Origin of the sequence: Tellurirhabdus bombi (genome assembly GCF_021484805.1) — a bacterium.
GTDB classification, from domain to species: Bacteria; Bacteroidota; Bacteroidia; order Cytophagales; family Spirosomataceae; genus Tellurirhabdus; species Tellurirhabdus bombi.
In genome coordinates this window covers 3,978,401-4,036,071 of record NZ_CP090557.1, presented here as the reverse complement: position 1 = coordinate 4,036,071, position 57,671 = coordinate 3,978,401, and the positions used below count along the sequence as shown (strand labels likewise).

General features: G+C 48.5%; 44 protein-coding genes and 2 tRNA genes (2 of these 46 running past the window's edge). 27 read left to right on the top strand and 19 right to left on the bottom strand.

Annotation, left to right across the window (positions count from 1 at the left end):
- The 6 genes from pgi to L0Y31_RS17015 all read right to left on the bottom strand — a co-directional run.
- Positions 1-192 carry the 5' portion of a glucose-6-phosphate isomerase gene (pgi, locus tag L0Y31_RS17040; RefSeq protein WP_234734286.1) on the bottom strand. Its footprint begins 1,461 nt before the window's first position, so 192 of the gene's 1,653 nt are visible here — the first part of the coding sequence; the start codon lies at positions 190-192; its stop codon lies off the left edge, out of view.
- A 30-nt stretch (positions 193-222) separates the two neighbouring features.
- Positions 223-999, bottom strand: a complete 777-nt coding sequence (locus L0Y31_RS17035; protein ID WP_234734285.1) for a glycoside hydrolase family 25 protein — start codon at positions 997-999, stop codon at positions 223-225.
- Between the two features lie 60 nt (positions 1,000-1,059).
- Positions 1,060-1,347 carry a hypothetical protein gene (locus L0Y31_RS17030; protein WP_234734283.1) on the bottom strand — a complete coding sequence of 96 codons (288 nt, stop codon included), beginning with the start codon at positions 1,345-1,347 and terminating at the stop codon, positions 1,060-1,062.
- A gap of 139 nt (positions 1,348-1,486) precedes the next feature.
- Positions 1,487-2,122, bottom strand: coding sequence for a peroxiredoxin (locus L0Y31_RS17025; RefSeq protein WP_234734282.1), 636 nt, complete (start codon positions 2,120-2,122; stop codon positions 1,487-1,489).
- A 171-nt stretch (positions 2,123-2,293) separates the two neighbouring features.
- Positions 2,294-2,929, bottom strand: a complete 636-nt coding sequence (locus L0Y31_RS17020) for a response regulator transcription factor (protein ID WP_234737193.1) — start codon at positions 2,927-2,929, stop codon at positions 2,294-2,296.
- Positions 2,916-4,460, bottom strand: a complete 1,545-nt coding sequence (locus tag L0Y31_RS17015) for an ATP-binding protein (RefSeq protein ID WP_234734281.1) — start codon at positions 4,458-4,460, stop codon at positions 2,916-2,918. The genes L0Y31_RS17020 and L0Y31_RS17015 overlap by 14 nt, the downstream gene beginning before the upstream one ends.
- A 152-nt stretch (positions 4,461-4,612) precedes the next feature.
- Here L0Y31_RS17015 and L0Y31_RS17010 point away from each other — a divergent pair, with 152 nt between their 5' ends.
- The 3 genes from L0Y31_RS17010 to L0Y31_RS17000 all read left to right on the top strand — a co-directional run bounded on the left by L0Y31_RS17010 (position 4,613) and on the right by L0Y31_RS17000 (position 5,912).
- Positions 4,613-5,101 carry a DUF3299 domain-containing protein gene (locus L0Y31_RS17010; protein WP_234734280.1) on the top strand — a complete coding sequence of 163 codons (489 nt, stop codon included), beginning with the start codon at positions 4,613-4,615 and terminating at the stop codon, positions 5,099-5,101.
- A 111-nt stretch (positions 5,102-5,212) separates the two neighbouring features.
- Positions 5,213-5,286: transfer RNA gene (locus L0Y31_RS17005), tRNA-Ala, on the top strand.
- A 128-nt stretch (positions 5,287-5,414) separates the two neighbouring features.
- The gene (locus tag L0Y31_RS17000; protein WP_234734279.1) at positions 5,415-5,912 is read left to right on the top strand and encodes a hypothetical protein; all 498 of its coding nucleotides are present in this window, start codon (positions 5,415-5,417) and stop codon (positions 5,910-5,912) included.
- Positions 5,913-5,953: 41 nt separating this feature from the next.
- Here L0Y31_RS17000 and L0Y31_RS16995 read toward each other — a convergent pair whose 3' ends face one another.
- Entirely contained in the window at positions 5,954-7,951 is a 1,998-nt protein-coding gene (locus L0Y31_RS16995; RefSeq protein WP_234734278.1) for a right-handed parallel beta-helix repeat-containing protein, read from the bottom strand.
- 117 nt (positions 7,952-8,068) lie between these two features.
- Here L0Y31_RS16995 and L0Y31_RS16990 point away from each other — a divergent pair, with 117 nt between their 5' ends.
- Both L0Y31_RS16990 and L0Y31_RS16985 read left to right on the top strand, forming a co-directional pair.
- Positions 8,069-8,320 carry a GIY-YIG nuclease family protein gene (locus L0Y31_RS16990; protein ID WP_234734277.1) on the top strand — a complete coding sequence of 84 codons (252 nt, stop codon included), beginning with the start codon at positions 8,069-8,071 and terminating at the stop codon, positions 8,318-8,320.
- A gap of 44 nt (positions 8,321-8,364) precedes the next feature.
- A complete protein-coding gene (locus tag L0Y31_RS16985; RefSeq protein WP_234734276.1) occupies positions 8,365-8,964 on the top strand; it encodes an NUDIX hydrolase in 600 nt (199 codons plus the stop codon).
- A 13-nt stretch (positions 8,965-8,977) separates the two neighbouring features.
- Here L0Y31_RS16985 and L0Y31_RS16980 read toward each other — a convergent pair whose 3' ends face one another.
- Entirely contained in the window at positions 8,978-9,565 is a 588-nt protein-coding gene (locus tag L0Y31_RS16980) for a C40 family peptidase (RefSeq protein WP_234734275.1), read from the bottom strand.
- A 60-nt stretch (positions 9,566-9,625) separates the two neighbouring features.
- Entirely contained in the window at positions 9,626-11,758 is a 2,133-nt protein-coding gene (locus tag L0Y31_RS16975) for a Tex family protein (RefSeq protein ID WP_234734274.1), read from the bottom strand.
- A gap of 225 nt (positions 11,759-11,983) precedes the next feature.
- On the opposite strand from L0Y31_RS16975, the gene L0Y31_RS16970 reads away from it, so the two are divergent.
- The 3 genes from L0Y31_RS16970 to L0Y31_RS16960 are packed head-to-tail and all read left to right on the top strand — an operon-like array spanning position 11,984 to position 16,222.
- Positions 11,984-13,552, top strand: coding sequence for a serine hydrolase domain-containing protein (locus L0Y31_RS16970; RefSeq protein ID WP_234734273.1), 1,569 nt, complete (start codon positions 11,984-11,986; stop codon positions 13,550-13,552).
- 16 nt (positions 13,553-13,568) lie between these two features.
- Complete coding sequence (locus tag L0Y31_RS16965; protein WP_234734272.1) at positions 13,569-15,878, top strand: M28 family peptidase; 2,310 nt, start codon at positions 13,569-13,571, stop codon at positions 15,876-15,878.
- 23 nt (positions 15,879-15,901) lie between these two features.
- Complete coding sequence (locus L0Y31_RS16960) at positions 15,902-16,222, top strand: cupin domain-containing protein (RefSeq protein ID WP_234734271.1); 321 nt, start codon at positions 15,902-15,904, stop codon at positions 16,220-16,222.
- 67 nt (positions 16,223-16,289) lie between these two features.
- Here L0Y31_RS16960 and L0Y31_RS16955 read toward each other — a convergent pair whose 3' ends face one another.
- A complete protein-coding gene (locus L0Y31_RS16955) occupies positions 16,290-17,909 on the bottom strand; it encodes a S8 family peptidase (protein WP_234734270.1) in 1,620 nt (539 codons plus the stop codon).
- A gap of 385 nt (positions 17,910-18,294) precedes the next feature.
- Between L0Y31_RS16955 and L0Y31_RS16950 the strand changes: the two genes are divergently transcribed.
- The 4 genes from L0Y31_RS16950 (at position 18,295) to L0Y31_RS16935 (ending at position 23,355) form a co-directional block, all read left to right on the top strand.
- A complete protein-coding gene (locus tag L0Y31_RS16950; RefSeq protein WP_234734269.1) occupies positions 18,295-18,777 on the top strand; it encodes a DUF1905 domain-containing protein in 483 nt (160 codons plus the stop codon).
- A 69-nt stretch (positions 18,778-18,846) separates the two neighbouring features.
- Entirely contained in the window at positions 18,847-21,015 is a 2,169-nt protein-coding gene (locus L0Y31_RS16945) for an FUSC family protein (protein WP_234734267.1), read from the top strand.
- A 96-nt stretch (positions 21,016-21,111) separates the two neighbouring features.
- Positions 21,112-22,827 carry a M14 family metallopeptidase gene (locus tag L0Y31_RS16940; protein WP_234734265.1) on the top strand — a complete coding sequence of 572 codons (1,716 nt, stop codon included), beginning with the start codon at positions 21,112-21,114 and terminating at the stop codon, positions 22,825-22,827.
- Between the two features lie 21 nt (positions 22,828-22,848).
- Entirely contained in the window at positions 22,849-23,355 is a 507-nt protein-coding gene (locus L0Y31_RS16935) for a thioredoxin family protein (protein WP_234734264.1), read from the top strand.
- Between the two features lie 7 nt (positions 23,356-23,362).
- Here L0Y31_RS16935 and L0Y31_RS16930 read toward each other — a convergent pair whose 3' ends face one another.
- Positions 23,363-24,655 carry a S41 family peptidase gene (locus tag L0Y31_RS16930; RefSeq protein ID WP_234734263.1) on the bottom strand — a complete coding sequence of 431 codons (1,293 nt, stop codon included), beginning with the start codon at positions 24,653-24,655 and terminating at the stop codon, positions 23,363-23,365.
- A gap of 113 nt (positions 24,656-24,768) precedes the next feature.
- Here L0Y31_RS16930 and L0Y31_RS16925 point away from each other — a divergent pair, with 113 nt between their 5' ends.
- Complete coding sequence (locus L0Y31_RS16925; RefSeq protein WP_234734261.1) at positions 24,769-25,638, top strand: endonuclease/exonuclease/phosphatase family protein; 870 nt, start codon at positions 24,769-24,771, stop codon at positions 25,636-25,638.
- Here L0Y31_RS16925 and corA read toward each other — a convergent pair.
- The 3 genes from corA to L0Y31_RS16910 all read right to left on the bottom strand — a co-directional run bounded on the left by corA (position 25,633) and on the right by L0Y31_RS16910 (position 31,077).
- Complete coding sequence (corA, locus tag L0Y31_RS16920) at positions 25,633-26,583, bottom strand: magnesium/cobalt transporter CorA (protein WP_234734260.1); 951 nt, start codon at positions 26,581-26,583, stop codon at positions 25,633-25,635. The two genes, L0Y31_RS16925 and corA, sit on opposite strands and share 6 nt — an antisense overlap.
- Before the next feature lie 108 nt (positions 26,584-26,691).
- Positions 26,692-28,011, bottom strand: coding sequence for an amidohydrolase family protein (locus L0Y31_RS16915; protein WP_234734259.1), 1,320 nt, complete (start codon positions 28,009-28,011; stop codon positions 26,692-26,694).
- 3 nt (positions 28,012-28,014) lie between these two features.
- Entirely contained in the window at positions 28,015-31,077 is a 3,063-nt protein-coding gene (locus tag L0Y31_RS16910; RefSeq protein WP_234734258.1) for an amidohydrolase family protein, read from the bottom strand.
- 337 nt (positions 31,078-31,414) lie between these two features.
- Between L0Y31_RS16910 and hisG the strand changes: the two genes are divergently transcribed.
- Positions 31,415-32,275 (top strand): ATP phosphoribosyltransferase, encoded by an 861-nt coding sequence (gene hisG, locus L0Y31_RS16905; RefSeq protein WP_234734257.1) that lies wholly within the window; start codon positions 31,415-31,417, stop codon positions 32,273-32,275.
- A 65-nt stretch (positions 32,276-32,340) separates the two neighbouring features.
- A complete protein-coding gene (hisD, locus tag L0Y31_RS16900; RefSeq protein ID WP_234734256.1) occupies positions 32,341-33,615 on the top strand; it encodes a histidinol dehydrogenase in 1,275 nt (424 codons plus the stop codon).
- 3 nt (positions 33,616-33,618) lie between these two features.
- Here the strand turns inward: hisD and L0Y31_RS16895 are convergent, their stop codons facing one another.
- The gene (locus tag L0Y31_RS16895) at positions 33,619-34,071 is read right to left on the bottom strand and encodes a hypothetical protein (RefSeq protein ID WP_234734255.1); all 453 of its coding nucleotides are present in this window, start codon (positions 34,069-34,071) and stop codon (positions 33,619-33,621) included.
- Positions 34,072-34,218: 147 nt separating this feature from the next.
- On the opposite strand from L0Y31_RS16895, the gene hisC reads away from it, so the two are divergent.
- From hisC to L0Y31_RS16865, 6 genes are all read left to right on the top strand, one after another.
- Positions 34,219-35,301 carry a histidinol-phosphate transaminase gene (gene hisC, locus L0Y31_RS16890; RefSeq protein ID WP_234734254.1) on the top strand — a complete coding sequence of 361 codons (1,083 nt, stop codon included), beginning with the start codon at positions 34,219-34,221 and terminating at the stop codon, positions 35,299-35,301.
- 95 nt (positions 35,302-35,396) lie between these two features.
- On the top strand, positions 35,397-35,936 hold the full coding sequence (locus tag L0Y31_RS16885; protein ID WP_234734253.1) for a hypothetical protein: 540 nt from the start codon (positions 35,397-35,399) through the stop codon (positions 35,934-35,936).
- A gap of 100 nt (positions 35,937-36,036) precedes the next feature.
- Positions 36,037-39,360, top strand: a complete 3,324-nt coding sequence (locus L0Y31_RS16880) for a UvrD-helicase domain-containing protein (protein WP_234734252.1) — start codon at positions 36,037-36,039, stop codon at positions 39,358-39,360.
- Between the two features lie 55 nt (positions 39,361-39,415).
- Positions 39,416-41,614 (top strand): B12-binding domain-containing radical SAM protein, encoded by a 2,199-nt coding sequence (locus tag L0Y31_RS16875; RefSeq protein ID WP_234737192.1) that lies wholly within the window; start codon positions 39,416-39,418, stop codon positions 41,612-41,614.
- A 50-nt stretch (positions 41,615-41,664) separates the two neighbouring features.
- Positions 41,665-41,886: a VF530 family protein gene (locus L0Y31_RS16870; RefSeq protein ID WP_234734251.1), complete on the top strand. Its 222-nt coding sequence runs from the start codon at positions 41,665-41,667 to the stop codon at positions 41,884-41,886.
- A gap of 20 nt (positions 41,887-41,906) precedes the next feature.
- On the top strand, positions 41,907-43,142 hold the full coding sequence (locus tag L0Y31_RS16865) for a DEAD/DEAH box helicase (RefSeq protein ID WP_234734250.1): 1,236 nt from the start codon (positions 41,907-41,909) through the stop codon (positions 43,140-43,142).
- Between the two features lie 181 nt (positions 43,143-43,323).
- Here L0Y31_RS16865 and L0Y31_RS16860 read toward each other — a convergent pair whose 3' ends face one another.
- On the bottom strand, positions 43,324-44,301 hold the full coding sequence (locus L0Y31_RS16860; RefSeq protein WP_234734249.1) for an NAD(P)H-quinone oxidoreductase: 978 nt from the start codon (positions 44,299-44,301) through the stop codon (positions 43,324-43,326).
- A gap of 466 nt (positions 44,302-44,767) precedes the next feature.
- Here L0Y31_RS16860 and L0Y31_RS16855 point away from each other — a divergent pair.
- A tRNA-Leu gene (locus L0Y31_RS16855) sits at positions 44,768-44,851 on the top strand.
- Positions 44,852-44,993: 142 nt separating this feature from the next.
- Here the strand turns inward: L0Y31_RS16855 and L0Y31_RS16850 are convergent.
- From L0Y31_RS16850 to L0Y31_RS16840, 3 genes are read right to left on the bottom strand one after another with little or no spacing between them, the layout of a single operon-like run.
- Positions 44,994-45,953, bottom strand: a complete 960-nt coding sequence (locus L0Y31_RS16850; RefSeq protein WP_234734248.1) for a DUF1735 domain-containing protein — start codon at positions 45,951-45,953, stop codon at positions 44,994-44,996.
- Between the two features lie 8 nt (positions 45,954-45,961).
- Positions 45,962-47,566 (bottom strand): SusD/RagB family nutrient-binding outer membrane lipoprotein, encoded by a 1,605-nt coding sequence (locus tag L0Y31_RS16845; RefSeq protein WP_234734247.1) that lies wholly within the window; start codon positions 47,564-47,566, stop codon positions 45,962-45,964.
- Between the two features lie 7 nt (positions 47,567-47,573).
- Positions 47,574-50,714, bottom strand: coding sequence for a SusC/RagA family TonB-linked outer membrane protein (locus L0Y31_RS16840; protein WP_234734246.1), 3,141 nt, complete (start codon positions 50,712-50,714; stop codon positions 47,574-47,576).
- 1,142 nt (positions 50,715-51,856) lie between these two features.
- Between L0Y31_RS16840 and L0Y31_RS16835 the strand changes: the two genes are divergently transcribed.
- From L0Y31_RS16835 to L0Y31_RS16815, 5 genes are all read left to right on the top strand, one after another.
- Positions 51,857-52,978, top strand: coding sequence for a glycerate kinase (locus L0Y31_RS16835; protein WP_234734245.1), 1,122 nt, complete (start codon positions 51,857-51,859; stop codon positions 52,976-52,978).
- Between the two features lie 151 nt (positions 52,979-53,129).
- On the top strand, positions 53,130-54,755 hold the full coding sequence (locus L0Y31_RS16830) for an NADP-dependent glyceraldehyde-3-phosphate dehydrogenase (RefSeq protein WP_234734244.1): 1,626 nt from the start codon (positions 53,130-53,132) through the stop codon (positions 54,753-54,755).
- 240 nt (positions 54,756-54,995) lie between these two features.
- On the top strand, positions 54,996-55,985 hold the full coding sequence (locus tag L0Y31_RS16825; protein WP_234734243.1) for a c-type cytochrome: 990 nt from the start codon (positions 54,996-54,998) through the stop codon (positions 55,983-55,985).
- 82 nt (positions 55,986-56,067) lie between these two features.
- Positions 56,068-57,192: a glycoside hydrolase family 130 protein gene (locus L0Y31_RS16820; RefSeq protein WP_234734242.1), complete on the top strand. Its 1,125-nt coding sequence runs from the start codon at positions 56,068-56,070 to the stop codon at positions 57,190-57,192.
- 148 nt (positions 57,193-57,340) lie between these two features.
- Positions 57,341-57,671 carry the start of an SPFH domain-containing protein gene (locus tag L0Y31_RS16815; RefSeq protein WP_234734241.1) on the top strand. The gene runs 656 nt beyond the window's last position, so only the first 331 of its 987 coding nucleotides appear in the window; its start codon is at positions 57,341-57,343; its stop codon lies off the right edge, out of view.

The window sequence follows — 57,671 nt, the reverse complement described above, 5'->3', positions numbered from 1 at the left end:
CTCCAGTGTTTCGGCAGTGATGCGGTTCTTGGAGAAATCGACCAGCATGTCTTCAAAACGAAGCGAAAATTGGCTAAACCGATCTGGATTGTCCGAAAACAGATCTTTGATATGGCGATCTTTCAGGTGTTGGAAGTGCTCCTGAAGTTGCAGGTAAGCCGGAAGCTGAGCAAACGAGTAGTTGGTTAACATAGTTGCGATCTACGATTTTTAAGAATAAAGTCAAAGGCATACTTCCTGTACCCGGGTCGAGTCAAATAGAAAAACGTTAAAATCTACCTGACCGCGGATACCGCTCACTGAGCCGCCTTTATTGTGTTGCCAGAAATAAAGTCGTTCAGTTTGGTAATCGTCCAGATGTTCTTTCGTATAATCAGCCAGCCAGAGTGGATAGTCATCGAAATTTCCGGCAATATAACGCCGGTAGAAGTGCCGATTGGTATAAATAATGGGTTTAACGCCATAATGGTTTTCAACCAGGTTAAGCCAAAGCTGTAAGTCAGCAATAAGCTTCTCCGAATTAACATTCCAATCAATCTCAAAATCCAGAACGGGCGCAAAGTCACCCGCGTCGAGATCAACGGTTTTAATAAAGTTTTTGGCTTGCTTTTCGGCATCCCGTCGAGGATGGTAAAAATGGTAGGCACCCCGTTTCAACCCGGCTTTTCCTGCCTCGCGCCAGTTGGTTTTGAACTGCCGATCCACCAGCGTGACGCCTTCAGTGGCTTTAACAAACACAAACTGAAGCCCGATGCCGTTGGCTTGGATACGCCGTACTTTTTGCCAATTGATTTTTTTGTTGTGGTGCGAAACGTCAATGCCGTGGATGGGATAGGCAGTCGGCACCCGAATGCCAAAGTCGGGGATATAATGCCACTCTCTTTTTTGTACTTCGCCCTCCCGAAATAGCCACCAGAGCCCAAATAGCACAGCGATTGCGAGCAACGGCAAAACCAGCGTTTTGCGTGTTCGGTACAAAAAAAGAATAATTCGCTCCATGATGGGGCAAAAATAAAAAACCCGGCGTTAACCGGGTTAAAAATTGCGCACTATTACGGTTTACTCTTTGTCCGACTTGTCGGAGCCTTCGAGTTTTACCAATTTGTTGTAAATACCCAGTAGGAGGAAAGGTGCCGCCCATTGGCCAACAAAAAGTGCTTTATCATTTTCTTCCTGGAACTTATAAAATAGCGAAGCGCCCATCGAAGCAAGCGAAGCCCATAGGAATATATCAGAAGGTAATTTCGCCGTTTGTTCCTCAATGGTTCTGGCAACAATACCTTCATCGTGCGAGTCATTAAATTCTTTGCCGAAGGTGTCCTTGACCTTGTCTTTCAAAGCTGTCATAACGATTAGTGTTTGTTTTAAATACAACATCGTTAACCGCAGGTCAAAGGCAAATGTTTTGTAACAATCATTTAATCTATAAATAGAAAAGGGAACGGAGACTAATCTGCCGTTCCCTTTTTATGACCCTTACCGCCGATTATTTATTCGGTTGCGGCGTGGTGCGCAGGTAAGGCTTGATTACGTTTACGCCTTTCGGGAATTTCTGAATGGCATCTTCCGTACTAACAGCCGGAACAACAATACAGTCATCTCCTTCCTGCCAATCAGCAGGGGTAGCAACCTGGTAATTAGCCGTTAGCTGCAAGGAATCAATGACGCGCAGAATTTCAAAGAAGTTACGACCTGTTGATGCAGGGTAAGTCAGCGTAAGCTTAATTTTCTTATCCGGTCCGATAATGAACACCGAACGAACCGTTGCTTTTTCGCTGGCATTGGGGTGAATCATATCGTACAACTCCGCCACTTTCCGGTTCTCATCGGCAATGAGGGGGAAATTAACGGTTGTTTTCTGGGTTTCATTAATATCGCCAATCCACTTGTTATGCGAATCCAGTGGATCAACACTCACGGCAATAACTTTTACGCCGCGTTTATCAAACTCATCTTTTAGTTGAGCCGTACGGCCTAACTCTGTGGTACAAACCGGGGTGAAGTCAGCAGGGTGGGAAAAAATCATTCCCCAGGAGTTGCCCAGCCATTCGTGAAAATTGATGGTTCCCTCGGTTGTTTCAGCAGTAAAGTCCGGGGCAACATCGCCTAATCGCAGTGCCATAATTTGGATAGGTTTTGTGTTTGCTATTTATTCGATCAATTAACTAGAATTATCCTTAGTGGAAAAGATATTCCGCCATCGGATGTTCTACTTTATACTGAGTAAAATAACCATCAAACGAGGAATATCATTCCGTGATGCGGCTTAAAATTAGAGATACCGCCAATAATGTCAAATTAATTTCTCTTCCACCGCCATTTTGACTAACTCAGCGGCATTCTTTACCTGCAATCGACGCATCATGTTGGCGCGGTGGTTGTCTACAGTCCGAACGGAAAGTTGCAGTTTTTCGGCAATTTCCCGACTGCTCATACCATCTACCAGAAATTGAAGAATTTCTTTTTCCTTTTTAGAAAGCTTCGAGCGGCGCAGGCGGCTGTTTTTGTCCGTCTTCTTCAACTGCGACATATAGCCATTTAAAATGATGTTGGCTACGGGTGAACTAAAGTATTTTTCCCCACTTTGGATGGTTTGCAGCGCCTTGATCATTTCATCACTGGAAGAATCTTTTAGGATATATCCATAAGCGCCCGCTTCTACCGAGCGCATGATGTAATCTTCATTGTTGTGCATGGACAGCATGAGTGTCCGTACATTTTTGTATAACCGGCTGATAACCTGCGTTGTCTGAATTCCTGACATACCCGGTAAGGATATATCCATCATAATGATATCAGGCTGGTGCGTTTTTAATTTTTCAAGAGCTTCTTCTCCGTCGGTTGCTTCGTCAATGATTTCAAAATCATCAACCTGTTCAAGAAGAGAGCGAATACCGTTGCGAACGATGGAATGGTCATCGACCAGCATCAGTTTGATTGTATTCATGTTCAAGATAAGCGAGTTTAAAAGGGATACTAACTTGCACTCTGGTTCCTTTGTCGGGAGCCGATGTCAATTTAAATTTTGCATTAATCAGGGTGGCCCGCTCCTGCATGTTATGAATGCCCTGGGATTGGCGACCACTCTGGGGTTTCGATGAACGTTGAACGCGGAAACCGATTCCGTCATCGCAGACAATTAAATGCAGATAATTATCTTTTTCAAATAATTCTATCGTAATCTGATGCGGTTTTGCGTGCCGAATTGCATTGCTGACCGCTTCCTGACTAATTCGATAAAGGACAATTTCAAGATTTTTCTCAAACCGAATATCATTCAAGGTGGTATGAAAAATAACTTCAATTGGACTGTCCTGCGCGTTGGTATCAGCTAGCATTTCCAGCGCTGGTATCAGTCCGAAATCGCTCAAAACCGTGGGCATGAGGTTGTTCGACACGTTCCGCGCTTCCTGGATAGTCTGCGTCACCAGTGCCTTGAGTGTGCCTATGTTCTGAGCCTTCTTGTTTGGGCCGTTCAGACTGGTTTCCAGGCTTTCAATCTGTAATTTGATGGCGGTTAGCATTTGGCCAATGCCATCGTGTAAATCACGGGAAAGTCGTTTGCGTTCTTCTTCCTGTCCCGCCAACAAATACGATGTACGCAGCTTTTGTTCATCCATTTGTTGTTGATACTGCTGCCGGGTTGCGTCAAACAGTTGTTGCCGCGTTTCTTTCAGGGTACGGTTCAACGAAAGCAGTTTCCGGTTTGCCATAGCCGTAGTTGTCTCAGCTTCAATCAATTGCCGAATAGCTTGCTGCAACCGCAAAATAGCCGGTCGAATAATAAACCAGCCGACTAACGCCAACACCAGTAATGTAAATACGTACAGATATAAATTTAATTGCTTAAGCGTTGCCATGCGGCGCGCATTTTCGCGATTACTTTGCTGGATTACCTCATCCACTTTCTGCAAGAAAGGGCCATCGTACTGGGTAAGTGCAGATAGTTCGGGCTCAGGGTTGAGGCTTTTGGGTTCGGGGGCCTGTTCCGCTTTATGAATCAAACTCAGCGCATTTTTCTGAAGCGCCGAGAAGTAAGGAACAAGGCTGCGATAACGCATATTAACACTGTCGCTATACTCAACCGAAATGTCGCTATGCGGTAATGTTCCCTGCCGGGCGTTGAGGTGAGTTTCAAGAAATTGATTGTAGATTTTCCGAAACTCAATCAGGTTGGAATCATAATCCGCCTTGGTCGACGATTGGGTCAATTGCAGGGCCTGTCGGGTAAGCTGCTGGCTTTGGTGGCGCTGCCAGGCCGAACTGCGGATAATTTCAATCATGTTGACCAAATCGCGCAAGACAACCTGTGTAACTATCTGACCGACAGTTAGTAAGATGGCTACAATGGCAATGGTAGCTGCAAAGAGCCGTATGAACCGACGGGTAGAGGGAGGAGCCTCCACTTTTAAGACATCCGTAGGCTCAGACAGAGGTTTATCGTTGTCTGCATTGATCACAAAGTAAAGGTAGCGGAAAAACCACAATATAACTGGAAAAATGCCATTTGGTGCAAAAAAACGGGCACTAGAACCAAACCAAACCGTTGGTTGTTTTGCTTTTGAAAAGACCGTAGATTTGTGAGTATACGGAACCTGAAGATAAGCCAGCTATGAAAAAACTTGTTTGCCTTGCTACTTTGTTTGCCTTGGTAACGACTATGGCCTTTCGCCCGGCTATTGGGCCTGAAATACCTGTCACGAAAAGCAATGTTGCCGCAGAACCGGTAAAGTTGTCGTGGGAAATGTTGCGGGATGTTACCTTTAAGAAGAAATGGTATCCCGAAGAGTCCGTTTACATGCTTTATCCAACTTTTGGACCGGGAGTTCAGAAATTGAATGGCAAACCGGTTGAGTTAACTGGCTACGTATTGCCGGTTGACCTGGAGTCAAACATGTATGTATTGTCGGCTTTTCCGTTTAGTGCGTGTTTCTTTTGCGGTGGTGCAGGTCCGGAATCAGTTGTTTCGTTGAAATTTAAAAAAGGCGGACGCAAATTTAAGACCGATGAGCGCCGGACGTTTCACGGAACGCTGAAATTAAATGCCGATAATATTTACGAACTGAATTATATTCTGACTGATGCTGAAATAGTTGAGTAATTTATGGAAAATGAAAACGGAAAAGTTTTCGACTTTGGTTGACATGCATTCCTATTTTACGCATCTTTGCACCCACATAAAATTAATGAATAAAGCCTTATTCATTAAAAAGGGGGTATAGCTCAGTTGGCTAGAGCGCTACAATGGCATTGTAGAGGCCGTCGGTTCGAATCCGACTATCTCCACGTAAAGAATAAACTGGGCTGTTTTCGCAAGAAGACAGCCTTTTGTTATGTTATACGCATAGATGGATTTGACAAGATAGTCATCTAGCAATACGAACTAAAATTCTGGTTGATAGCGTCAGCGCAATATGAGAGCGTTATTCCTGGTAATATGGGTATTCATTCTTGGGTGTTCCAGTAACAAAAAAGACGATCTGGAACAGCGCCTGGCTAAACTCGAACAAGAGAATAAGGCGTTAAAAGCCTCAGAAAAAGGCGGAAAAGCAGAACAGAAACCTGCGGTCAGTGTGCGCCCTGACCCAAGAACTACAGCCAAGAGAGAGGCCATTAGCCGTTCCGATCTCAAAAAAGTAACGGTAGACGTAGCGGCCCGCATTCTCCCATTTGGCGGAGTTAAACGAGCAAAAGTAACGCTACGCAATCCAACGGCCATTCGATTTGATCAGGTGAAAATTTCCGTGCGGTATTACAAAGCAAATGGTGAACTTTACAAAGAGGAGTTTGTCTATCTGGATCAGGTAAAACCTTTCGGATCTGAGTCCATCAGCGCGCCCACCAGTGATCGAGGCACGAAAGTAAGAGCGCGCATTGCCGATTTTACCTCACCGGATATTTCCAAAGAGTAGCTTACGTAATGACAGGCTTCAGCTTGGGTCAAAAATCAAAGCTAGTAAGCAAAGACCCAGCCTGATGATTTGTAAACCCACACGCCTTCTTTTTGGTCGGTTTGATAAACGTGGTGACCCGGTTTTGGTTTGGGAAGGGCTAGTCGTTGGGCCTGTGTTACTTCCGGGTAAGAGCTGGAAGTATTACCCGACGTCCGGGCGATTTCGACCCATTTCTCATGATCACGCTTCAACGTCAAGGTGTTGCCTACCTGAGCCGCAAAGTTCTGATTTCCGTTGAGCAACAGCCGATTGCTATGTTTTACCACGCGGTTTGCTCCAAAAGTTATGTTTATAGTTTGGCCAATGTAAGCCTGACTAATATCGGCCAGGGCGGTAGAGGCATTGGACGCGTTGAGGAGGTAAAATTCCGCATCGTCCTGTGTAACATCTAGAATACCCGCATTAGTGATGCTAACCGTTTTTTCGGCATCCCGGCCTTCCGCCGAACTTCCAGCTACCAGAAAAGGCCGCTCAAAGCCAATAAATGAGTTGTTTTTGTACGAAAAACGGCGATTACGCTTGTCGTTCGCGTGAAGTCCTACTATCGCGGTCTTGCCGGTATTTTTGAAAATATTTCCGTCGAACCGGCTGTTTGTGATAGCGGCGGGGCACCAGATTGGAGCGTTGGGAATGGTTGTGTTTGGAATCTGGCCGCTATAGTTTCCCTCGAAGCGGTTGCCCGAAATAAGAATACCGTCGTATGTCGCATTGTTGCCCAGAACGATGCTAGGGCCTTTAAACTCGTCGCCAAAATTGTTCGTTAGACTATAATTTCCCCCCGAAGAAGCATCCAGAACAAGGTTCACAAAAGACAGGTAATTGTTGTGAATGCCAATGCTAGTCGCCTTAACCGCACCCTGGTCTTTGACAAAATAAGGCATTCGCCGGTTTTCTAAACCAATAACGCGATTATCGGCAATCTGAATGCCTTTGGCATGGACCAAATCAATGGCTCCCGCCTGCACATCAAAGAAAATATTGTTGGTAATGGCCACGGTTTCAACCGGGGTATTTGCCGCTCCGATTCGCAGGGAATGAAAGGCCGCAACGTCAAATGTGCAGCGATTAATGACAACATCGCCACCGCGTTGCAGGTGAATTCCATAATCTTCTGGCGTCTGAAACCAGACATTTTCGATGTACAGCGAGTTGTGATTGCCGTCGCCTTGAGCGGTGCTGTTCCCGCCAAAAATCAGGGCTGTGCCGGGTGTAAGGGTGGCCGATCTCGCCCGTAGAATACCACCGCGAATGGAAATCGCATTGGAACTGGCTCCGTCGGGATCGCCGCCAAGCCGAAACAAATGCTTGCCAGGACTAAGCTGAATAAGCCGACTCCCTCCGTAAGAACCAACGGGTTCCATCTCAATGCACACGGCCCCGCGAATCCAGACCGCATCACGCAAGGCATAATTTCCATTGGGAATGCGAACAACAGCGAAGCGGCGTTTATAAGGCGTTTGCATAACGTATTTAACCGGATCAGTGGCTTTCTGGGCGGCATCCAGCGCCCGCTGAAAGGGGATGGTGTTGTTCGTGCAGGTTTGGTCATTTTGTCCATTGAAATCGCCTTTAGCACCAAAATCCAGTACATTGATTTCTGTACGGTTGGCCAGAAACCAGCGACCCGCCTTACTGGAGCCATTGTTTTTTCCGGGAGCAGGAAGGACAAAAAAACCGTCGGGCGCGTCAGTAGCCGACGGATCATAAACAAAATAAGTATCGGTGCCTTTCAGTTGAATGTAATTATCCCCTCCTGAAAAGCTCTGAATCAGAGGCTTGCTATCAAGCGTGAGCAGCGAAGGGCGACCAACGGGAACCGAAGCACCGGTTCGGCCCTTGGCGTTCATCTCCAGCCAGGAGCCTTTATCTTCCAGAAACGGGCGGTATCGATCATCGCCAGACGAGGACGTTGTTTTGTCTTTGGTACTGATTTCAACGGATTGAGCAATTGTCTGATAACCAATAAGAAGAAAGGAATAAAAAAGAAAACGAATCATAAAATGAAGGTGTGGTTGCTAATCAAAGTTACAAATATTTGCCGCCTAAGCATAGAACTCACCGGAGGGCATTGTACATTTGTGACTCTTGAGGCGAGCAGGAGCAAGTGGCTTTTTATGGTTTACGTATACGTTATTTTCAGCGAGACAGCCAACCAGTATTTTATCGGTTTGGCAAAAGATGTGCAGATTGCACTTTGGCAGCATAATGCGAAAGCAAATCCAACCACGGCTGAGGGGAAACCCTGGGTGGTGAAGTTTAAACAGGGCTTTCCGAAACGAACCGAAGCCCAAAGTCTCGAAATGAAGTTGAAAAACAAAAAGCGAGAAGGGCTGGAAGAGTTTTTAAGTGAACAAGCCGCGCATTAAGCTACTCGAATGGGTAGCTTTTCTTTTGGTATAATCGCAAAAAAATGGAATGGCTGGACGTAGTTGATGAGCAGGACCGCCCGCTCGGCTTTACCAAACCCAAAAAACACATTCATCGGGATGGCGACTGGCATCGGACAACCCACATTTATGTTCTGAATCCGGCGGGGGAGGTGTTGTGTAATTTACGCCATCCAGATAAAGATATGTTTGCGGCCTTGTGGGACATCAGTTTCGGGGGGCACGTTTCGGCGGGTGAAGACTATCGGCAGGGAGCCTGGCGGGAACTGGAAGAAGAATTAGGTATTTCGGTGGCCAAGGAAGAACTTCAATACCTCTTTTCCATGTCGGTGGATGGGTATGACGTGAGCAATAACCTGACGGATCGCGAGCATACGGCGGTGTTCATCTGGCAAACGGATAAAAGCCTCCGCGATTTTCATTTTCAGGAAGAAGAGATCACTGCTATTCAGTTCGTATCGGTGCGTCAACTGCAAACCTGGCTGCGAGAGCCCAATGACGACTTTCCGCTGGTACCCCTTCCAAATATGTACGGCTACGCTCTGGAACAGCTGGAGCGGTATCAGGCAGGTCAGAAAACAGACGCCGATGCCCGGCCTTATTTTAGCTGGAAAGACTTATAATTTAAGCCGGTTTCTAATAGGGACGAATCGCTTTCACAAATCGGCCTTTGAAATAGTTGGAGTACAGGTTGTCTTCCCGCACCCCCCGCGACGAAGAAGCGTGAATAAAAACAATATCTCCTTTTCCGCGTACTTCGGTGATGATACCCGCGTGCGAAACGTACCCTTCTTTGCCGTGATCGGGCACAAAGAATACTAAATCACCCGCTTCAATTTCTGGTATATCTACTTCATAACCCACTTCGGACTGCTGCCAGGAAACGCGCGGAATTTGTAGACCAACCGTATTGAAAACCGCGAAAATCAGTCCGGAACAGTCCATGCCCGACGAATTTGAGCCGCCAATGCGGTAAGGAACTCCGGTGTAGGTTCGGGCAATCTTTACCACATCGCGTACGTAACTCTTGTGGTACGTATGCGTATCGACTTTTTTAACGGGCCTGGCGTTGGAAGCCGGTTTACGCGCCGCCACCGTTTTTCGCTGCGCAGGCGGGGTGTAAGGCGTCGAGCGAAAAAAAGAGCACGAAGAAAGACTTAGCGTAACAAGTAACGTGAAGACAGAGGGCCGCCAGATCGCCCGAAAGTGTAAATTCGCAAACATAGCAATGGGTGGGATAGTAATCGTGACCGACCGAAGCCGGCCACCTACTGTACGAACCTATTAAATTTTCATGGTTAAAGCAATTCTCTTGCGCTGTAAATCGACCTCAACCACCTTAACTTTTACTTTCTGGAAAACTTTTACCACTTGACGCGGATCGGAAACGAACTGGTGGGATAATTGCGAAATATGCACCAATCCATCCTGTTTCACCCCAATGTCAACGAAGGCACCGAAAGCAGTTACATTGGTGACCACGCCTGGTAAAATCATGCCTTCGTGCAGATCTTCCACTTTTTTAACGCGCTCGTCGTATTCAAATACTGAAAGCTGCTCACGCGGATCGCGACCGGGCTTTTCGAGTTCGGCCAGAATATCCCGCAGCGTTGGCAGCCCCACTGTATCAGTAACGTAGCGTTCGGGTTTTATTTGCTTCCGAAGCTCCGTATTTTTTACCAAATCCTGAACCGTACTATTCAGATCCCGTGCCATTTTCTCCACAACGGCGTAGCTTTCCGGGTGCACGGCGCTGTTATCAAGCGGGTTAGGAGCGTTGTCGATGCGAAGGAAGCCGGCGCATTGTTCAAAGGCTTTGTTCCCCAGCCGAGGTACTTTTTTCAGCTGATCGCGGGATTTGAAAGCCCCATTCTGCGTGCGGTACTCAACAATATTCTGGGCCAGTGTCGGACCTAAACCCGATACATAACGCAGCAAGTGGGCGCTGGCCGTGTTGAGCGACACCCCAACCTGGTTCACGCAGCTTTCAACCACCGAATCCAGACTGGCCTTCAGAGACGACGGGTCTACATCGTGCTGGTATTGACCAACGCCGATGGATTTAGGGTCGATTTTAACCATTTCAGCCAGGGGGTCCATTAGTCGGCGACCGATGGAAACGGCCCCGCGCACAGTAACATCCTGATCGGGGAACTCCTGACGAGCCACATCGGAGGCTGAATAGACAGACGCGCCTTGTTCGCTAACCATAAACACCGGAATGGTTATGCCGAAATTCAAGCCACGAACAAATGTCTCCGTTTCCCGGCCAGCGGTTCCGTTACCAATCGCGATGGCTTCGATCTGGTATTGCTGAACGAGTTTTAACACGGTCTGCGCCGCCTGTTGCCCGCCGTTACGATCCGGGTAAATAACGTCATTGGTAAGCAATGTTCCCTGCGCATCCAGACAAACGGTCTTACAGCCCGTGCGGTAACCGGGGTCGATGGCCAGCACGCGCTTTTGCCCCAGTGGTGAAGACAAGAGTAACTGCCGGAGGTTATCAGCAAAAATACGAATGGCTTCCGCATCGGCTTTTTCTTTGGACAGATTATCAAATTCCGTTTCAATGGAGGGTTTGACCAGCCGTTTGTAACTGTCTTTGATGGCCAGAATCATCTGGTCGCCCGTGCTGGCCGATCCGCGCAGAAACTGCCGCTCCAGGCGTTCGAGGGCCGCTTCTTCGTCTGGCGCAATGCCTACCGACAAAATACCTTCGGCTTCACCCCGGCGCAACGCCAACAGGCGGTGGGAAGGCACCCGACGCAGGGGCTCCGCAAAATCGTAGTAATCCTTGTATTTGATGCCTTCCGTTTCCTTGCCTTTCTTGACTACCGAACGAATAATCGCTTCCCGTTCAAACAAGACCCGGATGCGTTGCCGGGCGTCGGCATTTTCGTTGATCCATTCAGCAATAATATCCCGTGCGCCCTGCAAAGCGTCGTCTACCGACTCAACTTTGTCGTTCAAAAAGGTCAGAGCTTTGCGGGACAGATCGCGTTCCTGCTGGAGGTAAATGAGCTTGGCCAGCGGTTCCAGCCCTTTCTCAATGGCGATGCTGGCGCGGGTTTTTCGTTTCTGCTTATAGGGTAGGTATAAATCTTCAAGTTCTGTAAGGGTTGCCGCCAGTGAAATTTTCTGACGTAAATCCGGCGTTAGTTTTCCTTGCTCATCGATGGATTTCAGGATGGCCTCCCGGCGTTTGTCCAGTTCCTGAAGCTTCTGGTACGTGTCTTTGATCGAAGCAATCTGCACTTCGTCCAGGCCGCCTGTTGCTTCCTTGCGGTACCGGGAGATAAACGGAACGGTGGCCCCGCCGTCGAGCAATTCAATCGTATTGTCAACAGATCGATTCGATAAGTTCAGGAGCGAGGCAATACGTCCTGCTATTGAACGATTTTCTTGAGGTTGAATCATGGATTCGCTTTACAGAATTAAAATGAATGGCCCCCGTCTGGCCTTCCGGGAAGGTTGATCCGTGAGCGACCTTCCCGGAAGGCGTGAACCAAAGTGGGTCCGGGTTGAAACCACAAAAAAAGGCAGGGGAGGGCTCTGGCGCAAGAACGGAATTATAAAACTTCAAGGTGGCGGGTCGTATGACAGAAATTTGTATTTTCGACGCTGCACTTCCATACAGCCTTTATGAAGAAAACAATTACTCTTTTAGCTTCCTTAACCGTTGCCATTGCCCATAGCCAATCCGTCCCGAATAAAAATTCAGTTCCTGAAAATTTTCTGAAAACCTACCAGGCTCCGATTTTTACGGATGCCGAACGGCTCAGAAAACTGGAAGCAGCTTATCCGGTGGCTGAAAAGCTGTACCGCGATTGGGCCGAGAAGGCTCATTTTCCGGGTATGGCTTTTGGAATTGTGGTGGATGGAAAGTTAATGCATTCCGGCGGGTTCGGCTACACGGATGTAGCGAAAAAAACGGTGGCTACATCGAAGTCGCTGTTTCGTATTGCTTCGATGACCAAGAGTTTTACGACGATGGCCGTTCTAAAGCTGCGGGATGAAGGGAAATTGCGTCTGGATGATCCGGCTTATTTGTACGTTCCGGAGCTGAAAAACCTGACCTACGTGACCCGTGATTCGCCGCTCATTACCGTTCGGAATTTGATGACGCACTCGGCGGGTTTCCCTGAAGATAATCCCTGGGGCGACCGCCAGTTGAGCGATACCGAAAAAGAGTTGACCGATTTGATCAAAGGTGGCCTATCCCTTTCGAATGCGACCGGCATCGCCTACGAATACAGCAATCTGGCTTTCGCAATGCTGGGACGGATTATCACCACGGTATCTGGAAAGCCTTACCAGCAATACATTACGGACGCTATTCTAAAACCGCTGGGCATGAACAGCACGGAATGGGAATACACCAAAGTACCAGCCAATTTGCTGGCGCATGGGTATCGTTGGCAGGGCGAGCAGTGGCAGGAAGAAGAACTGCTGCACGATGGGTCGCACGGAGCCATGGGCGGCCTCATTACTTCAATTGACGACTTTGCCAAATACATGGCTTTCCACCAGTCGGCGTGGCCACCGCGTAGCGATGCCGAAACGGGGCCGGTAAAACGCAGCTCCGTGCGCGAAATGCAGCAGCCCTGGACGTTTAACAACCTGGCGGCGGGCTTCAAATATCCCAGTGGCCGGGCTTGTCCCATGGTGAGTTCCTACGGTTACGGCCTGCGCTGGAGCCGCGACTGCGAAGGCCGGGTAATGGTCGGACACACGGGAGGCTTGCCCGGTTTCGGAAGCCAATGGTGGGTGCTGCCCGAATACGGAATTGGCGTGGTCGCTTACGGAAACTTGACCTACGCGAGCATGGGCAATGTAAACTTTGCGGTATTGGATACGCTCATCAATCTGGCTGGTTTGAAAACGCGACAACTGCCCGTTTCTCCCATTCTGGCCCAGCGAAAAGCCGAGCTGGTGCAACTGCTGCCCGACTTCACCAAAGCCGAAGCCAGTAAAATCTTTGCCGAAAACTTCTTCCCCGACCTACCCGTTGAGCTACGCCGGAAAGCCATTCAGGATTTATACGCCAAAGTCGGTAAAATCAAACAGGTTGGGGAGCTTATTCCTGAAAATCAGCTTCGGGGGCGCTTTCTGCTGGAAGGCGAGCGCGGCAAAATCAACGTTTTTTTTACGTTGACACCCGAAAATCCGGCTCTGATTCAGCAACTGGATTTTAGAGAAGTTACCCAATAAAGAAACCCTTATTCTGATGCTCCGTCCAAATCCCCTGATTGCTTTTTTTACATTACTGATTCTCATTGGCCTTTCCGTATGGAGTATTCTGCTGGTGCGCCCAATCGACGCCTTGCCGGAAACCGCATCGGCTACTGAGTTTTCAGCGGGACGGGCCATGCGGCATGTACGGCAAATTGCCAAAGAACCGCACGCGATGGGGACGGCGGCCCATGCCGTTGTGCGTTCGTATTTGGTGAATCAGTTGCGTCAGTTGGGGTTACAGACCGAAATTCAGGACACAACCATTGCCAGTCCCAACCTGAACAGCGCCATCGGGCACGTTTACAATGTTGTTGGTCGGCTAAAGGGAAAAGGCGCCGGTAAGGCCATTTTGTTGATGGCTCATTATGATTCTCAGCCTAATACGCCCGGAGCGGGTGACGATGCTTCCGGCGTGGCCGCCATTCTGGAAACGATGCGGGCCATCAAGCAGGGAGGAGCGCTTCAGAACGACATTGTGGTGCTGATGACGGACGGCGAGGAATATGGTTTGTATGGAGCTAGTGCTTTTCTGCGCCATCCCTGGGCCAAAGACGTTGGTTTTGTGGTAAATCTTGAAGCTCGCGGAAACAGTGGCCCGAGCATGACGTTTGAGATTAGTCCCGAAAATGGCTGGATTGTGGAGGAGTTTGCCAAAGTGGCTCCCCGGCCTTTTGCCAGTTCGGTGATGTACGAAGTGTATCGGGTGCTGCCGAATTTTACGGACTTTACTGTTTTTCGGGATGCGGGTTATGTGGGGGTAAATTCGGCCTTTATCGATGGGTTTGTTCATTATCACAAATGGACGGATAATCCCGATAACCTCAATCAGGCGAGCTTGCAGCACCACGGCAGCAACATGCTGGCCCTAACGCGGCACATAGGCAATCTTTCCTTGGCCCAAACCAAAGCGCCCGATAAAGTATTTTTCAATCCGGTGGGGAGCTGGCTGGTGCAATATCCCATGAGCATGAACCTGTTATGGGTTGGCTTACTAACGGTACTTTTTGGTCTAACGATTGTGGTAGGGCTGAAAAAAGAAGCCTTAACGCTTTGGCAGACGTTTAACGGAATGCTACTTTACGTGCTGATTTTGATTGTGGTACCCGGCGTATTTTTTCCCATAAATAGTCTGGTAATGCAGCTAATGCCCCAGTCGCACCTCATGAACGGTGTATACGGTTCGAACGCCTTTTTTGTAGCTTATCTGTTGTTAGCAACGGCACTTTTCCTGCTGCTCGTTCGGTTAATTCTGCGCCGATTGCGTTTGTTTTCGCTTCAGGTGGGGATTTACGGGCTATTTTTTCTCATTACGGTTGTCTTATTTGCCTTCTTACCTTCGTCCAATTACTTAACGCTCTTTCCGCTCTTTTTTAGCCTGCTGGGCACGCTGCTTATTTTCAGTCTGGATCTGCACCGGAAAGATCCGGGCGTTGCCTACAATGTCATTTTGATTCTGGCGGCCTGTCCCGCGATTTTCTTGTTGATGCCCGTCACCCAGTTATTGTCAGTGACGTTTGCGTTGCAACTACCCACCGGAACTATGGCTGGATTAACACTAATCCTGGGCCTGCTCGTGCCTTTACTGGCCGTCATTGACCGAAGTTTTCGCTGGAAAACGGTTCCGGTTTTGCCGATAATCCTTGCGGTATGTGGTTTTTTCCAGACTGCATGGGCCATTTACGGCGAACGGCCTACCCCTAGTCGCCCGGTGCATAGCCATGTTAGTTATTACTTAAATACCGATACGAAACAGGCGCTCTGGGCTTCGCTGTTTACGAAAACGGATGATTGGAACAAACAATTTTTCCCGTCGTCCAGTCGGGGTAAATTATCCGAAATATATCCAACATCGTCGGTTCTATACCTCAAAAACAAAGCCGAATTAATTGATCTTCCAGCCCCTATGGCAACGTTGCTGAATGAAACTGCCACGGCAGAAGAACGTCAGTTAACCATTCTCTTGCGTTCAAATCGAAACGCCGCGCACATGGAACTGGTTCTACAGCCTTCGTCAGAAAGTGACCTGCTTGGAGCCACGTTGAACGGTGAGGCATTACCCAAGAAAGCCATCGAAACCGCGGGTGGAAAGGTTTTTTACGCCATTTTGCACGGTCTGCCTCCTACGAAAGAAGCGACGCTTCAAGTGCGGCTAAAACCGCAGAAACCGCTTCGTCTGTTGCTTTACGACCAGACAATCGGCTTGCCAGCCCAACTGGTGAAAGTACCTCCTCCCGCCCACGTTATTCCGGAGCAGGGGCGGAGCAGTAACCTGACGGTTGTACGAAAGGAATACAGTTTTTAGGTATTATAAACATAGAAGATACCATGCAAGCAGGCAACTTACTGAGTTTCATTCCTTATATACTTCCAGATGAGCTTTTTGAAGAAATCGTATCCACAAAAAATGTGCGCATAGAGCGGATTATTTCGAAAGGCCACGCTTCGCCGGAAGGCTTCTGGTATGATCAGGAGGAAAACGAATGGGTAATGCTGGTTAAAGGAGAGGCGGCTTTGCAAATAGAAGGGCAGGAAGAACGGATTATCCTACAGGAAGGCATGTATTTCACGATTCCTGCCCACCTGAAACACCGCGTTGAATGGACAAAAGAAGGGACGGAGACAATCTGGTTAGCCGTTTTCTATTAGAATCTAGCCTTATAAAAAAGCCGCCACTTCGTTCAAAGTGGCGGCTTTTTATCTTGTAAATGGCTGATTAATTGGCTTTTTTGCCAGCTTCCTCGGCGGATGCCAGCTTGATTGCTTCGTAGAGATTAACAACCGCGCCCGTTTTTGACAGGTCGGCAAAGTCAACCAGTTCCGTTGATTCTGGACGAATGACTTGCGTGTGGTACACAATGGCTGATTTCTCAATAATGCGCTTCAAATCGGCATAATTCAGCTTGGGGAAATACGATTTCAGCACCGCAGCAACCCCGGCAACGACCGGAGCAGCCATGCTCGTGCCGCTCAGATTTTCGTATTGGCTACCAGGCGTTGTTGAATAAATGGCCGAACCCGGTGCAAAAACATCCACCGTTTTACGGCCATAATTCGAGAAAGGGGCCACCAATCCTTTGTCGTTGCGGGGAGTCGTTGCGCCCACCGTAATCAGGTTGGGAATGGCCGACCCGTCCATAAACCGATCCGAGGGGAAACTAGCCGTTGTATCCAGTAATTTGCTGTCGTTACCTGCCGCATGAACCAGCAGTACACCTTTTGACAGCGCATAACGCATGGCTTCGTCAACCACTTTGCGCTGGGGTGAGTAATCTTTTCCGAAGCTCATATTGATAATTTGCGCTCCGTTATTAACCGCGTAGCGGATGGCGTTGGCAACGTCTTTGTCGCGTTCATCACCGCTAGGCACGGCCCGAACGGCCATGATGCGTACTTGATCGGCTACGCCCTGAACCCCCAAATTATTGGAGCGGTCTGCGGCGATAATACCGGCTACGTGCGTGCCGTGCATGGGATCAGGCCCCATAACGTCGGCGTTTCCGTAGGCGGTTTCATTCACATTATCCGGGTTATCACCCACAATGGAACGCGTATCGAAGTCGGGGTTATAGGCAAAATCCACGCGTGATTTTAATTCTTCCAGAGTCCGGCCCAGTTCTTTTTGCAACGCCTCAACGTCGGTATAACCTTGCTCGGCCAGCAGGCCATAAATCGCACCAGCCTGCTTCTTAACCATTGGGTTTTCAATGGAGGGATTATTCAGCGCGGCAGTGTCCAGTTTAGTAGTTCCCAGGGCCTTTTTCAACAGTTCCGTAATCATCTGGAACTGGCTGTTAAAGCTATTGATTGATTCGTATTGTTGTTGGTATTCAGCGCGTTTGCTTTCGACTTCTTTCTTGAGCTTTACGTACTGATCGTATTCTTTCTGCTGAGCTGGTTTCAAAGAAGCCCGGGATTTGGCCGCGTAAAGGGTGCGCAGACGCGCGTATAGGCGGGTTACCTCAGCTGTTTCGTAATGCACATTTTTCCCGTCTTTACCGCCAATAAAATTCCAGCCGTGGATGTCATCCACGTAGCCATTTTTATCGTCATCGATCCCATTTCCGGCAATTTCCTTGGGGTTCGTCCATAAAATCTGCTTTAAATCTTCGTGGGTTGAGTCGATGCCCCCGTCGATCACGGCAACGATTACGGGCGTAGGCTTGCGGTTTTGCAGTAATTCGCGGTAGGCTCGGTCGGTGCTTACGCCCAGCGTTGTATCTGCTTTAGGATCAAGATGGAACCACTGTTTGGATTGTGCCTGGCTAGCAACTGTTCCCAGAAGGAGGGCTGTAGAAAAACTAAATACGTGGAAAACGAACTTCTTAAAGGCCATATATTTAATCAAAGAAGAGATAGTCTTTTGGTATAACGGTAAAATTAAGCAACGCGTTTCATGGCGCACTTATTTACTAAATCCTACCAAATATTAATTCTGTCTAGTTGCAAGATAGCGACCTTATTCAGTAAAACGTAAGGAAAATTTACGGTAAGGCATAGGGCCTTCGAAGAATGGCTCCCCTTCAGCTTCCCGTCCCAAGCGACGGCCTGGTTCATTGAGTGGCCGGATCTAGCCAACGGGTAAACTTTATGCGATCCTCTAAGACGCGATAAATCCAGCCTTACTTGCAGACCATACACCGAATTCAAATATATTGCCGATGGGTTTTGAGGCGAAAAGTATATCTCAGTGCTGTATTTACTAATAAGTAGTTTACCAAATGGAATCCGTTGAGGCTATCTTTTTCGAATCAGTTCTGGACCGTTTTACAGCGCGTGGCGGCCTTCATTACATCGATGTACCCAGCGAGGCTTCCCAGCCATTCATCAGCCAAAATGTCTCGCGAATCCTGTGTTCCATTGACGACAAAGTGGAGTTTCACTGTGCGCTGATGCCCAAAGGAGATGGCACGTTTATCATCAGCGTTGGAACGCCGATTCGGGCGCAGGCGAAGCTGAAACTAGGGCAGAAAGTGAAGGTTGTTATTCGAAAAGACGAAAGCGAGTATGGCCGGAAGATGCCCGACGAGCTAAAGGAACTCCTGTTGATCGATGAGGAAGGGAATCGGCGTTTTCACGCGCTGACCCCCGGCAGGCAGCGGGCCATTCTCTATTATGTAGATGGTGCCAAAAGTGTTCAGGTACGCATTGATCGGGCCATTAAGATGATTGACCGGCTGAAGGTTGGTAAAGAACATACTTAGTTTTGGGAACTCTCCGGGATCGATTTAGTTGTATTAGAGAAGTACAAATTCCAGGGACAACCACACCACATGACTGCCTCTGACGCAGCAATGACCAAACAAGTTCATCAGATTAAGCATTTTCTGTTAAGCCAGTATTTTTCGGATGGCTTACGGGTGACGTTTGCGCTGCTTGTCCCTTCCCTTATTTTTTACAATTTAGGCCAGTTTCAGACGGGCGTTACCCTATCGATGGGGGCCGTATTTGCGAGTATAGCGGATGCGCCGGGGCCGGTTCACCACCGGCGTAATGGAATGCTGGCCAGTTGTGGCTTTGCCTTTGCCGTGTCGCTCGTGACGGGTTTTGCCCGCCTCAACGGCTATGTTCTGGGTGCTGAAGTGCTGCTTCTGACCTTTTTCTTTTCCATGTTCAATGTCTATGGCAACCGGGCTGCCGCCGTTGGGTTGGCTGCGCTCTTGTCGCTGGTGTTGTTCATGGACCGCCCCGGTGAGCTGACGCAGGTGCCGTTACAAAGTGGTCTGGTACTGCTTGGTGGACTTTGGTATACGTGCCTGAGTTTGTTGCTATACCGGCTTCAGCCTTACCGTTCGGCCCGGCAGGCGCTAGGTGAAAGCATTCGCGAGATTGCCCAGTTTCTGGCCATAAAAGCCCGGTTTTACGATCAAAAAACGACATTGACGGACGACTATCGCCTGTTGGTAGCCCAGCAGGTAAAGGTCAGCGAGAAGCAGGATGCCGTGCGGGAACTCTTGTTTAAAGGGAGGCAGCTGGTCAAAGAATCGTCGCCAACGGGGCGGGCACTCGTGCTGACGTTTGTGGATTCGGTGGATTTATACGAACAGATTACGGCAACCTACTACGACTACAACCTGCTTCGGGAGCGCTTCGGGGAAACAGGTTTGTTGAGCGACGTATCGGCTTTAATTAGCCAGATGGCTAGTGAGTTCGATCGGGTGGGGTATGCCATTCAATCCAATTTGCCGTACCGCCGGAAAGTCGATTTTATACCGCAGCTTGAACAGTTAAAAGCCCGCATCGACGCCATTGGCGAGGAAGATAAAACAGCGAGCAATCTGGTACTCCGAAAAATTCTGGTGAACCTGCGGGTGCTTAATCGGAAATACACGGACATGCTGGTCTATTTTGATGCCCAGCAGTCCCGACAACAGGTGTCACTTACGCATCTGGAAATGAATCGCTTTGTCTCCCACCAGGCGATTGACCCGAAATCCATTCTGGACAACATTACGAAGCAGTCGGTGGTATTTCACCACGCGGTTCGGGTGGCCTTGGCTTGTCTGGTTGGGTTTATTGTTGTTCGGTTATTAAATCACGGTCCCCATAGTTACTGGGTGCTGCTGACCATTATTGTAATCTTGAAACCAGGCTTTAGCTTAACCAAAGAACGAAACGTGCAACGCATCATCGGGACACTGGCGGGTGGGTTGATCGGGGTCACTGTGCTTTTGCTGGTCGAGGACCAATCAATTCGGTTTGCGTTTCTGGTGGTATTCATGATTGTTTCGTATAGCTTCCAGCGGACGAATTACATCGTTATGGTGCTTTTTATGACGCCTTTTATTCTCATTCTCTTCAGTATGATGGGAGTTGGGTTCTGGGGCGTTGCCGAGGAGCGCGTGCTGGATACGTTGCTGGGATCGGTTATTGCTTTTCTGGCGAGCTATCTCCTATTCCCCGACTGGGAGGCGGAGCAACTGACCCAGCTTATGCAGGAAGTCCTCGACGCCAACATTAATTACCTGCACAAACTGGCCGAACAGTTGTCTGGTAAATCCGTTAAGCTGGTGGATTATAAACTGGTTCGTAAACAGGTTTATGTTAGTTCGGCCAACTTGTCGGCGGCGTTTCAGCGCATGATTTCGGAGCCTAAGAACAAACAGCGGAACCGAAAGGAAATCCACCAGTTTGTGGTGCTAAATCACCTGCTCACGTCAAACATTGCCACCCTGACTTCGGGACTGGCCAGCAAAGAGTTGCCCACTGCCCAGGAGGATATTTTACGTCCGGTTCGGCGTTCGCTCGGTGTGCTTCAGGAAAGCCTGAAAAAGTTCGACCCAACCCGGACGCCGTTCCCGGCTGAGCCATTGATTGCGGAAAGTTCTTCCCCTGAAAAAAGCAGCCTGAACACTGACGAACACTTTTTGAAAGAGCAGTTGGAGTTTATCCAGCGGGTCAGTACAGACATCGCGAAAGTAACAACGGCGGTATTAAAATAGCCATTTTCAAAACGTGGCAAGGCTTATTTGGTCAATCAGTAACGCAGGGCTATTTTTGCTTAAATCTGATTTACCTGCCGTTTTACTTCGTCAACTATGTCTAAATTTCTCCTACTGCTTGCCTGTTTAATGCCAGCCTTGCTTTTTGGGCAAAAGCCGGGCCAGCTGGTTTCCCGCTACGAACGAACCAACTTTCAGGAAACAGCCACCTACGCCGAAATCATTGATTGGTACAAGGCGCTGGACCAGCAATACGAGCAGGCTAAACTCATCGAAGTTGGCCCTACCGATGCGGGTAAGCCCCTGCACCTTTTTCTCGTTTCGGCCGACAAAAATTTCTCGGCGACCTCTAACAAAGTAACGGTTCTGATCAACAACGGCATTCACCCCGGTGAGCCGGAAGGAATCGACGCGACCATGCTTTGGGCGCGGGACATGCTGAAAGCCAACACGCTTCCCAAAAATGTGCTGTTGCTGATCGTTCCGGTTTACAACGTTGGCGGCTGCCTGAATCGCGGAATTTCGCGAATCAATCAAAATGGACCCATTGAATACGGTTTTCGGGGGAATAGCCGAAATTACGATTTGAACCGCGATTTTATCAAAACCGACAGCGAGGAGGCAAAATCCTGGCAGCGGATGTTTCAGACCTATAAACCGCATATTCTGGTCGATAATCACACCAGCAACGGAGCCGATTACCAGCATATATTAACCTACTTCGCTACGCAGAAAGACAAGTTGCACCCGGCGGTTTCGGGCTACATGACCCAGAAACTGCAACCCGAACTGGACCAAGCGCTGACCAAACGTGGTTTTGAGCCCGTGCCTTACGTCAATAACTTTTCGAATACGCCGGAAAGCGGCATTGAAGGATTCAACGATGCGGCACGCTACAGTTCGGGATACGCGGCGCTGTTTAATTGCATTGGCTTTGTGGTGGAATTGCACATGCTGAAAGACTATCCGTCGCGGGTGCGGGGAACGCGGGCGTTTATGGAAGAGGCGGTGCGGATCGTACAGCGGGACGCGTCGCAACTCATCGCAAACAAACAGAAAGCGGATAAAGCCCTTCAGGAGCAAACCACGTTTGCTATCGCCTGGAAAATTGACAAAGCCAAAGGGGAGTCTATCCGGTTTAATGGCTTCGAGGCGAAGTATAAGCCCAGCGACGTTTCGGGTTTGCGGCGCTTGTGGTACGACCGTTCGGCTCCGTTTACGAAGCAAATTCCCTATTGGAATCATTTTGTTCCGGCGGTGCAGATCGAAAAGCCCAAAGCCTACCTGATTCCGCAAGGCTGGATGGAGGTGATTAGTCGGCTGGAGCGAAATGGGGTCAAACTACAACGCCTACCGAAAGACTCGCTGGTCACGGTGGAAACGTACTACATCACCGACTATAAAAATGCGCCGCGTCCGTTTGAAGGACATTATGTCCACACAGGCGTTGAGGTTCGGAAGGAAGAGCAGAAAATTCAATTTTACAAGAATGACGTATTAATCAGTACCAATCAGGTGGCCAATCGGTATTTGATTGAAACGCTGGAACCGCAGGGAACCGACTCGTTTTTTGCCTGGAATTTCTTTGAGGTAATTTTAGGTCAGAAAGAGCATTTTTCCAGCTACGTTTTTGAAGATGTAGCCGCCGAATACCTGAAATCGCATCCCGAAGTGCGCAAAAAACTGGACGAGCGCAAAGCGGCCGATAAAGCATTTGCCGAAAGCGCCGCCGCGCAACTTGACTTTATTTACCGAAATTCGCCTTATTACGAAAAAACGCATAACCGGTACCCCGTGTATCGAATTCAGTAACGCAAAATCCTATAAACAACCATGAAAAAAGTACTGCTTACTTTATCCGTTCTCTTGCTTGGCTTGGCCCGTGTGCAAGCGCAGGAGGCGGCCAAAGCTCCAGCTCCCCGCATCTACGATCCGAAAGCGGATGCTCAGAAAGACATCAAAGCGGCGGTTGATAAGGCCAGCAAAGAAGGCAAACACGTGCTGCTGCAAATCGGCGGGAACTGGTGCATCTGGTGCCTGCGCTTCAACAACCTGACCACTACGGATTCGACTCTGCATACGTTGCTGGACAAAAATTACGTGGTGTATCACCTCAATTACAGTCCGGAGAACAAAAATGAGGCAGCATTGGCGCAATTGGGCTACCCGCAGCGTTTTGGCTTCCCGGTATTTGTGGTACTAGACGGCAAAGGCAACCGCCTGCATACGCAGAATTCGGCTTATCTGGAAGAAGGGAAGGGTCACAGTCCCAAAGTGGTCGGGGAGTTTCTGAACAACTGGTCGCCCAGGGCTATTGATCCCAAGTCGTATACAAAGTAAGAGGTCATTAATTAGTAATATGGGTCAGGACAGGTGTTCCTGACTTTTTTTGTATTATTTCCACAACCTGATCGATCCAGTCAGTCGTATTTGTGAGAGTAATATCAGGCTCGATTCCATAATCTTCGTATTGTAGAAGTTTTTTAGTGCCTTGCATATCGGTCGGGTAAACTTCCAAATTTCCGCTTGGTAGCTTTTCCCGTTTCCCGTAGTTGCTCCCGTAGGTCAGCATTCCTTTCGTGGTTTGACCGACAACCGTTGACGATTTCCACTTTTTTAGTTTTAGCAGGAAAATTTCAGCCTGACTCAGCGTACCGTTATTGATCAACACGTAGATGTTGCCTTTTCTGGCATATTTTTTCAGCAGTTTCCGATAACTTCGAGTCGCACTTTCGGCTCCGCCCTCGTTGTTCCTTATATCTAAAATTAGGTTTGGAGTGGTGAGTTTGTTTTGAATCGTGTCATAAAATGCCTTTGATTTTTGTCTGGTTGATTGGTTAAGCTGAAAAGACCCAACTCTGATATAGAAAATGTCTTTATTGAGCCATTTCGATTGAAACTTGGGAGTAGCCGGAGGAAGGTTTACAAAATCAACCTGACCAAGATGTTTGGAGTAAGCCGTCGAGTTGTAAGAACCGTAAAAAAGCGCATTTACTAATGTATAGTTTTTGTACTTTTCGGTGGAATAAAGAAAAAACTTCTTGGTTAATGGATGGCCATAAATAGCTTTGAATAAATTGGGGCCTTGTTCGTATAGGTGAATAGCTATCTGGCCTTTTTGCCACAGATTGATAGCCGACTCCAACACAACACCGATGTATTCCTTGTCTGTATGTTTGAATAGACCAACCGTATAAAATTTGTCGTAATAATAGATTCCTTCGACGGACTCGGCTGGTTTTTGGGCTAAAACGGCTTTTAATGAATCGAGGTTGGTATGCCAGACTGGGTATTCAGCGAACTCCTGGCTTGCTACAAATTTTTCGATGCCCTCCTTTGTTTTAAAGATTTTGTAATCAGGGACTTGATAAATTGCCAGGTGATTGTCGCGCAGTGGAAAAAGAAGCTGCGATAGATTGTAAAAATAGTGGTAACTAGTTGGGGGATTCAACGAATCGGCGCGCAATTGCTCGTATAAATTATCGTAGGCCATTAGTTTATCGCCTTTTATTTGATCTTTGTAGGACGGTGTTTTCTGTAAAACAGTTTTCAGCGCCTTCAGGTCTGCCAGATAAGAACTGGTTTGTGCCTGCGAAATACCCGTAAAAAAGACGAAAATCAACGCTAGTCGTAAATTCATTAAGATCATGGTTGGGATTTTACACCTAACAAGCCCTAAAGGTACCAGGTGGATTTGTAGAACGGTTGAAAATGATACAGTAATAAAAAGTAATTTTCGTATTTATTGACTTTATGAGATTTTTGCTGACTGTTTTTCTAGTTTGTAATTTGTTAATAGGTTTTGCCCAGCAAACGCCTAAGCCGTTCCTGACCTTGAACGTGATGTCGTTCAATATTCGCTTCAACACGACCGAAGATGGTCTGAATGCCTGGCCCAACCGCAAGGAAATAGCCGCGAAAACCGTGGCCGATTATGGCGTAGACATCGCGGGCGTTCAGGAAGCGTTAGCCGGGCAAATCGCCGATCTACAAGACCAATTGCCAAATTATAGTTGGATTGGCGTCGGGCGTGAGGATGGAAAAGCCAAAGGTGAGTTTGCGCCGATTTTTTTCAAGAAGAGCAAATTTGAGATCGAGAAGCAAGGCACATTCTGGCTGTCGGAAACCCCGGAAGAAGTCGGTAGCAAAGGCTGGGACGCGGCCATTATGCGGGTCGCCACGTACGGCATTTTTCGGGATAAGCAGTCGGGAACGAAGCTGTTTGTGATAAACACCCATTTCGATCACGTGGGCGAGCAGGCCCGGCAGAACAGCGCCAAATTACTGATTAGAAAGATCAACGAATTGAGCGAAGGACTGCCTGTAATCCTAACGGGCGATTTCAACACACCGGAAACTTCGCCAGCCGTTCAGACCTTGACGACAGACGCGGCCTTCAAGTTGACTAATTCCGAAAAACTCTCCGAAGAAGCCCACACGGGCGGCACGACCACGTTCAATGGCTTCAAAACCGACCAGCGCGGGGCAGCCATCGACTTTATTTTTGTAGGCCCCGGCATCGACGTAAAGCGGCACGATTACCTGCCCATCATGAAAGAAAACATCTTCGTGTCGGATCACTGGCCCGTGCTGAGCCGCCTGTCGATTCCGGTGAAGTTATAGCCAGTTTTTCTTTTTAAATATCCAGATCGTAACGAGCGAAGATAAAGCCATCAGTCCAATAGCGAACAGGTAGCCATACTGCCAGTTCACTTCGGGCATATTGGCAAAATTCATTCCGTAGATGCTGGCAATAAGCGTGGGCGGCAGGAACACCAGCGATAGAACGGTGAATATCTTAATGATCTGGTTTTGCTCAAGATTGACCAAACCAAGAAACGTATCCTGCAAAAATTCCAATCGTTCGAAAATGAAATTCGTGTGTTCGATCAGGGAATTAATGTCTTTAATCAGCGTGCGAAGCCGGCGCTGTTCCAGGTCATTGAACCAGCCGTCGGAGCGGATCATGGCGGAAATAACGCGCTGTTTATCAACTACATTCTCCCGAATCAGCATTGTCAATTCCTGGTAGTCATTGATACGCAGCAGCATCTTCTTATCCAGCTTGGCATCCAGATCCAACTGGCGGTTAATGGCCTTGACCTCCTGCGAAACAGCTTCGATTAAGTCGGCATCATAATCAACGCGAGATTCGAAAATGTTGATCATAATCTGCGCCCCGTCGTCGAAAACCGCCCGGCGGGATTTGATTTTCTTGACCGTATCGGCAAACGATTTCAGGTCGGCGTGGCGGTAGGTAAACAGCACATCGTCCTTGAGCATGAAGCTGACCGGCACGTTAATGTAACGCTGCTCCTTATCGGGAATTAGAAAGTTGGAGTTGGCAATCAGGTGTTCATCTTCCTCGATATACCGCGAACTGCTTTCGATTTCCAACTGTTCCTGCTGCGACAAAAAATCAACGTCAAACTTTTCTTCAACGCTTTTGATCTCTGTTTTGGAAGGGTTCTGCAAATCGACCCAGAGGGTGCGTTCGGTATTGGAAAACGATTCAATGTCTTTGACTTTTCGAACGGCGGTTTCGTCTTGCTGGAAGATGCGGATCATACAGGCTGGCCTTAATTTTGACCAAAGTTAAGGCTTCGGCAGCGATAGAAAAAAAGCGGACCGACACTTCGTCGATCCGCTTTCCGGTTGTAAGAACTTAACGAATTATTACTTTTTCTCGGCCAGCGGCTTTTCCTGGCTAAATTTATCTTTGTAGATATGGTATAAGCGCTTGTGGCGGTCATCCAGATTGACATTCCGACCCTGGATAAATACCTGCTCCACAACGTTGGTCCGCATGTCGAGCGCATCGCCTTTAGAGACAAACAGCGTGGCATGTTTTCCTTTTTCCAGCGTCCCAACCTTCTTATCAATACCCATAATTTTAGCGGTATTAGACGTAATCAGCTTTAACGCTTCTTCCCGGTCGGTAATGCCAAATCCCGAGGCCGTTCCCGCCAGGAAAGGCAGGTTACGGGTGCGCCACCACTCTTCAGCGTAGCTAAGGGCAACGGTGACACCCGCTTTTTGCAGAATACTTGGCAGGCGGTACGGCAAATCAACGGCTTCATCGTCGCGGGTAGGCAGACGGTGTAAGGCGCTCAAAATGACCGGCACGTTCTCCGTTTTCAGGAAATCGACCACGCGGGCCGCGTCTTCGCCGCCAACAACAACCGGTTTTTTAATGCCCATCTCCTTGACAAAGCGAACCGACTCAATGATGTCCTTGCTGTAGTCAACCCGAATATACAGATTCTGCGTGCCGTCGAACAGACCGCGCATGGCCTCAAACTTCAGGTTTTTTGGCGTTGGGTTTTTAAGCTCAATGTACGCTTTCGCATCGGCAAAAGTGGCGCGCAATGGGTTCAGCGCCTCTTCTCGTTTTTCGTTTTTCTTCAGGCTGGCTGAAAAATCTTCAAAGTTGAAATCCCGGATAAAATAACCCGGCCAATTCATCCAGATGCCGTCATCTTTGTGCAAAACGGCGTCTTCCCAGTTCCAGCCGTCGGCTTGCATCACCGACGAACTTCCCGAAATAACACCGCCCATCGGCATCGCCTGCGTCAGCAAAACCCCGTTGTTGCGAATGGTTGGGATGATTTCCGAATCCGTATTGTAGGCAATCAACGCCCGAACGTTTGGGTTAATATAGCCCACTTCGTTAAAGTCAAGCGTGGACCGAACCGCCCCGATTTCCTGCAAACCCACCGTCGAGGCGGGCGAAATCAGGCCGGGGTAGATGTGCTTTCCGCTTACATTAATAACTTCCGCCCCGCTGGTTGGGGTGCTGGCTTCGCCGATTGCCGTAATGACGCCTTTATCGAAAACAATGGTTCCGTTCTGAATAACCTGCCCGTTTCCCACGTGAATGGTAGCGCCGGTGAGGGCGATGGTGCGGGTTTGAGGCTTGGCGGCGGCAGGATTTTGCGCCCTCGCACCCGTTAGGAGCGCAAAGGCAGAAAGTAGGGTGATGATCGTTTTTTTCATGGCTTACTTCTGTTCCTGCTGGTTAGACTCCTCTTCTCCTTCGGCAATGATGCCTTCTACGTCTTCGCAATGCCACATCCGGCTCCGGCGGAACGTTGGGCGGGCGGTTGACGCACCCCCTGCTTTAGCGGTCAGCAGTTTCTGAATCAGGCGCGCCCGCTCTTTCTGCATGGCTTCGTGCTTCTGCTCTTCTTTCTCCAGGTCAAAATAAACGGCTCCGTCGATGATTGTTTTCTCGGGACGGGCGTAGATCGACAGCGGGTGGTTGTTCCACAGAACCAGGTCGGCATCTTTACCCGCGCGGATAGAGCCCAGGCGGTTGTCAAGGTGGAGCAGTTTCGCCGGGTTCAGGGTGACCATTTTCCAGGCATCTTCTTCCGCAATGCCACCGTATTCGACGGCTTTGGCGGCTTCCTGGTTCAGGCGGCGGGCCATCTCGGCATCATCCGAGTTGATCGAAACGACAACGCCCTGGCGGTGCATCAACGCCGCATTGTACGGAATGGCGTCTTTCACCTCCATTTTGTAAGCCCACCAATCACCGAAGGTCGAGCCCCCCACGCCATGCTGCGCCATTTTATCGGCCAGCTTGTAGCCTTCCAGAATGTGCGTAAACGTGTTGACTTTGAACTTCAGCGAGTCGGCTACTTTCAGGAGCATATTAATTTCCGACTGGACGTAGCTGTGGCAAGTAATGAAGCGTTTCTTGTTCAGAATTTCAGAAAGAGCGTCGAGTTCGATGTCGCGGCGAGGAGCCTCAACTTTGGCTTTTTCTTTGTCTTTCAGACCATTATAAGCATCCCAACTAGCCTGGTATTCTTTGGCGCGGGTGAAGTGGTCAAAATAAACCTGCTCAACCCCCATGCGGGTTTGTGGGAAACGAGTCAATACGTTTGGATTGGGATAGTTCGCCTGTTTCACGTTTTCACCCAACGCAAATTTGATAAAACCATCCGCCCCTTTAATCAACAAGCCTTCTGGCGATTCGCCCCATTTTAGCTTGATTAGGGCCGACTGACCACCAATCGAATTGGCCGAGCCGTGCAACAACTGCGACGTGGTAACCCCACCCGCCAATTGCCGGTAAATATTGATGTCTTCCGAGTCAACCACGTCGCTCATCCGAACTTCGGCGGAGCTGGTTTGGGCACCTTCGTTGATCGAAGCCAGAGCGATGTGGGAGTGTTCGTCAATGATGCCGTTGGTCAGGTGTTTGCCCGTTCCGTCGATGACTTTAACACCAGCAGGCGCTTTCAACCCTTTGCCAACCTGCGAAATCTTGCCGTTCTGAACCAGCACGTCCGCGTTTTGCAACACACCATCTTTTTCGTTGGTCCAAACCGTCGCATTGCGGATCAACATGGTTTCGGCTTTCGGTTTTTCCGTATTACCCATTCCAACAAATGGGAAAGACAAGGCTCCCAGCTCTGCTTTCTTCGCCTCTTTCGATGCGGTTTTTGGGGCTTCCGGTTTGTAGGCCGAAGCGAGCGTTGCCGACCATTTTACGCGGCTGCCGTCCGGCATTTCGCCTTCCCCTTTCAGGGTGTTGCCTTCGCGGTAACCCGTCAGGCGCGTGGTGCCCGGCTGCTTTTTATCCAGTTGTACCTGAATCGAAATCAGGTTGTCGCTCAACGAAACCTTAGGGGAGAGCTTTGTCGTATCGTTTTGCGTAATCTGGTATTCGGGTTTATCCAGTTTACCCGTTACGTTTAGTTTCAGATTGCTTACATTCCCGATGGTCAGGTTGTAGGTTCCGCGCGCGTCGATTGCGTTTTTATTGCCGTAAACATACTGGGTTCCAGATACCCAGTTTTCCAGAATAGCATTATCCGCGCTAAACAGATTATCTGTCGTAATCAGGAAGTTGGCTACCATGCCTGTTTTCAGCGATCCTACCTGATCGTCGATTTTCAGCAGCTTGGCGGGGGCCGTTGTGAGGGCTTCGAGGGCCTTCTGTTCCGGCAAACCCGCTTCAATGGCTTTGCGAAGGTTAGCCCAGAATTCTGTTTTGTTCCGCAGTCTGGATGTGGTCAGGGCAAACGGAATACCTGCCTGCGCGAGTGCTGCCGGGTTAGTAGGGGCCAGCTCCCAGTGCTTCATTTCGGTCAGCGTAACCACATCGGCATCCCAGGAATCCTCGACATCATACGCCTGCGGAAAGTTCAACGAAACAATTAGGGGCGCTTTCGTTGCTTTGATTTCGTCGATCCGGGCGTATTCATCCCCGCCGCTTTTAATGATGTACTGAATGCCAAATTCATCCCCGATCTTATCGGCCCGCAAGATGCCTAGTCGGTCATTGGCTTCAAAAATAGAAGGTAGCGACTGTAATCTATTAAAGGCTTCCAGGGATAAGTTTGCCTCTTTTTTCTTGGATGGCTGCTTGTACCATTTCGCATCATAGTAGGTCTGGCGAAGCAGCGCCACCGCGCCCATCGGCGAGTTCGGATACGTTTGCGTTGAGGTGCCTTTGCTGAAGGAATAATGCCCGGCTACCTGGCTTTTCAGTACCACGTTGTTTTCCCGATCATCCGCCAGCGTAACCAGAGCCGAATTTCCCCGCGCAATACCGTCGTGGGCGTGAGAGACCACGGCCCCAAAACCTAGCTTACGCAGTTCGGTTGCTTTTTCGCTGTTCACCTTGAAGAGCAGACTGGCGTCTGTTTCGGGCTGAATGGCCTGATTCCAGCCAAAAGCGCCTTTTTTGTTGGATTCATACTGAGGTGCTGCCCCGCGATTACCTCTGCCGGCCCGCACGATTTCGGGCATACCGTAGTCCGAATCAATATCAACCAGGCTCGGATAAATGCGTTTTCCTTTCAGATCCGCAACCACTGTTCCGGCGGGAATGGTAACCGTTTTGCCAATGGCTTCGATCCGCCCGTCCCGAATCAGCAGGGTAGCTCCTTCCAGGGTTGTTTGAGGATCGACAATAATAGTTGCGTTGGTGAAGGCATACAAGCCCGGTCGTTCGTCGTAGACACCGTTCCGGGGAAACGTAACCTGCGACCAGCCGGCCTGGATGAGGCCCATGGCCAGCAAGGCGGTTAAGAAAGGTTTCCTCATGTAAGGTTGTTGATAAAATTGTTTTGGATAACTTATCTAGCGGTAACAAATTTACGCAATCCCCACCGCTAATTGGCTATCCACCGAATACTATTTTCCGAATCGCGTTTTACTCAGCTAGTTAATTTTGCTAATCAAGGAAATATTAAGTTTTTAAAAGGTTGATTTTGGAGGATTAGTTTTGTTGTCAATAAAAGGCTTACCATCAATGAGGTTGACCGTTCGTTGTTCTTCCCAAAGGCGCTGGTTTGGCCCTCACAGTCAGGAAGTGATTTCTTCATGTCCGCGCGCCGTTTTTTTCATACCTTTGCAACTCAAAAAACTGATTCAATAGAAAGTGTCTTCTGTGCTACGTATTGCGCTGCAAAAATCCGGTCGTCTGAGTGAAGATTCGTACCAGTTATTTAAAGAATGTGGTATTCGGTTCGATTATGGCACCGGAAAGCTAAAGTCGGTTTCGTCTAATTTCCCGGCTGAGTTTTTGTTTTTACGGGACGATGATATTCCGGGTTACGTAGAGGATGGGGTTGCCGATCTCGGCATTGTCGGCGAAAATGTCGCCGTTGAAACCGCCCGGAATGTGGAAACAATCCACCGATTGGGTTTTTCAAAATGCCGTTTGTCACTAGCCATTCCTCGGGGAACCGATTGGAGTGGACTGCACGACCTGGCCGGCAAAAATATCGCTACTTCCTATCCACGTTTACTGGGTAATTACCTGCGGGATAAAGGCGTTTCGGCAGAAATTCACGAAATCAGCGGCTCGGTGGAAATTGCGCCAGGAATCGGACTGGCCGAAGCAATTTGCGACATTGTTTCGTCGGGAAGTACGCTGTTGAGCAACGGTTTGAAAGAAGTAGAAACCATTTTTCGCTCCGAAGCCATTCTGGTTAGTAGACCCGCTCTGGCTGAAAATAAGCAGCAGCTAGTTGACAAACTGCTGTTCCGTATTAAATCGGTGCAGGCTGCGAAAAACAATAAATACATCGTACTGAACGCACCCAACGCGTCGTTGGAGACAATCACGGCGCTGTTACCGGGCATGAAAAGCCCAACCGTAACGCCGCTTGCTACGGAAGGCTGGTCGTCGGTGCATTCCGTTCTGAATGAAAACGATTTTTGGGAAAACATTGAGGCCATTCGGGCGGCTGGTGCCGAAGGCATTCTGGTTATCCCTATTGAAAAAATGATTTATTAGTAAAAAAGAGTGGGGTAGGAGGCTGGAAAAGCTTCCTGCTTGGGCCCTTTTTCGTTGTCCTGTTTATGCAAATTACGTCCCTACCTTCCCGTTCTGAATGGCCTGCTTTGCTGGCGCGGCCCGTGCAGTCTACCGAAACCATCGAAAAAGCGGTTGCTCCCATTTTGGCGCAAGTGCGCGAGTCGGGCGACAGGGCTTTGGCTGAACTCTCGCAGCGGTTCGACAAGATCGCGTATACTGGCAAGCCCGTTGACCAAGCCGAGCTTGAGGCGGCAGAAAGCCAGCTATCGGACGACCTGAAAGCGGCCATCCAGCAGGCGTATGCCAACATTCGGACGTTTCACGAAGCGCAGAAGCAGCCCATCGAGAAAATCGAAACCATGCCGGGCGTAACCTGCTGGCGCAAAAGCGTGGGGATTGAAAAGGTAGGCTTGTATATTCCGGGCGGGACGGCTCCCTTGTTCAGTACAGTATTGATGCTGGGCATTCCGGCTCAGTTGGCCGGTTGTCGGGAAGTGGTTTTGTGTACGCCTAGTGACCACCCAGCTATTTTGTACGCGGCTAAACTGGTGGGTGTTACCAAGTTATTTCGCATTGGTGGCGCTCAGGCCATTGCGGCGATGGCCTACGGGACGGAAAGTGTACCACAGGTTTACAAGATTTTTGGCCCAGGAAACCAATACGTAACGGCGGCTAAAATGCTGGTAGCCAAAGAAGGCATTGCCATCGATATGCCCGCTGGTCCTTCTGAAGTGGCGGTTTATGCCGACGATTCGGCGGTTCCGTCGTTTGTGGCGGCTGATTTACTTTCCCAGGCCGAACACGGCGTTGATAGTCAGGTGCTGTTGATCTCAACCAGTAAAAAGCTGGTCGAAATGGTCAATATTGCCTTAATTACGCAGTTGCAGCGGTTGAGCCGTCAGGAAATCGCGGTGAAGGCCATCGAGAACAGCCGGGCCATCTTGGTAGAAACGGAAGATGAAGCCATCGACCTGCTAAATGCCTATGCAGCCGAACACCTGATCCTGAGCGTTGAAAACGCCGAGGCTGTTGCCGACCGGATTTACAATGCCGGTTCGATCTTCCTAGGAAATTATACGCCCGAATCAGCCGGTGATTATGCATCAGGCACGAATCATACCTTGCCAACCAACGGCTTTGCGCGGGCGTACAGCGGTGTTTCGCTGGATAGCTTCGTTAAAAAAATTACGGTTCAGCAGATTACTGAAGAAGGGATCCGGCTGATTGGCCCGACCATTGAAATTATGGCCGAAGCAGAATCGCTGGATGCCCATAAACACGCGGTGACCTTGCGGTTAAAGTCGCTGGAATCGTATTAATTATTAGTCTTCCAGTTGCTTGTCAAGGAATTCGTAGGCGGCCGCCGCAACCAATCCACCGAACAAATACCAGCCAACGGTCATGGCGGCGGTAGCGGGTGTGCGCGAACTGGGTGCCGTTCCCAGCCCCATTGGTCCCGGCAAAGTCACGGCTCCTACACCAGCCAACGCGCCCAAAGCTGCTCCCAGGACGGGTACACCTTTGCCCTGGCTAACACCAATCAAGCTATAATAAATCGAGTTGGAGAGAATGTCCCCGCCAAGGGCGAGCGTATGTAGTTCCGGATCGGCGGGCGGCTCCTGATCGGCGGCTCTCAATCCTTTGGCGATAGCCCGCATTCCTAAGATGTCGGCCCGGGGTGCTTCGGGAATAAAACGGCGGGCAGTTTCGTGGAGTAAAGTCAGGGCGCAGGCTCCGGCAAAACCGCTGGCAATGGCTTTCAGCATCGTATTCATGGTGTGATTAATTTGGTGTATGCGTTGTTCTTGTAACTCAATTTGGGCGAGGACAGTTTAAGAAAGTACAGGCATGGGACGAAAGTCGAGCCGGAAACTAGCCTGACCCGAATAAGCGTGATATATTTGCAGAATAGTCTTACGCACATGTTTCGATTACAAGATATTCTCCGCCCGCACATCCTGACGTTGACCCCTTATTCATCCGCCCGGGACGAATACACCGGTAAAGAAGGCGTTTTTCTGGATGCGAACGAAAATCCATATGGCTCCGCTGGCAAATCCGGCCCCAATGAGCATACCTATAACCGCTATCCCGATCCTTACCAGTGGGCCATCAAAGAGCGGCTCGCGCCCCTGAAAGGCGTTCGACCAAGCCAGATTTTCCTGGGGAACGGTTCTGATGAGCCTATCGACCTGCTAGTACGCGCAACCTGTACGCCGGGAAAAGATTCGATCCTGATTCTGCCGCCAACTTATGGCATGTATGAAGTCAGTGCTTCAGTCAATGATGTGGCCATCATCAAGGTTCCGCTGAAGCCGGATTACCAGCTTGATCTACCCGCCGTTCTGGAAGCCATTCAACCAAGCACAAAGCTGCTTTTTGTCTGTTCGCCGAATAATCCAACCGGTAATTTAATCGAGCGCGAAACGATTCTGACGCTGCTGAATGCGTTCAGAGGACTGGTTATTGTGGATGAGGCCTATATTGACTTTGCCGAAACGGAAAGTATGACTGCTTTGCTGGACCAATACCCAAATCTAGTCGTGCTGCAAACCTTTTCGAAAGCCTGGGGGCTGGCTGCCTTGCGTTTGGGAATGTGTTTTGCCTCCGAAGAATTGATTCAGATACTGAACAAAATCAAGCCGCCTTACAACATTAGCGCTCCCACCCAGGAACTGGCGCTGGAAGCCTTGAATCATGTAGGGGATAAAGATAAAATGGTAACTGAAGTCCTGGAACAGCGTACGGATCTGCACCAAAAACTGCTTGCTTCGTCTCTGGTGCGCCGTATTCACCATTCAGATGCCAACTTTCTACTGGTGCAATTTGATGATCCCAAGGCAATATTTGACTATCTTATTGAACACCAGGTGATCGTGCGGGATCGTTCGCGGGTGACGCGCTGCGAAGGTTGTTTGCGGATCACGGTTGGAACCGAAGCAGAAAACGAACACCTGATGGATATCCTAAAACAATACGCTGAAACGGTGACAACAACGTTCTAAATACGTCTTACAAGCACAAGTGGCAAACAACCACCGCTAAAAAACGTGAGGGTAAAGTGTCCTGAACGTGTCCTATTTACACAAACCGTGACAACATGAAAAAATTAAGTAGCGTAATGATGCTGGCTTTATTAGGCTGGCTGGGAACTTCTAACCAGGCGCAGGCGCAGTACAATAACTGGGCGGGTGGTTTCCGCATTGGAGAGCCTGCCGGGGTGAATATTCGCAAGTATTTTGGTGAAAATCACGCTTTTGACCTGAATGTAGGCACCTACGGCGGCTTATACGGGAACGTCCGTAGCTACCGTCGGGGGCGGTTTAAAAACGTGGGACTAGTCATCCAGGGGCATTACTTGTGGCATGGCGAAGTTGGGAAATCGCAGACGCTGCATTATTACTACGGCTTCGGCGGACAGGTAACATCCCGGCGGTATTATCCTGACAACCAGCGCGGTCAGTCAGTAGATTACAACAAAAACATCGGTATTGGCGGGTCAGCGGTAGCCGGTCTTGAATATTTTCTGCCCAACAAACCTACGTCCATTTTTATTGAGACAGGCTTGTACGCCGAGGTTGTTCCGGCCATTTTCTTCGTCAATGTTCAATCGGGGATAGGCTTACGGTTTAATTTATAAGTCTGAAAAAGACGGACAAAGGAGGGAAAAGAAAGAGGACGCAAAACCTCTTTCTTTTCCCTCCTTTTTTCTATTTGCGTCGTTCTTGTTAACTTTCAGTATGTTTAAGATTTTCAGTTCTTCAGCCGGTTCCGGCAAAACGTACACGCTCACCAAGGAATACCTGAAACTGGCGTTGCGGGACCGTGCGGAATCCGAGAAAGAGGCGTTTCAGGTTTTTCAGTTCAAGCATATCCTGGCGGTAACATTTACCAATGCGGCGGCCAACGAAATGAAGGAGCGAATCTTGAAAGAACTGGAACGAATCGCGAACAGCCACCCGGATTCGATGCTGAAAACGATCGCGGCAGAAGCTGAATTGGCGACTATCGAGCCTGCTACCATCCAGAAACGCGCTAAAGAAGTTTTCCACGCTATCCTGCACGATTACTCTTCTTTCTCCGTATTAACCATCGACAGCTTCGTGCAACGGGTAGTATCGGCTTTCACCGATGATCTGGAATTGCCTTACACGTTTGAGGTCGAGATGGAAACCGAATCGGTTTTGCAAACAGCCATTGAGCGATTGCTGGAAAAAGTAGGCCAGGAAGATCATAAATACCTGTCGGAAGCCATCGAGGAATTCTACCTGGAAAAGGCCGCTGATGGAAAAAGCTGGAACGGCCTCGCTGGAACGTTGGTGGAATTTTCGAGAAACCAGCTCGGCGACCGAAACTATGATTTTGTGCGGCGACTGGCGGATTTAGATCCGAAAGACTTTCGGCAAATTCGCGCTCAGTTGATCGAGAAACGCAAGGTGACTGAACCGGCCATCTGCGCCATTGCCCAGACCGCATTGGGCATTATCGACCAGGCGGGTTTAAAGACAACTGATTTCTTGCAGGGTGGGCGCGGCGTTGGCGGGTATTTCGAGAAAAAAGCAAAAGAGCACAAATACGACGAAGGCGCTGGGAGCTACGCCTTGCAGGCGTTGGAAGGCGACACTTGGTTTGGCAAAGCAGCGACCCCGATTACCCGGGCAAAACTGGAAGGCATAAAAGCCGATCTGATTGCCAGTCACGAGCAAATAGAAAAGTTGCGGAATGATTACATTCTGTTTAACCTGCTTGAGCAGCATCTTCAGAAAATTTCGTTACTCAAGCAAATCAAACAGGAGTGCGATGAGCTGCTGCGCGAGCAAAATCGGGTGCACATTTCGGAGTTTAACCGGCTGATATTAAAGGTGGTCGCTAACGAGCCGGTGCCGTTTGTGTATGAGCGGTTGGGCGAAAAATACCACCACATTCTGATTGATGAGTTTCAGGATACGTCCCGCCTTCAGTTTGTGAATCTTCTGCCCCTGATCGAAAATAACCTGGGATACGAGCGGTTCAATCTGGCGGTAGGTGATGCGAAGCAGGCGATTTACCGCTTCCGGGGCGGCGATATGGACCAGATTGTGGCGCTCCATCGCAAGAAATTAGACAACCTCTTGCTTGCCAACGCCGACAGCCAAATGACGCAGGAGCGGCTTTTTAGCTTGAGCCCTTATCTGAATCCGGATCGGCTGGCCACCAATTGGCGAAGTGCCGAATCCATTGTCCAGTTTAATAACGACTTTTTTGGCTTTCTGGCGGAGCAATATCAGGGCACTGAGTATGAGCAGGTAACGGAGGTATTTGACGCTGAATTCAAGCAGGCAGCCAGTAAAGTCGGGATTCGGGGACACGTGCAACTGGATTTTTTTGAAAAGCCCGAAAAAGGTGAAGATGATGCGGTTGACCTGGGGGAGCAAATGGCTGTCCGTACGCTGGAGTTGATCGAAAAGGCAAAAGCCGAAGGTTACCGTTACAGCGACATCGCTATTCTTTGCCGATTTAAGAAAAACGCGCGTTTACTGGCCGATTTTCTGGAAAAAAATAAGATTCCCCTCACCTCGGAAGATTCGTTGACGCTGATGTCGTCGGAACGCGTGCGGTTTCTGACCTGTGTGATGCAATTGCTTCATCAGCCTGATAATAAGCTGGTTCGATACGAATTGTTGTTTCTCTATCACCGTCTAGTAAAACCTGATGTTTCGGTTGAACAGTTAACCAATCACATTGATGAGCGGGCAAAGTCGGATGATATGTACCAGCTATTCAGCTACATTTCATCGCCCATTACGAAAGAAACACTGGAACCGTTATCGTTGACCCAGTTGAGTGTGTATGAACTGGCCGAAAAGCTGGCTTTGTACTACAACTTATTCGACAACGAACGCGACTGTGCCTATCTGTTCCGCTTTCTGGATGAAGTCCTGACATTTAGCGCCCGCTTTAGCAGCCACCTGGCCGATTTTCTGGTGTATTGGGAAACGGCGCAGGACAAAATTTCGGTAACAGCGCCCGCGGACAGCGATGCCGTAACGATCACGACCATTCATAAGTCGAAGGGGCTGGAATACCCGGTGGTCATTGTTCCCTTTGCCGACTGGTCGAGCAAGCCACGAAACAACGATACGATGTGGATGGATTTGTCGGATATGGACGAACTGGATGCGCTGGTGTGCCCCCCAACGGAAGACATACCCATGCGGCGGCTTATGGCGGCTTCAGTGACGCTGAAAAAAGACCTGGTCGATACGCCCCTGTCGTTGCAGTACCACGACGAGTTATACCGCACCTTTGTCGAGTGCATGAACATGCTGTATGTAGCCTTCACGCGCCCAACCGACCGGCTGTATATCCTTTCGACCAAGAATAAATACGAAGCAAAAGACGGGAAGCCTATTAACCGGGAAGGCATTGATTTCTGGCTGTTTAATTACCTGAATGATCTGCGGGGTGGAGCTTGTTGGCAGGAAGGTCAGTTGAGTTATTCGTTGCACAAATGCCAGACTGTGCCTAGCCGAAAACAGACCAAAACGACCGCAGGAAATCCGCTGGCCGTGGCAGCGCACAGCCGCGAGGGAAACCGGTCGCTGCAACTCCGACGCTTGTCGGATGCCATGCAGGCCGATTTTGAGCAGAGTCGCGAATGGGGCCAAAAACTCTGCACGGCCCTGGCGCTGGTCAAAACACCGGATTGCATTGAGCAAACTATCCGGCGAATGGTGGCGGAAGGAAGGCTTCGGGCGGCTGAAGCCGATCAGCTCAAAGCCGCGTTAGAGCAAACGATAGCGCATCCAGAACTGGCCGCGCTGTATGTTCCCGGCTTGCGAAGCGACGGAAACCGCCCTGTTTTACTGCCTAAGGGAAACAAAAAAGGAGGCTTGCACCGAGTAGTTCACCTGCCGGGGAAGGTGATTCTGGTGAACTACCAGGACGACGAAACGGCCACAGAGTCGCACCAAAGTACCCTGCGCTCATTTGTAAAGTTGTATCAGCAAATGGGGCACGAACACGTGGAAGGTCGTGTTGTATACGTAACGCCGGTAGTAAAGGTACTAACGGTTTCGCAATAGGTCGGCTTTGGCAAAAGCGTTACCTTTGCGGTTGGAACGAAGCATTGGTAGCGTCTTGGAACAGAACATTTTATTTATTACTCCTCCTTTTACTCAACTTAACACACCGTATCCGGCAACAGCTTACCTGAAAGGGTTCCTGAATACCATGGGGTACGTTTCGCATCAGGTTGACTTGGGGATTGAGGTCATTCTGGATTTGTTTTCCCGGAGAGGATTGCGCGATTTATTCGCTGAACTAGATGCTTCGGACTGCGAATTATCCGAAAACAGCTACCGAATCTTTTCGCTTCGGGACGACTACATCAGTACCATTGAGCCGGTTATCCGGTTTCTGCAGCATAAAAATCCGACGTTGGCGCATAGCATTTGCGACCGGACGTATTTACCCGAAGCTTCTCGATTTGCCCAGCTTGACGATCTGGATTGGGCGTTCGGAACGATGGGCATTCACGATAAGGCGCGGCACTTAGCCACGCTTTACCTCGAAGACCTGGCCGATCTTTTCACCGAAGCTGTAGACCCGCATTTTGGCTTTAGTCGGTATGCCGAGCGCCTGGGCCGTTCGGCAACGCATTTCGATGAATTGCACGAGGCTTTGCTCGCCCCCGATACACGCGTATCCGAAACGTTGACGAAGCTGCTTGAGCAACGCATTCAACAGTGGCAGCCCAATGTTGTTTGCCTGACCGTACCGTTTCCGGGTAATCTGTATGGGGCACTCAAATGCGGTCAATACCTGAAAAAACATTACCCGCACATCGCCGTTATTATGGGCGGAGGATACGCCAACACGGAACTTCGTTCACTGCGGGAGGCCCGCGTTTTTGATTTCATCGACTACATCTGTCTAGACGACGGCGAAGCGCCTTTGCTTTCGTTGCTGGAATATTTGGGTGGGCAGCGGGATCGGGATGGGTTGAAGCGGGTCTATGCGCGCACCGACGGCGTAGTGACGTACTTTAACAAAGCCAAAGAAAAAGACGTACCCCAGCGCGATACCGGGACCCCCGACTACAGTGATTTGCGCCTACTGGATTACCTGTCGGTTATCGAAATTGTCAATCCGATGCACCGGCTTTGGAGCGATGGACGCTGGAACAAGCTGACGCTGGCCCACGGGTGCTACTGGGGAAAATGTTCCTTCTGCGATGTAACGCTGGATTACATCAAACGCTACGAGCCCATGACGGCGGCGCTGCTCTGTGACCGCATCGAAGAAATCATTGAACAGACGGGCCAAAACGGTTTTCACTTTGTCGATGAAGCGGCTCCGCCCGCCCTCATGCGCGATCTGGCGCTGGAAATCATCCGGCGGAAGCTGACGGTTGTGTGGTGGACGAACATTCGGTTTGAGAAGAATTTTACGGCGGATTTGTGCCTGCTCCTGAAAGCATCGGGTTGCATTGCCGTTTCTGGTGGGTTGGAAGTGGCGTCTGACCGGCTGCTTGAGCGCATGAAAAAAGGCGTGACGGTAGCACAGGTAGCGCGCGTGGCCGATGGATTTACGCGGGCGGGCATTATGGTGCATGCGTATCTGATGTACGGTTTCCCAACCCAAACCGCCCAGGAAACCATCGATTCATTGGAAATGGTGCGGCAGCTATTCGAGGCGGGAGTGGTGCAATCGGGCTTCTGGCACCGCTTTGCCATGACGGCGCATAGCCCCGTAGGCTTGCAACCGGCGGAGTTTGATGTCATGCGAATTGGACCGGACGTTGGGCCTTTTGCCGATAATGACCTGGATCATGCCGATCCGCTGGGCTGCGATCATGGCGCTTTTTCGGAAGGGCTGCGGAAATCGCTTTTCAATTACATGCACGGCGTTTGTTTTGAGTTTCCACTAAAGAGCTGGTTCGATTTTAAAACGCCCGCCACAACCATTCCGCGCACCTATATCCAGAACAGCCTGCGTCAGGGAACAGAAAGCAGTCCCCGGCCTAATGCCGTGGTAATTTGGTTAGGAAGTCTTCCAAGTATTTCGGTGGTGGAGGTAAAAAAAGGCAAAAAGAGCGTTGAGCAGGCTGAACTGGTTTTTTACAGCAAGAAAGCTGAATGGGCGATGGAAACCAGTATTCAGCAAGCGGACTGGCTCGAAAATACAATGCCTAAGCTGCTGATCAGCAATCAGGAGACTTACCTATTTGACCAGTTAAAAGCCGACTTCGAACGGGCTGGACTGGGGCCTTTTGAGGTTTGGCAGCAGTCGCCAGCGTGGCGGAGCTTGCGGGAGAATGGACTATTGATTGTGTAAGTAGATCTTGCAGATTGAGTTATATTTGTTCTTTGTTGACCCATTTAACAATGACGAATACGCAACCCAATAATCCGCTGCACGGCAAAACGCTCGAATCAATTCTGATTGAACTAGTCGATCATTATGGGTGGGAGCGACTGGGTTATCGGATTAACATCCGCTGTTTTACGCACGATCCCAGTATAAAATCCAGTTTGACCTTCCTGCGCAAAACGCCCTGGGCGCGTCAGAAAGTAGAAGACCTTTATCTGCGGATGAAGGCAAACTAATCACGCAAAGAACGTAGTTCATGAAGTTTGACGATTATAAAATTGCTCCGGAAATCAAGCGAAATCTGGAAAACCTGGGTTTTAAGCGCCCAACCGATATTCAGTACAAATCCATTCCGCCGATTCTGAAAGGGGAGGACGTACTGGCGATTGCCCAAACGGGGACGGGAAAAACGGCGGCATTTGCCATTCCGGTTATCAGCATGCTCCACGACCGGAAAAGCTCGACCCGAACAGAAGGCATCAAATGCATTGTGATGGTGCCCACGCGCGAACTGGCCATCCAGATCACCGAAGCTTTTGACGCCATCGGGGGGCACACGCACGTAAAGACTTTCTGCGTTTTTGGCGGCGTCGATCAGGATCCGCAGATCACACGCCTGGAAAAAGGAATCGATATTCTGATTGCCACGCCTGGCCGGATGTTCGATTTGGCCAGCCAAGGCCACCTAAAGCTCGACCGCGTCGAAATCCTGATTCTGGACGAAGCGGATCACATGCTGCAACTGGGTTTTCTAAAGGATATTCAGGATTTGATTAAGCGCCTGCCCCGGAAGCGGCAAACGTTGTTTTTCTCGGCTACCATCGACGAAACCATCAAAAAACTGGCTTATTCGATGGTGCATAATGCCATCCGGATTCAGATTTCGCCGGATAATCCAGTCAACAAAAACATCAGCCATTCGGTGGCTTTTGTGGAAATGGACGACAAGCGTTATTTTCTGGAACGGATCATTCGGGAGCATGCAGATAGCAAAATACTAGTTTTTGTTCGTACCAAAGTACGGGCGGAGCGGGTCGCGAAGGCATTGGAACGCATGGAAATCAAGAGCCTGACCATTCACAGCGATAAAGAACAGACAGACCGTCTTTCGGTGATGAAGCAGTTTCGGAGCGGGGCGGCCAAGGTGTTAATTGCCACGGATGTGAGTGCGCGCGGAATCGATATTCCCAACGTGGATTATGTCATTAATTATGACCTGCCGGAGCAGCCTGAAAACTACGTTCACCGGGTCGGACGGACGGGGCGAGGAACGCAGAAAGGTGAAGCGGTGGCGTTTTGCAGTCCTGAGGAAAAGGAACTGTTGAAGGAAATTGAGACCTATCTGAACCGGCCGGTTGATATCCTGGACATTAGCAAAGACGATTACATGGCAACCCGCGACTTCAGCAGCGATATTGTATACGATTTGAAAGCGTTAATGCGAGAAGCGGAAGAGCTAGAAAAAGGGCGGAAAAAGAAAAAAGGGAAATAGTTTTGAGCGAAATAGCTTCACTGTCTAATCATAAATTCTACCACGTTCCGATAAGGGAACCAATCGTTCAGATATAGTGTCTGGGAAATCAGTTCTCAGACACTTTTTTTACGGCTTAGTAGTAAACTCACTGGTCGCTTAATAAACGCGTCAAGCCCGCCTATGTCAGGACGAGTTTATCTTATTTTTCAGTGTCTACGTTAAGAATAATTTTGCCGATATGCTGGCTGCTTTCCATTAATTCCTGGGCTTCGGCGGCTTGCTCAAACGGAAATATTTCATGGACAACAGGTTTTAGAGCGCCCGAGGCAACTAGCGGCCAGACGTGCTTTTCGACATCGGCCGCAAGAGCCGCCTTGAAATCAGCACTGCGAGGCTTGAGCGTACTTCCTGAAATAACGAGCCGCTTGTTCATAACTTCCAGCGCGTTGATTTCAGTTTTGGCACCTTTCATGGCGTTAATAAATGTAAGTCGGCCTTCGGGTTTTAGAATGCGAAGATTTTTAGATGTGTATTCGCCACCGACCATGTCCAGAATAACGTCGATGCCTATTTCTTTTAACCCAGCTTCAAAATCTTCCGTGCGGTAATTGATGCAGCGCGTGGCTCCCAGGCTTTCGCAGAAAGCGCATTTTTCGTCGCTGCCGGCGGTGGCATAGACAATAGCGCCAAAAGCCTTTGCCAGTTGTATGGCGGTAATACCAATACCACTGCTGCCGCCGTGCACTAGGAAGTTTTCGCCGGCTTTTAGACCAGCCTGTCGAAACACATTGTACCAAACGGTAAAAGCAGCCTCGGGGAGCGAAGCAGCCTCTTCGAATGTCAGCGTGGCAGGAATGGGTAAGCAATGGCGTTCGTCAACGGCGACGTATTCGGCATACCCACCACTGCTGATGAGCGCACAAACGGCATCACCCGGCTGCCAAAGACTTGCCTGTTCAGCGCAGGAATCAACAATGCCTGCTACTTCCAGGCCCGGAATTTGTCCTGAGGGATCTGTTCCGCCGTAAGCACCTTTTCGCTGCAGAACGTCGCTTCGATTAAGGCCCGCCGCTTTGATCCGAATCAGGACCTGACCGGCGGCTGGTATAGGCTTCTCAAGCTGCTGAACCTGCAAAACCTGGGCATCTCCGGGGCGAGTGATGACAATAGCTTTCATGTGAAATAGTCAAGTTGGTAAATTGCGTATAGATAAATGGCTTTTTTGAGCAAGACCATTTGTCTATCTCATCATGAAACTACGATTACGCCTTTTCGGTCTGTTGGTTTACTAAATTGTTCTTCTTTCCTATCTACGCAAGCCTAGCGATAACTTATAAGCTATTGATCTTCTAAAAACGCGTTCGATAGTTATGGGCCGATATGCATAGCACATATCTCAAATATTATTACAAAACCATTCGTGAGTCGATGGGAGAGTATAAAGTTAAAATCGGTTAGTAGTACTTTGTTGATTATTAGAAAATTAAGCCTGACTTGAGATGCACTATATATCATAATGCCTTGGACCAAGGGAAAGATAAACAGGCAGCAGTATTTTATAAATGAAAAGAATTTAGAAAAAATTAGGGCTTAGTATTGGAAATAAAGAAAAAGGGCCTACTTTTGCACCACGATTTTAAGACGCCGGGATGGCGGAATCGGTAGACGCGTTGGTCTCAAACACCAATGTCTGCAAGGGCATGCCGGTTCGAGTCCGGCTCCCGGTACTCGTCAAAGGTCGCAATTTGCTGTTTTCAGCGGGTTGCGGCCTTTTTGTTTTTAGATAAAATTACGAACTTGACTCCTTGGAAATAAAAAAGGCGGCTCATCTGAGCCGCCTTTTTTATTGTGTATCAACTTTTAAGAATACTATGGTCTAGGACCCGTGTACTCCCATTTCTCTGTAATGAACAAGATATCAACGCCATTTTGAACCATGACATAGCTGACGTCCATCACCTTTGTATTTCCGCTAATAGTGATCTTATTGACACCTGTTGCATCTAACCGTGCTGTCCGCTTGTTCGCGTTAGAAGGGTCATTTACAGCCACAGAGTTTGTAACCGCAGTTACATTTCCAGCAGCGTCAAACGCGAAGACAGGAGAGAAAGCACCGAAGTAGCTACCGCTGCCGTTGTTATTAAAGCTGAAGAACGGAGTACCACCATTCAGGCCTGGATCAAATAGGTAGTTCGACGTAGCGGACAAGGTTACCAGATCTCTCGTACGAGGGGTGTTCGCCGTAAAAGCAGTGTTCGTCGTGTGGCGAAAGCGTACGTTTGTTACCCGATAACGACCATCAAACTGATTTTTGGCGCCAAAGTTTAGCAAAATTGTACCAAAGTTACCACTTACGGTTCCACTTGAAGCACCTGTAATGGAGATAGGTAGAACATAATTTTTCGAGAAATCGAAATTATTGCTCTTTATCTTCAACTCCACCGTAGCCGTGCGCTGTCCTTTTGGAATGACTACTTGCGTAGGAGCCGTGTAAAGCGTTGCCGGCAACAGGTCAAAGTGTGCGCCTTGCTCCGTGTTGTATTGCGTCACAGCAGCAGGATCAGTTCCAATAGTAACCGTAATGTCTTCCGGAGCCACATGAGCGCCAGAGTAACTAACGGTTACTGGATATGAATTTTCCGGTGCCAAATTAAATGCCTGGGCGTACAATGCATACTTACTACCGTATGGAGAGACAAAGCTACTTGGGTTTTTAAACTCAATGACGTTTGTCGAATTGTCCGGGTCTAGCGACATTTCATCTTTCAAACAAGACGTAAATGCCGTACCCAAAAAGAAAAGGCCAACTATTTTTATGAAATTCTTCATTATTCTGATCAATTAGGGTCCCAAAAAATTCTATCCGAAAACTGATTTACTGCCCGGTAATTAGCCGAGTTAAACGACTGCTCAGACGAAGGATATAAAATCCGAGTTGGTAATCTATCTGGTCTGGGTGAGTTGGATTTGTTCGACGCAATGTTCGTAAATCCGTTACCGGCAGGGTTCGTTTTAGGATAACCTGTTCTGCGGTATTCGTTCCAACCTTCGTCAGAGTTGATCATGTTAAGCGCAATGTATTTCTGCGTAATGATCGCCTCTAACTTCTGCTCGGGGGTAGTTGCCAGAGCAAAATTAACCAGATAACTATTTGCATTGTCCGCTGCATTGGCCGCTTTATAAGCCGCTACATCGGCTGCCACATTTTTCGTTGCTGCCACTACATTAGTAACGTCTTTATACAAGTATGTAAACGACTGTGTAATCCCCTGGTTGAAGCTTTCGGCTACATCACCCGTCAAATAACCTTTAAGACGTGCTTCTGCTTGCAAGAAGTGTGACTCTGCCGCCAGCATAATAGGCTGACCCATGCTTGGGCCTTTTAGAAGGCCCAGTGAGTTGCCAATGCTCGATGCGCTGCTAAATACGCCCGTATACCAAGTTGGATAATTAGTAACTACAGTAGGTGCGTTTGTCTCATTACCTAGTTGATTAACAGGAGTTGTACCCGCCGCAAAATTCTTAAAGGTAACCGAACCACGACCTGTATCTGTCAACTTTTGCCCATTATAAAAACCAAAAACGAATTGAGTTGGAAGCCGTGATGGAGCTAAAGTACCCAAAGCACCTGCAATCGAATAACCGAAAGTATTCCAGAAAGGATTTTGCTTACCATCCTGTTTAACATAACCCGGATTAACGATAGCGTCTGTTGCTAAGAAACCTATGGTTTTGTCCAGAGCTGCTGCTTTCGTCGTAACGAAGGAAGACAGCGCCTGAACGCCTGAAAGACGAACCAGAATGCGTAGCTTCAGGGTATTCGCAAACTGTTTCCAGCTTGTCATATTCCCCGAAAACATGGGATCTGATGACGAGTTCAAGGCAACTGGGCTCTGAGCCTTATTAATGGTTTCAATAGCGCGATCCAACTGAACAATCAAATCCTGATAAATTGTTGCCGCATCATCGTATTTGGGCTGTCGGTTGGCACTGCCCTGCAAAGCTTCCGTATATGGAACGTCATTAAAGGCATCAACCAAGCGCTGGTAGTTTAAGGCCGTCATGATCCGGGCAGTTGCGTTGTAGTAGGCTTGCGCATCTACGCCTTCTGTCTGGTCCATCACGTACTTATAGTCATTCAGGTTATCATAAGTATTTACCCAGATACCATTATACTCCCCTGGAACAATGTTGTAATTGAGCAAAGTGCCAAACCCTGAAAAACCACCCGCATTGGCTATGTACCCACCAAAGTGAGCACCATAGGTATTGTACTGTGACGCCAAGTTGGCCGTACCTGCAATGGCTTGTGGTAATACAAGCTGCGCAGAAGCATTCGTTGCCGAGTTCGGGTTTGTATTAATATCCAGATACTTATCGCAAGAGGAGGTGGCCAGCATTAGCGCGGTCAACCCCAAAAAGATATGACTTTTTTTCATCATTGTTCAATTAGAATGTTAATGATAACGTACCACCGAAATAACGAGCTGGCGGTGTTTGCGATATGGTTGTGAAACCTACTGCATTGCTATCCGTTCCGTTGCTGCTGTATTCAGGGTCAGTGTACAGGTTTGACTTAGGTACCCAGATAAATAGGTTCCGGCCTTGCGCACTCAACGTAGCGCCTTTGATAAACTTCGTTCTTGAAGCTAATAAAGGAGTGAAATCGTAGGACAGAGAGGCTTCACGGAATTTCCAGAAACCAGCCGAGTTCGCGTAGTTTTCACCGATGTTTGTATTACGAGTACCATCCGTCCAGTAGTCAGCGCCACCGCTTCTTACCGCAATGTTTGTGTTTGGTACATACGTCGTGCCGTCAGCAGACAGATAAGATGAGTTAGGAACTACGAAACGATCGCGGTTGTACCAGGCCGTCCGAATACCAGCACCCGAAAAGTCGTACGCTGTTGAAATGGAGTTGTAGATGTAATGGCCATTTCGGTATTCAAACAAAGCCGTGAAACGGAAATTTTTGAATTTGATCGCCGTATTGGCACCCAGAATATGCGGTGGGTTAGTTACACCGACATTGCTAAATGAACCGTTGCTCGCTGGATAGCCTGTGATTGGGTCAACGATGATCCGACCTTGTGGATCGCGATTGTACGTTGTCACCTGCAACATCGGGAATGGTTGACCAACTAAAGCAAGAACTTTGGCAACTGTTCCCTGGGCTCCGTTTGGCAATGATAATTCATTTGCTCCGTCTGCCAATGAAAGCACTTTGTTGCGGTTCAGAGTGTAGTTAGCACCGAAGCTTACTTCCAGACCACCTGCCGTTCTAATTGGCGTAACGTTCAAATACGTCTCAATCCCTTTGTTTTCAACCTCACCTACGTTAGTCCGCAAAATATTGTAACCTGTTGATTGAGGAACGCTTACCTCAATTGTCTGATCAACAGTGTTGGTTTTATACAACGTAATACCACCGTTCACATTGTATTTTTTCAGTTCGAAATCAAAACCTCCTTCAATACCCGTTGTCATTTCTGGTCTCAGATCAGACGATACCAGTGTATTACCCAAACCAAAGCCAGCCCCACTTGGATATGGATAGCCATATGACTGGCTGAATGTTGGAAGCAGTGAATAAGCACCAAAAGTAGTTGAGTTACCTAAATTGACCTGGCCTACTTTTGAGTAACCACCTCTGATTTTCAAGCTCTGCAGCCATTCGTTTGATTGTAGCGCAGGAAAGGCATCCGTAACGATGAACGATACATCAGCAGACGGATAGAAGAAAGACCTGTTGCTTTTCGCCAGTACTGACCGCCAGTCATTTCGACCTGTTACGTGCAGGTAAAGAAAATCCCGGAAACCAAGCCGTGCTTCACCGTATACCCCTGCCTGACGAGCCAAGTAGTTTGCTTCAGAGGCATTTGGGTTGTTCAAGCTGTTACTGATGTTGTAAAGATTATCGATTACAATACCCGTCGCAGATACGTTCACATCTTTTGACTGGTTCTGACGAACTGTTGCGCCCAATACAGCACCCAACGTAAAGTCTTTATTCAGGGTTGTTTTGTATTCAGCGATCAGGTCACTAACCAACTGCGAATTGAAACCACTGTAATCAGCTACAGAACCCGCGATGTCCGTTTTTGAGCTTCCCGAGATGCTCTTGGTATAATCCGTATACGTAAATTTACCCGTTGTCGTTTTTGACGAGTTGTTCCGCGTGCTGATACCTATACGATACGTAATGACTACTGGCTTAATCGGGTTGTATTTTAACTCTAAGTTACCCTGAAAATAATCGTTTCGGGTTGTCCGACGGTTGTTAGCTAGTGTAAAATACGGGTTCTGGAAATACTCGTTAAAGTAACCATTTGGGTTAGCGAACGGATCAGTTTGCCAGTTTTTATATTTCGTTACGTCAACCTGCGCGGGCGACATCAGTAAGTTCTGGTAAGCATTACCAGTCTCGCTGCTTTGATCGTAGCGGTTTGCAATGAAGTTTGTGTTGAAAATAGCCGTCAGATTTTTGTAGATCTGGCGCGTGCTGTTCGCCCGGATGCTATAGCGCTGGTACTTATCACTAGGTACTGTAGACTTCTGATCGAAGTACTGAGCCGACAGGTAATAAGTCGCTTTTTCGTCGCCCGAAGAGATGCTGAAGTCTGTTTGGTTGGCAATCCCCGTATTCCAGAATTTCTCTCTTGAATTCTGCGCAGAGTAAGGAACTGTTTGGATAGAACCATCCTCTAAAGGCTTGCCAATAGTTACCATTTCACCATTGAAAGCAGGACCATACTGTTGGTTTTCGTAGGGAGTATACGTCGGTACATCATCCGGGGTTGTTCCTGAACCAAAACCAGTTTGCAGTTGAGGCAGGTAGCTAACTTTCTCAAAAGTAGTCGTATTTGAGATTTTGACCTCTGTTTTGCCTGCTTTCCCTTTCTTCGTCGTTACGATCAACGCACCGTTGGAGGCATCTGATCCGTAAAGAGCCGCCGCACCCGCACCGTTCAGAACCTGAATATCTTCAATGTCTTCTGGATTGAGGTTACCTAAAATGCTATTTGGCGAGATGATGTTATCAATGATAATCAGCGCTTGGTTGTTACCTGTTAATGAACGGTTACCGCGCAAAACCAAACGGTAGTTAGGGTTAACACCGCCACTAACGGCTGTAATCGTCAGACCTGGAACTTTACCGGATAAACCAGCTGCAATGTTCGTTGGCTTGGCCTGCGTGATTTCCTGCGCTCTAATCGTAGTTGCCTGGTTACCTAATTCCCGACGCTGGGCGGTCAAACCACCGGCAGTTACAACGACTTCGTTCAGGATGTTGGCATCCGCTTCCAGAACAACGTTCATGGTATTGTTTGCCGGAACGTCTACGCGCTTGGTAACGAAGCCAACGAATGAAAACGCTAACGTTCTCGTTCCATTCGGTACACTTAGACTAAATTCTCCATTTCCATTAGTTGTTGTCCCCAGCGTAGAGCCAGGAACCGTAATTGAGACACCGGGCAGAAAAGAGCCATCTTCCGAGGCGGTCACTCGACCGGTAACCCGTCTGTCTTGAGCATAAGCCGATCCCATCAGCAAAATGCTCAATAAGACAAAGAGTAACTTTTGATTCATACTACTTAGTTTATTGGTTAAGAAAACACAGAAATTGGTACTATTTTAAATGGGCTGAACAATGACTAGTAACCGGACAAGTTCGATTCTAAATCGCCATTGCTCTCAACGGCTAGATTCTACAAGCTTTAATCTTACACAAAGCAATAGTCCTTTTCCGAACGTGTTCAAGGATGGAAGGAAGAATTTCTTTATGCTATTACGAGTAAGCCAACCCGGAATATTTACATTGTAAGGACTGATATAGTTAATCTCCAGGTCATATAGGTTACTAATTAAGTACCAAAAATAAGAAATTAGAAATTAATTAGAAGCCTTATTGCTAAAAAAACAGTAAAAGCCATAAGGGAATCGCTCATTTGGGCATAGAAAGTATGGCTCACTTAAATGTAAAGTTGCTTGGAGAAGAAAAGAAAAGTCTGGAATTCAAAATTGTCAGAACTTTTAGAGTTAAGCTAGACCAGCACTGACTGAAGGCTATACATGGATTTTTCCTGATGTATTAGGCTACCGGATGGCTTAAACGTACTGGCTTCAAGGAGTATTCTAAGGCAGAGAATCAAATTAGTCACAAAGCTGACTTTTTTCATGAGGATTCCTAATTGAGATGAAGCGTTATTTTCTACAAAAATAATTATTATTTAGCAATTGATCCTAGTTTGATAACTATAAATTAACCAGAATGCCTAAAAGGAGGAGTAGAGACCTAGATTTTATTCCTAGTACTGATCAGGCCTATTTAGTAGTTGTTTCGTACTTTAACCATAGAAATAGAGGATAGAAAGTATTTATTCCAGTAGCAAAAGAGATGTGAAATACGCCAGGGAGTGTAAAAATGACACTATTAATCAGTATAAAAGATAAATTGCTCCAACCTTTAAATAAGTTTTGGATAGATAAGTCAAAGATTGTTATTTGGGTTATTTACCAAATAATATTCTGTATGTCTCGGTGCTGAGCAAGTAAGCAGGAGTGAAGATAACAGTACCGTAATAAGAGGGCATTGTATAGCAGCCAAAATGTTTCACAAGGCATTTTACGGATCCTTCGTCGAAAATGATGAAAATAAATTTAATGCCATTTAAGAGCTTATTTCTGATAGTGAAGCGACTTATTTTAATACAATTTTAATTTAGTTTTTAATGAAAATAGTGGTAGCACCTGACAAGTTCAAAGGCTCACTAACCGCCAAGGAAGTTTGCACGGCTATGACGCAAGCCATTCAGCTCTCAATTCCGGGTGCTGAAGTGGTAGCAATGCCGATGGCCGACGGGGGAGAAGGAACCGCTGAGTTGCTGACTGAATCAACAACAGGCACTTGGCATGAAGTAACCGTTCAGGATCCGTTAGGACGATCAATAAAGGCGGGTTACGGGCTCTCTGGAGATAAACAAACCGCTTTCGTCGAGATGGCCCAGACTTCCGGCCTGCGTCTGCTTAAACCAGACGAATACGACCCCTTTAAAACGCATACCTACGGGCTAGGTGAACTAATTCGGCATGCAATCGGCGCAGGTGTAAAGCACATTATTCTGGGCATTGGCGGAAGTGCTACGAATGACGCAGGTATGGGAATGGCAATGGCGTTGGGATGGAAGTTTCTGGATAAGGAAGGTCAGGAAATAAAAGCCAGTGGCGGTAGTTTGCCGCTTATTCATGCAATACAACCGCCTGCTAATGAATTAAATGTAAAAGTGGAGGTTGCCTGCGATGTAGACAATCCTTTGTGCGGCCCACAAGGCGCTACCTATGTATATAGCCCGCAAAAAGGAGCCCGACCCGCAGATTTGCCTCTTTTGGATGCGGGAATGGAGCACTGGGCCGCTATTGTTAAAAAGCAGTTTCAGGTAGATCTCGCAGAAGTGCCCGGTGCGGGTGCGGCGGGAGGCGTCGGAGCTGGAGCCTTATTTTTTTTGAAAGCGCGGCTAAAAGCAGGCATCGAGTTGGTTATGGAAAATACAAAGCTGGCCGAAAAAATGGTTGGCGCTGATCTGATCCTGACTGGTGAGGGACGTATTGATCAGCAAACATTAAGAGGAAAATTAATTGCTGGCATAACCAGGCTCGCTCAGGAAAAAAAGATACCTGTTGTTGCCCTCTGTGGGACATTAGCCATAACGTCGGAAGAGATGGATGAACTTGGTTTGAAAAGTGCCTTTTCGATCGTGCCAGGTCCACAAAGCCTGGATTCTGCCGTGCAAAATGCGGCTATCTACCTTAAGCAGACAACGTTACAGGTGCTGAGGTTGATAAAAACGAACTAGAGGAGTGAAAAATCAGGTTTGTAACCATTTCTTTGTAATATTGCGTTCGATTTAGGTTTTTATACCTAAAACCCATCACTTCATCTGTTCCGAGTTCTCTGGAATTTCAATCGCCTGATACAGTAGTATTTACCACCTATTTTATTCCAAAATGAAATCCTTTGCACAGCAATTGGACGTATTTCCGGCTGAAAATCAGATTCCGGAAGAGTACCGCATTACCGAATTACACCAACGAGAGTACCTGATTAACGGGGAAATTCTTCCGTGGGATGGCTCGGTTCAGGAAGTTTTATCACCCGTATACATCAAACAGGAAGGCCGATTGGAGCGTAAGCTAATTGGTAGTTATCCGCTTCCGAATACGGAAAAAGAGGCGATGGAAGCCTTGGACGCTGCCGTAAAAGCCTACGACAACGGGCGGGGTGAATGGCCAACCATGTCGATTGGCGACCGAATCAGTTGCATGGAGAAATTCGTGGGGCGGATGATCGAACAGAAACAACAGGTTGTAAACCTGCTGATGTGGGAAATTGGTAAAACCCTGGGCGACTCCATCAAAGAGTTTGACCGAACGGTTGAGTATATATACGACACAATTGAAGCGTTAAAAGATATTGATCGGGCTTCTTCCCGTTTTCGGATTGAACAGGGAATTATCGGACAGATTCGTCGCTCGCCGCTGGGCGTGGTGCTGTGTATGGGACCGTTTAACTACCCATTAAACGAAACCTATACCACCCTGATTCCGGCCATTTTAATGGGCAATACCATTTTATTCAAGCCGCCAAAACACGGCACGTTATTGCATTATCCGCTGCTGGAAGCCTTCCGCGAATGTTTCCCTAAAGGCGTTGTAAATACCATTTACGGTCGGGGAAATACTGTTGTTCCGGCACTCATGAAATCCGGTAAAATCAATGTGCTGACTCTTATCGGATCTAGCCGGGTGGCTGACCAGTTGAAGAAATTGCACCCGAAAGTAAACCGCCTGCGGGCTGTTCTGGGACTGGATGCGAAAAATGCGGGCATCATTCTCAGCAACGCTGATCTGGAATTAGCGGTGAAAGAATGCTTGCTCGGAACGCTTTCGTTTAATGGCCAGCGTTGTACGGCTATCAAGATCGTGTGGGTGCATCGGTCCGTTGCCGACCAATTCCTGAAACGCCTGAATGAAGAGGTAGATAAGCTAAAGCCCGGCCTGCCTTGGGAAAAAGGAGCACAAATTACGCCGTTGCCCGAGCCGCAGAAACCTGCCTACCTCGCCGAGTGCATTCAGGATGCCGAAGCCCACGGCGCGGCGGTGACCAATGAGGGCGGGGGGATTGTTAATGAGTCCCTGTTTTTCCCAGCGGTGGTATATCCGGTTAATAGCCAGATGAAACTATACCGCGAAGAGCAATTTGGTCCAGTAATTCCAGTCGTTCCGTTTGACGACATTGAAGAGCCGATTGACTACATCATCAATTCTGATCACGGCCAGCAGGTGAGTATTTTCGGAACCGATACTGAAGAAATCGCCCATCTGATTGATCCACTAGTGAATCAGGTGAGCCGCGTCAACATCAATGCCCAGTGCCAGCGCGGACCTGATACGTTTCCCTTCACGGGTCGTAAGGATTCCGCCGAAGGCACCCTGTCGGTGGAAGATGCGCTACGCTCGTTCTCAATTCGGACGGTGGTCGCTACCAAAGATACCGAGGGAAATAAGGAAATCCTGAATGACATCGTTGAAAAGAACCGTTCGCAGTTCCTATCGACGAAGTTTATTTTCTAAGAAAACCCCCTACAAAAACAGGGCAGAAGACACCCGAAACGACGGACGCTTTTCCGTTGGTTTGGGCCGTTTTCTGCCCTGTTTTTTGTTTCAAAAGCCCTGAAAGATAGGGGTAAAGCAACATTTTTGAGTAAACGGTAAGTTCTGGCGCGTAATGCTCGCTTTCTTGCGCTGTCGGCTACCATTCGTTCCATTATTTCCCGTGATCTTTGCATTTTCTCTGAAGGATTAAAAGTACCTATGAAAAAAGCCGTAAAGATCATTGGAATTGGACTGGCGGTTGTGCTGGTCGGAATTGCAGGGGTATTAACCTTTGTAAAGCTGGGGTTGCCCAACGTAGGCGAAGCGCCTGAATTAAAAATTAACCCTAGTGCCGCTCAGATCGAACGGGGGCGCTATCTGGCTAACCACGTCAACGTCTGTATGGACTGTCACAGTAGCCGCGACTGGAGCAAGTTTTCAGGCCCGCCTGTCGCTGGGACGTTTGGGAAGGGTGGTGACCGTTTCGGACCAGAGATGGGCTTTCCCGGAACCTTTTATGCTAGAAATATCACGCCTGCCGGGATTGGCGAATGGACCGACGGCGAAATTTTCCGGGCAATCAGTTCGGGTGTGAAACGGGACGGGAGTGCTATATTTCCCGTCATGCCGCATCCGGCGTACGGACGCATGGATCAGGAAGATGTAAAAGCCCTCGTTGCCTATGTTCGTACGCTGAAACCAATTCAGAATACGGTACCCGCATCAGAAGCGGATTTTCCGATGAATTTTATCTTGAATACGATTCCGCAGAAACCCGATTTCCAGAAGCGACCAGATACAACAAACATAGTAGCTTATGGTAAATACCTGGTTAACGCCTCGGCCTGTATGGATTGCCACACCAAGCAGGAGCAAGGCAAACCGGTAGAAGGCATGTACATGGCTGGCGGGCGGAAGTTTGCCATGCCGGGTGCCGTGGTCACTTCTGCCAACATAACGCCCGATGCCGCAACGGGTTTGGGAAATTGGACAAAGACCGCTTTTATAGCCCGTTTCAAATCTTATGATCCAGCAAGTGGTTATACGCCCCACAGCGTGAAGCCGGGTGAAAAGCAATCCTTAATGCCCTGGATCATGTACGCCGGTATGACGGAGCAGGATTTAGGGGCTATGTACGAATACCTGAAAACGATCAAGCCCGTGCGTAATGAGGTAGAAACCTTCAAAGCGGTTGCTCTAAATCAGTAGCAGGCAAGGCAAAGTTTCCGGCACAATTGCAAACACCTGGACAAAAGACAGGTTTATAACTGGGAACGAACGCCGGATATGCATGAAATTTGAAACAGATCTACTTATTCTTCGTCCGCAAGATGTCGACTTAAAATATTCGCCGTTGCGCCGTTCTATTGACGCGGGAACGTATGTACTGGGAGCCTTCAATCCTGGTTTAGCGCGTCTACCCAATGGGAATTTGCTCATCATGGTTCGGGTAGCAGAGGCGTTACGAAATCCAATTGCGGGCACAAAGATTCACGCTATTCGCTGGGATAAAGATGGTACGTACAAACTCGACGGCTATTCGCTGGAGGATGTAAATGCTGCGGATCCGCGTAAATTCCACCTTTTGAGGGAACATAACGAAACGATGGCCCTAACGTCATTGTCCTGGTTGTTGCCCGTAGAGTTGAATGCGTCTGGGACGGAAATTGTTCAGTTTCATTACGATAAGATCATTGCTCCGCAGAAAACTTATCAGGAATATGGAATAGAAGACGCGCGTATTACCCAGATCGAAGGGACTTATTACATGACTACTTGTTCGGTAAGTGCGGAGCGTCATTCCACGACCCTATATACGTCAGCCGATGGGCTTAATTACAGCCTGCAAGGAATCGTTCTGGATCACCAGAATAAGGACATGCTTTTTTTTGAAGGAAAGATTGGCGGCAAATTTTATGCCTTAACGCGGCCTCTGGGGAGTTTGTATTTTGCCTATGCCCCCGAGAGCCCTTACCATGCCGGTCCTTCAATCAATCTGGCTGAGTCACCAGATGGCTTGCATTGGAAGCCCGTGGATGAACCCTGCATCCGCCCCCGGAAAGGCTCGACCTCAACCATGCGGATTGGGGGGAGTGCGCAACCCATTCTGACTCCGCAAGGCTGGCTGGTGTTGTATCATGGCGTTGAAGTCAGTGGGAAAGTAGGCATTTACCGCACCTTCTGGGCCGTGCTGGATGCCGAGGACCCGACCAAAATTCTGCATCTTGATGATGAAAATCCGGTTCTGGAAGCCAATCCAGACTGGACTGAAAGCCTGAAAATGCAGATGTATCTCTCGGATGTGGTCTTTACAACGGGTATTCTGGACGCGGGTGATCAGTACATCGTTTCATCGGGTGAGTTAGATTTAGCCTGCCGGATTACCCACATTCCTAAAAATTATTTTACCTATTGATAAATGGTTTAGAGGCTATTGAGGTCTAAAATCACCGTTCATAAAAGCGAATCAAGTATGGTTCGCTTTTTTTACGTAGACTTGTATCTCTCCCGAGTGCTTTTAGCGGAAGAAAAAAACGTTTTGGCAAACGGAAAAACACGTAGATATGGGCTTATTCGATTTTATCCGCAACGAATTTATTGAAGTTATCGACTGGGTTGATAACTCGACTGATACGGTTATCTGGAAATTTCCGGATAATGGGAACAACATCAAATACGGCGCACAACTGACCGTGCGGGAATCGCAGGTTGCCGTGTTTATCAACGAAGGGCGCATTGCGGATGTCTACCAGCCGGGGCGGTATGAACTGACAACGCAGAACATGCCGATCATGACTACGTTACGGTCGTGGAAAATGGGCTTCGAGTCGCCATTTAAAGTGGATATCTACTTTGTGTCAACGAAGCAGTTCACCAACCTCAAGTGGGGAACGC

Bases quoted from the DNA above. Each gene is read 5' to 3' on its own strand.
- L0Y31_RS16820 (WP_234734242.1), top strand. From the start codon at position 56,068: ATGAAATTTGAAACAGATCTACTTATTCTTCGTCCGCAAGATGTCGAC.
- L0Y31_RS16850 (WP_234734248.1), bottom strand. From the start codon at position 45,953: ATGAAGAATTTCATAAAAATAGTTGGCCTTTTCTTTTTGGGTACGGCA.
- L0Y31_RS17025 (WP_234734282.1), bottom strand. From the start codon at position 2,122: ATGGCACTGCGATTAGGCGATGTTGCCCCGGACTTTACTGCTGAAACA.
- L0Y31_RS16915 (WP_234734259.1), bottom strand. From the start codon at position 28,011: ATGAAAAAAACGATCATCACCCTACTTTCTGCCTTTGCGCTCCTAACG.
- L0Y31_RS17035 (WP_234734285.1), bottom strand. From the start codon at position 999: ATGGAGCGAATTATTCTTTTTTTGTACCGAACACGCAAAACGCTGGTT.
- hisC (WP_234734254.1), top strand. From the start codon at position 34,219: ATGTTTCGATTACAAGATATTCTCCGCCCGCACATCCTGACGTTGACC.
- L0Y31_RS17010 (WP_234734280.1), top strand. From the start codon at position 4,613: ATGAAAAAACTTGTTTGCCTTGCTACTTTGTTTGCCTTGGTAACGACT.
- L0Y31_RS16945 (WP_234734267.1), top strand. From the start codon at position 18,847: ATGACTGCCTCTGACGCAGCAATGACCAAACAAGTTCATCAGATTAAG.
- L0Y31_RS16840 (WP_234734246.1), bottom strand. From the start codon at position 50,714: ATGAATCAAAAGTTACTCTTTGTCTTATTGAGCATTTTGCTGATGGGA.
- L0Y31_RS17030 (WP_234734283.1), bottom strand. From the start codon at position 1,347: ATGACAGCTTTGAAAGACAAGGTCAAGGACACCTTCGGCAAAGAATTT.
- L0Y31_RS16950 (WP_234734269.1), top strand. From the start codon at position 18,295: ATGGAATCCGTTGAGGCTATCTTTTTCGAATCAGTTCTGGACCGTTTT.
- L0Y31_RS16930 (WP_234734263.1), bottom strand. From the start codon at position 24,655: ATGAATTTACGACTAGCGTTGATTTTCGTCTTTTTTACGGGTATTTCG.
- L0Y31_RS16825 (WP_234734243.1), top strand. From the start codon at position 54,996: ATGAAAAAAGCCGTAAAGATCATTGGAATTGGACTGGCGGTTGTGCTG.
- corA (WP_234734260.1), bottom strand. From the start codon at position 26,583: ATGATCCGCATCTTCCAGCAAGACGAAACCGCCGTTCGAAAAGTCAAA.
- L0Y31_RS16880 (WP_234734252.1), top strand. From the start codon at position 36,037: ATGTTTAAGATTTTCAGTTCTTCAGCCGGTTCCGGCAAAACGTACACG.
- L0Y31_RS16940 (WP_234734265.1), top strand. From the start codon at position 21,112: ATGTCTAAATTTCTCCTACTGCTTGCCTGTTTAATGCCAGCCTTGCTT.
- L0Y31_RS16835 (WP_234734245.1), top strand. From the start codon at position 51,857: ATGAAAATAGTGGTAGCACCTGACAAGTTCAAAGGCTCACTAACCGCC.
- L0Y31_RS16865 (WP_234734250.1), top strand. From the start codon at position 41,907: ATGAAGTTTGACGATTATAAAATTGCTCCGGAAATCAAGCGAAATCTG.
- hisD (WP_234734256.1), top strand. From the start codon at position 32,341: ATGCAAATTACGTCCCTACCTTCCCGTTCTGAATGGCCTGCTTTGCTG.
- L0Y31_RS16990 (WP_234734277.1), top strand. From the start codon at position 8,069: ATGGTTTACGTATACGTTATTTTCAGCGAGACAGCCAACCAGTATTTT.
- L0Y31_RS16935 (WP_234734264.1), top strand. From the start codon at position 22,849: ATGAAAAAAGTACTGCTTACTTTATCCGTTCTCTTGCTTGGCTTGGCC.
- L0Y31_RS16980 (WP_234734275.1), bottom strand. From the start codon at position 9,565: ATGTTTGCGAATTTACACTTTCGGGCGATCTGGCGGCCCTCTGTCTTC.
- L0Y31_RS16870 (WP_234734251.1), top strand. From the start codon at position 41,665: ATGACGAATACGCAACCCAATAATCCGCTGCACGGCAAAACGCTCGAA.
- L0Y31_RS16960 (WP_234734271.1), top strand. From the start codon at position 15,902: ATGCAAGCAGGCAACTTACTGAGTTTCATTCCTTATATACTTCCAGAT.
- L0Y31_RS16910 (WP_234734258.1), bottom strand. From the start codon at position 31,077: ATGAGGAAACCTTTCTTAACCGCCTTGCTGGCCATGGGCCTCATCCAG.
- L0Y31_RS16860 (WP_234734249.1), bottom strand. From the start codon at position 44,301: ATGAAAGCTATTGTCATCACTCGCCCCGGAGATGCCCAGGTTTTGCAG.
- L0Y31_RS16895 (WP_234734255.1), bottom strand. From the start codon at position 34,071: ATGAATACGATGCTGAAAGCCATTGCCAGCGGTTTTGCCGGAGCCTGC.
- L0Y31_RS16995 (WP_234734278.1), bottom strand. From the start codon at position 7,951: ATGATTCGTTTTCTTTTTTATTCCTTTCTTCTTATTGGTTATCAGACA.
- L0Y31_RS16965 (WP_234734272.1), top strand. From the start codon at position 13,569: ATGCTCCGTCCAAATCCCCTGATTGCTTTTTTTACATTACTGATTCTC.
- L0Y31_RS17000 (WP_234734279.1), top strand. From the start codon at position 5,415: ATGAGAGCGTTATTCCTGGTAATATGGGTATTCATTCTTGGGTGTTCC.
- L0Y31_RS16845 (WP_234734247.1), bottom strand. From the start codon at position 47,566: ATGATGAAAAAAAGTCATATCTTTTTGGGGTTGACCGCGCTAATGCTG.
- L0Y31_RS17020 (WP_234737193.1), bottom strand. From the start codon at position 2,929: ATGCTGGTCGATGACCATTCCATCGTTCGCAACGGTATTCGCTCTCTT.
- L0Y31_RS16830 (WP_234734244.1), top strand. From the start codon at position 53,130: ATGAAATCCTTTGCACAGCAATTGGACGTATTTCCGGCTGAAAATCAG.
- L0Y31_RS16985 (WP_234734276.1), top strand. From the start codon at position 8,365: ATGGAATGGCTGGACGTAGTTGATGAGCAGGACCGCCCGCTCGGCTTT.
- L0Y31_RS16885 (WP_234734253.1), top strand. From the start codon at position 35,397: ATGAAAAAATTAAGTAGCGTAATGATGCTGGCTTTATTAGGCTGGCTG.
- L0Y31_RS16955 (WP_234734270.1), bottom strand. From the start codon at position 17,909: ATGGCCTTTAAGAAGTTCGTTTTCCACGTATTTAGTTTTTCTACAGCC.
- L0Y31_RS16975 (WP_234734274.1), bottom strand. From the start codon at position 11,758: ATGATTCAACCTCAAGAAAATCGTTCAATAGCAGGACGTATTGCCTCG.
- L0Y31_RS16970 (WP_234734273.1), top strand. From the start codon at position 11,984: ATGAAGAAAACAATTACTCTTTTAGCTTCCTTAACCGTTGCCATTGCC.
- L0Y31_RS16925 (WP_234734261.1), top strand. From the start codon at position 24,769: ATGAGATTTTTGCTGACTGTTTTTCTAGTTTGTAATTTGTTAATAGGT.